The sequence below is a fragment of the Leclercia adecarboxylata genome (assembly GCF_006171285.1).
GTDB classification, from domain to species: domain Bacteria; phylum Pseudomonadota; class Gammaproteobacteria; order Enterobacterales; family Enterobacteriaceae; genus Enterobacter; species Enterobacter barmai.
Map to the genome: position 1 here is coordinate 4,818,410 of NZ_CP040889.1, position 57,671 is coordinate 4,876,080.

Below are 57,671 nucleotides of genomic sequence, written 5' to 3' on the forward strand. Positions count from 1 at the left end.
GAGGTGTGGTATTTAGCCCTGCTTAAATAGCATGACGCGGGTTATTTCTTCTCTCAATGCAAAATAATATTAATGTTTTCATATCAGCGATCCGATACTGAATTAAATAGATAGCTCCGGGCGTAGTGGCGAATAAAACTGTTCCAGTTGGTAAAATTAATACGAAATTCACGCTGATATCACAAAAAAATTCTGCCCGAGCGGATGAAGTGGAGTATGTTTCAAAGAACCCGGCGTGTGCCGCTCCGTCGTGGCCTTCCGGTATTTCGCTTGACGATAAATGAGATGAGCTATGTCGCCTTCAGGGTTTGATGCACTGGATATGCTTAAAACGCCCGTATGGTTAGTATCCCCGGTAACGGAGGATGTGCTGTTCGCCAATACGGCAGCCAAAACGATTATGCAGGATGCGACACTGGACATGCTGCGTAAAGGTGTCTGCTCGGCCCATGCCCAGGCGACACTTGCGATGTACGTGCCGGATTTAAAAGCCCGTCAGGAAATTATTGAAGTCTGGAGCGTGGTGGCGGATCGCCAGCAGACAAGCCTCACGTGTCGCCTCTCGCTGGCCGTTTTTGACACTCTCGGCGAGGTGATTGTCTTTGAAGGGATGGCGCGGCAGCCGGTAACGGGCCTCAAGGCCACCCGTTCAGGCACCTATCAGCGCAAGAAACAGGGCTTTTACGCCCGCTTTTTCCAGACTAACAGCGCGCCAATGCTGTTAATCGATCCCGCCCGGGACGGCCTGATCGTGGATGCCAATCTCGCAGCCCTCAACTTTTACGGCTATATCCATGAAGAAATGTGCAGCAAGCACACCTGGGAGATCAACACCCTTGGGCGCAACATTATGCCGGTGATGATGGAGATTGCGCGTCTGCCCGGCGGCCATAAGCCGCTCAACTTTATCCATCGCCTTGCCGACGGCTCCACCCGACACGTACAAACCTATGCCGGGCCGATTGAGATCTACGGCGATAAACTGATGCTCTGCATTATTCACGATATCATTGAGCAAAAACGTCTTGAGCAGGAGCTTGAACACGCCGCGCTGCGCGACTCATTAACCGGCCTGCTCAACCGCCGTCAGTTTTATAATCTCACCGATAATACCTCACCGAACCATCTCCCGGCCCAGCAGGAGTTCAGCCTGCTGCTGGTGGATACTGACCATTTTAAGGGTATCAACGATGTGTTCGGGCATCAGAAAGGCGACGAAGTATTAATTGCCCTCGCACGGACGCTGGAAAGCTGTAGTCGGAAAGACGATTACGTGTTCCGCTGGGGAGGTGAGGAGTTTGTGCTGCTGCTGCCCCGCACCTCTCTGGATGCAGCGATGCAGATCGCAGAGACCCTGCGCGCGGCCATCGCCCGCATTGCCATTCCCGGTCTGCCCCGCTTTACTGTGAGTATTGGCGTTGCGCGGCATAACCCGGATGAAAGCATCGACGAGCTGTTTAAGCGTGTGGACGATGCGCTGTATCGCGCCAAAAATGATGGTCGTAACAAAGTGCTGGCGGCCTGACACTGCCTGCCGGTGTCATCTGTTTTTCAGTTTATTGCGTGAGGAGTGATGATGATGAGCAAGAAGATTTTAATGCTGGTCGGGGATTACGCTGAAGATTACGAAACTATGGTGCCTTTTCAGGCATTACAGATGATTGGCCATCAGGTTGACGCGGTCTGCCCTGATAAGGCTAAAGGCGATTATATCATGACGGCGATCCATGATTTCGACGGGGCCCAGACCTACAGCGAGAAGCCCGGGCACCGCTTTGTTCTCAACGCCGATTTTACCGGGGTGAAGGAAGCGGATTACGACGCCCTGTTAATTCCTGGCGGACGCGCGCCGGAATATCTGCGTCTTAATGAGAAGGTGCTTGAACTGGTGCGAGCTTTTGACCAGGCCGGTAAGCCGATTGCCGCCGTTTGCCACGGCCCGCAACTGCTGGCCGCTGCTGGCGTCCTGAAAGGTCGAACCTGTAGCGCCTACCCTGCCTGCGCGCCGGAAGTTCGACTCAGCGGCGGAGAGTATGCCGATATCGGTATTGACCAGGCGCACGTCGACGGCAATCTGGTTACTGCTCCGGCCTGGCCTGCCCATCCGCAATGGCTGGCGAAATTCGCTGAGGTGTTGCAGAAGTAAGAGGCAAGTTTAGACAGGCTGGCGGATCAGGCCAGCCTGTCGACATCTTTGTGCTCTTTATTCCTCTGCTGTTCAGAAGCAGGCGTCACAAGTGTGACCCATAATGGCCCGTCGGTATGACCATCTCCGCTTACGATCAGCTGCGGTTTGCCGCAGGCACTTTGCTCAGTTGCACATGCGATAGCCAACCAGGGTGCTGCAGGGCCAGGATAACCGAGGCTGCAATCCAGATTATGCAGGTTCTGGCCAACATTTATCGGGCACGACAATGCCGTTAAACCAGTGGCGATGGCTGGACTCCACTTTGCATTCACCCCCACCAGCCAGCCATCAAAAACTTTTTTGGCAGGAATTGGCACCCAGTCAAAGGCTCGTTCGAGGGCATAATGGAAATCCTGATTACTTATGCCCCGGGCCTGCTCCGGTCGGTGTAAGGTCGCTAATGAAGTCAGGCCAGCAACCCTACTCTTTAGTAATAAACCCACCACTGCTTCAGCAGAACCCTCAATCTGGACAGGTTCAAGCTGAACTGCCACAACCAGTAACAATGACGGATCGTTCATAGGGTTATCCAGCCATTGATCCACCACCTCAAGTCCGCCTCCTTCGAGATACGTCACCGGTTGGCGTATATGACTGGCAGTCCAACTCTGTTGCCAGATTGCCTGTAGCTGATTGTCAGATAAATGACTGCTATTCTCCACAACCACTGTCAGGGGCACTTCGGCTGCCAGAGTTGCCAGTACATGACTTAGCGCCTCCAGAGTATGACTTAACTCTCGGCTCAACAATTGTTCTACTGTCTCACCATCAATACGAACTAACCGACTATGCCGTACGCCTTCATCACTTTGCCAGGAGGCCTGGGTTTTTAAGGCCTGGACGTTATCCCGCATAGCATTTTTTTGCTTTTGACCCTCTTTATCGTCAGGTTCACGCAGTTGAAGTGGTTTACTGAATTTGGCCACCTGAACAGAGGTGATATGCTCACCTCAGAACAACACAGGTGCCATAATGAAAAAAAGAAATTTCAGCGCAGAGTTTAAACGCGAATCCGCTCAACTGGTCGTTGACCAGAATTACACCGTGGCAGATGCAGCCAGCGCTATGGATGTCGGCCTTTCCACAATGACGCGATGGGTGAAACAATTACGTGATGAGCGGCAGGGAAAAACACCAAAAGCCTCCCCCATTACCCCGGAACAAATTGAAATCCGTGAGCTCAGGAAAAAGCTACAACGTATTGAAATGGAAAATGAAATATTAAAAAAGGCTACCGCGCTCTTGATGTCAGACTCCCTGAACAGTTCTCGATAATCGGGAAACTCAGGGCGCGTTATCCTGTGGCCACTCTCTGCCATGTGTTCGGGGTCCATCGCAGCAGCTACAAATACTGGAAAACCGTCCTGAAAAGCCAGACGGCAGACGGGCTGTATTACGCAGCCAGGTACTTGAACTGCATGGCATCAGCCACGGCTCTGCCGGAGCAAGAAGCATCGCCACAATGGCAACCCAGAGAGGCTACCAGATGGGGCGCTGGCTTGCTGGCAGACTCATGAAAGAGCTGGGGCTGGTCAGTTGCCAGCAGCCGACTCACCGGTATAAGCGTGGCGGTCATGAGCACGTTGCTATCCCGAATCATCTTGAGCGACAGTTCGCCGTAACGGAACCAAATCAGGTGTGGTGCGGTGATGTGACCTATATCTGGACGGGTAAGCGCTGGGCGTACCTCGCCGTTGTTCTCGACCTGTTCGCAAGAAAACCAGTGGGCTGGGCCATGTCGTTCTCGCCGGACAGCAGGCTTACCATGAAAGCACTGGAAATGGCATGGGAAACCCGTGGTAAGCCCGTCGGGGTGATGTTCCACAGCGATCAAGGCAGTCATTATACGAGCAGGCAGTTCCGGCAGTTACTGTGGCGATACCGGATCAGGCAGAGTATGAGTCGGCGTGGAAACTGCTGGGATAACAGCCCAATGGAGCGCTTCTTCAGGAGTCTGAAGAACGAATGGGTGCCAGCGACGGGCTATGTAAGCTTCAGCGATGCAGCTCACGCAATAACGGACTATATCGTTGGATATTACAGCGCACTAAGACCGCACGAATATAATGGTGGGTTACCACCAAACGAATCAGAAAACCGATACTGGAAAAACTCTAACGCGGTGGCCAGTTTTAGTTGACCACAACAAGTGCGCTACGCAAGCTAACACCAAGTACACTCAGGGAACGTCGACCTTTTTGAGTTTCATGCTGAAGAAGCCGTTCACGTTCTTCGTTAATACCGGACGCTACTGCCTGTGTGCCCCGGAACCAGAGGAGACGTACCGTCAGCAGGCTCAACCAGAACAAAACAGGAAAAATGAGCGTCGTTTCCCAAAATTCAGTTGCGTTGACCTCTGTCTTTCCCTGGTTGCTGAATATTGTCCAACCCGTCCCGACTAATACTCCGCCCACGAGTAACAAAAGCCACAACCACCATCTGGGTAAGGCTGGCTGGGCGGCAAGCGGTAGAATGCTTTTCAGATTTATAGCCATCTTTAACGTACCGTCGCTTGTGGCAGGCTTGAAATTAACGTGCAACCACAAGCACAGCGGTGTCCATGAAACGCGACGGGGATACCATGATCCTTAAATGTCGGGTGCCCTTCGACAATAACAGTAATACCGTGGCCAATTATTGGGCAACTGACAGAATCACCTAACCTTGCCACTGCAATACCGGCAAATCTCATATGAGTTGAGCCAGTCAACACTTTGCCTCCGCCGGTATGCGTATCGCCCAGGCGAATAATTCCTTTCATAGTCTTTCGTCCTTGTAGAGTTGCGGGAATGGGATCCCGAAGGCTGTTCGGTAAGAGAACCTATGTAACGTTTGATATGAACTACTTATGATATGAAAAGTGCATTTCTCATTGATGGGGTACAGGGTATAGCTTAGGGTCCGGTGGGAGGGGGAATTGGTCCGCCCGTCGCCGGGTCAAGCTGTTTCGCCCTGGCAAGTTCAGCTATCAGGGCTTCGCTGGGTTTAGGCGGCATCACATTCGCCTTACGCTCTTCCACCCACTTAATCCTGTCGTCCCATTCCGGGAGCGGTGCTGGCGGTAACGGAACAATATCGTTGATTTCGGGGACTACCGGGCTGGCATAGGAGTAGTCGCTCAGGATTTTACTGATAACTTTATAACGACGGGCACGTTCTGGATCTGCCTTCTGGCCCAGATAATAAAGTTCATCATCTGGGTCGGGACCTTCAAAACCGTGCGTTAATACAAGAGCCGAAATGCTGTCGCCACCAGCCACTCCAAGCTGAAAAATTTCTAACGCCTCTTGGTAGTCACTTTCATCCTGCAAGTAAACGCCCAGTTTACCAGCTGCCACTCCATTTCCTTGGGTTGCGGCACAATAACGCATCTGGTCAGCAATATCCGGAGCCATATCCACAGGTGCCAGTTTATCCCCCACATATGCCTGAGCCTGAGAGTTACCCTCATCCGCCGCCTTACGATAGTAACGCAGGGCCGGTTCTGAATCTTGCTTTAGACCAGCAGACCCATGATCCAGATAGACAGCAGTTAAGTAGTAACCTGCCGCGACTCCAGCCTCAATCAGCCGCTGACTCAGGCGAAAGCGCTCATGACTGCTAAGTGAAAATTGCCCACGCAGGGACCCGTTCTGCAGGTTGATACTGGCTTTATAGTGCCCATTCTCTGCCGCAATTCGGTATAAACGCGCTATTTCCGTATCAACTTTCTTGTCCTGTTTGAGCTGATTATTTTTCTGTAGCCAGCGGGCATATTTAAACAGCACATCCGTATCCGCAGGTGCGTCAGGGATAGTTTCATGTTTGCAGGTAAACGCCAGCCTGAGACTGCTGCCAGAGAGCGGATTGAGGGGGATATTTCTGTTTGTTGAAGCCTGAACACTGCCTGCCAGCAGAAGAAGCCCTGCAAATATCGCTGTCCTTTTCATTGTTTTCTCCCTTTTCATGATGTCAGCGGTCTGTAAGCCAGTGCCAGCAGTGTCAGGCTTCGCCTACCCGTCGCCACTCAATCTGCCGTTCTTCCCGGAGCCAGGTGTCCTCCAGAGGCCAGACGCGCGGGCGAAATATCTCCACCGTCTGCGTCGGCATAACCGCGCCCTCGCGGAAATAGCGGATGGCGTTATCCGCAGTGCCGTCATGGGGTATCCATGCCGGCTGCCAGTAACCACTTTTCGGGCACGGCTCACCGCTACGGCACAGCAGATACGCCACGCTACCTTTTTCGAAATCAGGGGATTCGGGCAGCGGCCTGCCCGTCGCCGGGTTAAGCTGTTTCGCCCTGGCCAGTTCGGCTATCAGGGCTTCGCTGGGTTTAGGCGGCATCACATTCGCCTTACGCTCCTCCACCCACTTAATCCTGCCGTCCCATTCCGGGAGCGGCGCTGGCGGTAACGGAACGATATCGTTGATTTCGGGGACAACCGGGCTGGCATAGGAGTAGTCGCTCAGGATTTTTCTAATCACACTGTAACGCCGGGCACGTTCCGGATCGGCCTTCTGCCCCAGATAATACAGTTCATCATCTGGGTTGGGACCTTCAAAACCGTGCGTTAATGCAAGAGCTGATGTAGTATCCCCTGCAGTAATACCCAACTGAAAAGTTTCAAGTGCATCCTGGTATCGTTTGTTGATTTTCATATCAATACCAAGTTCCCCGGCTGCTTTGCCTTCCCCTTGTTCAGCGGCACAGCGAAGCATCTGTCGAGCAATATCCGGTGCCATGTCTACTGGCGCCAGTTTATCCCCCACATACGCCTGCGCCTGGGCGTTACCCTCATCCGCAGCCTTACGGTAATAACGCAGGGCCAGTTCATTATCCTGCTGCAAACCGGCAGCCCCGTGCTGCAGATAGATGGCGGTAAAATAATACCCCGTTGCCACTCCCGCCTCTGTCAGCCGCTGACTCAGGCGAAAGCGTTCATGACTGCTCAGTGAAAACTGCCCACGCAAGGACCCGTTCTGCAGGTTAATGCTGGCTTTATAGTGCCCATTTTCTGCCGCGATGCGGTACAGACGCGCAATTTCCGTATCAACTTTTTTGTCCTGTTTGAGCTGATTATTTTTCTGTAGCCAGCGGGCATATTTAAACAGCACATCCGTATCTGCGGGCGCGTCAGGAATGTTTTCATGAATACAGGTAAATGCCAGTCGAGCTTGAGTTTCGGAGAGTGGTTTCATAGATAAGTCCTTTTTATCCATTTTTTCAGAAGACATTACGGTGTAATGACAGGTCGCCAACAGCATTACACAGCATAACAATATAATCTGCCGCATCAGTCTAAATCCTTTAGTTCATTGTTTGTGTAATGAAATGCGATCAAAGGAGTAGCGGGTTCATGTTTATTTTGCTGACGCTTTTTATTGTCCCCAAGAATATACCCCCAGGCATCAAAAGCATCAGCCGCATTGTCCTGCGCTCCTTTGCCATCCGTATGCAGATTCCATAATCGCCGCCTCAAGTCTTTTGACACACTCCCCCACTCGTGCGCAATATTCATTTCACTGTCGACCTGCATACTTCGTGTGTTGATATTCGCCGATCCGTGCGTTGTAAAAACATCATTAACGATCATTAACTTAGAATGGACATACACCGGCATCCAATTTGTAGAAGGAGAATCCTTTGCGACCAGTGAACAGATATGTATTTTCAAGCCAGGCATGGGCACCATTTGAATATCGCTATCTTTTAACTCTTCGGCTTGCTTGAGTTTTGCTTCATACTCGCGTTGCCTACGAATATAGTCCTCACTGATACGCTCCTGCGTTGCAGGATCGCGAGACCAGGCGAGAGAGGCATGGTTAGCAGGGTTTTCTTGTTTAATTTTTTCGATCATTCTCTGCCTGGTCAAGCCAGGTATAGTATCCGCTCGCCCCAGACTCTCAAGCATCCTCTGGGTATTGACCTTACCTGCCCCAATCCCTCCCTCTGTGACATTGGTAATGACAAATAAGTGTAATGAGCCATGTTCTTCCGGCTTGCGTCCTTGCTCTGCCTGAACGCGTGCCACCTCTTTGATAACCTCCGCCAGAGGGGGCCAGCGGAAATACTGGTTTTCTATATAAATATATTGCGTGGCATTTTTCACCACCTGCATATAGAGCTTTTCAATGTCGCGTTTATTCTCCTGCGGTTGTGTTCGCAAAAGCTGAGCAATTAAGGGGGTCCCATATTCTTCCCGGGGCTTGAGCATTTTTCCTACTGCCCTGGCATTACGCAGGGAGAGAAGATCTTCCCCCGTTTCCTTACGCCATGCTTTTGCAAAATTCTCATGCAGATGCTCCAGAATTGGCCCCGTGACCTGGCTGGAAATATCCTGTCGGGGTAAAAAACCACTCGCGTCTTCGTGTGGTCCCCAGGGATCCTGACTGCCGGCTCGATGTTGTGAAGAATGCGCGTCCTTATCCCAGTACTCATCGAGCATATTATGCCCCATTACAAAACCCACAGCGTGTTCCGGTAATTCGTAGTCAACCAGCACCGTCTTTTGGTGATGTGATGGCGCGCCTGCCATTATGCTCACGGTTTTTGCACTCAGTCCCTTATCAAGAGCCTGATATTTAGCCCGCCAGGCAATCTCAGCACGGTCAGATTTATCAAAGCCGCGCCCCACAAAAAGTGGGTTCATTGTAAATTTGTTTATCTTTTTTATTTTTTTGCTGAGTGGCCCACTGATTTCCAGGAGATCATCACTGTATGAATGTTCAGAAAACCACGCACGATCATAAGCATACTGCTTTTCGGTCGCACTCTGACCCGCTCGATCCTTAATACGTAGTATCCCTTTTCCTGGAAGGTTGGCTTCATCCGCAAGTCCAGCGGTATTAAAGGGTGCCTCCCATCCAAGAATACGTACCTGGACATTTTTCTCACGCGCAATATTTATCAGCAGTTCACCAATACAAGGTTCTTTACCATTGCGAATAAAATACATTGAAGGCTGGAATCCCCAACAAATAATATCCACCGTTTTCTGCGCATTAGCGATTGCATGATGAACCGCAGCAAAAGCTTCTTCTCCATTTACCAGAGGCTTATATGTCGCCAGTGCTGGCGGGTATTCTGTTTCCTGAACAAACCAGGGTGAGCTAATCATACACTGACGGGTGTCAACCGTGGCAACGGGCGTAATAATATCGGTCTGGCGCATTAGCTTTCTTCCTTATTGCTGGGGCCATCAATTAATTCGGCATTAAGATTACGATGCTCTGTATGCGAGGCAGGCGAGTTAATATCAGCGTCGACCAGGGAGGTATGGTTGTGAAAGCCTCGATTGGCGAGTTGTCCCTGCTGCGGATTGTTATAGGCTTCGACTACTGGAATCTTGTAACTGACACCATTTGCCAGCTCTAATTTGTAATTTCGCGTCACAACCTGATGGTCAATCGGTATCTGTCCGCTTTCATCGATGACGCCTTTCAGTAAGGGTGCACCATCAGCATAAAGGGTATAAGGCATACCGGCCCAACTGCCCTCTGGCATATTAGGGGCCTGTATTACTTTTAAATTAAGCGGCTGACTAATGTTCTTTTGCAGTGGGGGATAATCCGGATGCGCGGCGTTCATACAGGCGGGCCCACTGAACATAAAATCTGCCGCTTTTATTTCAAAATCACCTTTTGTGCCGCATTCAATTTTATAGGGATCGAGCGCGATATAACTTCCTCCCGCATTAATGATGATCTTCTTTTTGGCCACAATATGGATTTCGTCCTCGGTGCTGACAATTTCAAGTCCTTTACGCGCCAGTACTTGCAGTTCATCATTCTGCGCCTGAATCGCCACTGGCCCCTGATTCGCGATAAGTTTAATACCCAACTTACGTACAAACAGGCTCAGCCCTTCACCGACACCAATAAACAGCCGCTTCATCACCCCTACGTCTGCATCCTCCCCGGCATTGAGTATAAAATTACGGTTCGCAGCCAGTTGCAGGTGCTTGCCGCTGGTTACTGCTATACCCTTCGGCGCACTCAAAATGGCGACAGCCTCCTTAAGCTGGTCGATCTGTTCGCGCATAAACGCCAACTGTTGATCTACCTGTGCTGGATCTGCTTTTGCGGACTGGGCATCACGAGACAGCGAGTCCATCTCTTCGCCCGCTTGTTTAAGCCGATCCAGGGTATCCTGCATCTCCAGTATTTTGCCGCCAGCTGAAGGCTGTTTATCGGCGGTGATGAAAATTCCCTTTCCACCTCGGATGGATCCCCACCGATCGGTACGCAGTTCAAAGCCTTCTCCCCGTATTACCCTTGAGGCATCGACATTGTGACCCAGGTTTAACTGTGTCTTACCGCCGTACTCGGTGCTGAGCTTGATATGCTCCTCGCCCCTTTTGTCCTCCATTCGCAGTTTGTTATTCGTCGGGGTGCGGATCACGTTGCGAGTGCTGTTCTTCTCCGTGACATGGTCGACATGGCGGGAGTCATGCAGGGCATGGGCTATATAAGGCCGGTCCGGGTCACCTTCGTGGAATGCAATCGCCACCTCCGTGCCCTGGATAAGCGGGAAGTGAAAGCCGTAAACGTCCCCGCCGTAGGGCTTAGCCAGCCGCACCGGCATGCTCTCTTGCCCCTGCGACTTACTGTCCCGGTCGGCGTCAAACCTTACCCGGTAAAGGCCAGATGCATCCTGCCAGGCGTAGATATCATTTGCTTTCGCGCTGGTCACCCTGGCCGTCATGGTTCCGGTTACCTTCGGACGCGGAAGTAAAGGCGGACGCCAGCACACCATTTCGCTATAGGGCACAGCCTGCACGCTTACCCGCAGTGCATCCCTGCGGGTGGCGGTAAATACCAGGCCGGTGATGATAACCGGCTCCTGTAGTGGCGCTGGCAGGGTCGGTGGCAGGCTGTCGGTAATGGTGAGTACCTGCGCGGGGGCAAGCGTTGCAGAATTGCTGATACCCGTAATCAGCGTCTGGTCTGCCAGAAAGCGTTCGTGATCAAGGCGGGCGTAAAAATTGGCGGTTTCGGCCTGCGGTTCAATCTTATCCCCACGCTCCAGATGACGCAGCTTGTAGTGGTACACCTCTCCATAAGTTCTCCCCTCGCCGTCCCCACGGGTCATGTCTGCAGGGGCAGACTGAAGCACGCTCTGTGCATCTCGGTGGTTGTAATCCCTGGCGGTGACGTTCGCCTCCACTACGTTGTGTGTGACGTTAAGGCTCCATACCGACTCAACCCCGCTGTCGCTCATCCCGGACGGACTGTTCACCGGCAGCCGTTTGCCGGGTATCAACGCCCGCTGTGCATCGGCAAAATGAACCACCTCGCTCTGCGCCTCTTCCTGCAGGGTGAAGAAATAGAATATTCCCACCTCCGCCAGCAGACGCTGGATGAATGTAAGGTCGCTCTCCTGGTACTGATTTATCTGCTCCCGTTTCGGGTAGGTTTGTTCAAGACTGAACTCATATTCCCAGCCGTGCAGACCATGCTCCTGCAGTACCTGCTCCACGACCTCCGGCACGGATTTATTGACAAAGAAACGGTGGGAGCGGAATTGTTTATTCAACAGGGAGAGGAAGGGTTTCAGGCTGATACGGTAAATCGTCTGGTCGGCGGAACCGGATATTCGTCTGAAATCTGTGATAATACCATGGACACTTTTCTGCTTTGTCAGGCTTTCCGGCAGCCCCGCTCCCATCGTCAGACTGGCGGGCTTACTCAGGAATTCGGCAGCATCAAGATACTTATTTGTGCTGGTAAAAATGATGTCGTAACAATAAAGTCGACTCAGGCCTTCCATGCCGCTGAATTCCTGGATATCCAGAGAGGAAATACAGGAAGGAATATGCAGCTGATAATGGTTAGAGGTTGTGCTGGTAATATTTAAAAGCGTATCCGTCAGAATCATAATTACCACTCCATGTAATAAACTTTTTAAATGCCGTACCGGAAAAGATGAAATAAAAGCAAACCGTTTATATAGTCAGGGCCATGCTCTGGCAGACACAATAAACGGATCCCGAATTTTGCCGCAAAGGATAAGATCACTTCTGAATAATCAGGCCAGCCTGTCGACAGCTTCAAAAAAATGCTCTTCGGTCATGATGACATTGTCTTTTGCGCTCTGATGCTCCCGACGGATAAACCAGCCAGTATCCGGCGCCATGCTCAGATAAAACACCTGAGTGATGCCGTAAGCCTCGACTCGCATCGTCACAAGCCCCGTCTCTGTACTATGACAGAGCTGCTCCGGGAGAATAGTGACGCTACGGTCTCCGTTCTGTAAGCGGATGGTAGTGATGTCGTAGCGGCATATTCCGCTACTCAGGCTGTAGCCAACCGTGCTCAGGTCATGGATATGTTTGGTCGAAAACGTCACTTCAATCGTGGACCCTGAAAACCACTGACTTAATTGCCGTGCAAGGTCGTTCATTCGTGAACAGAATACCCTGACTTCTGCCTCAACCGAATTCTTGCCTGGCGACACGCTGGCACTATTGTGCTGCACTTTTTTAAAGAAACGCTCTCTGGCTGACACGCTGTCGTCCCTGTAATTTTCTGTTTGCCCCAAACAGACTTTATTCAGCCGGGGCATGTTTCAGCGCAGCATAAGAAGCAATCAGCTGCTGCAGATGCTGTTCCAGCTGGTTATAACGGGCGGCGGTGCTGGCTTGCCCGGGGGGAGTAACGGAGAGCTGGCGCAACTGCTCCTCGGCAGGAACGGTACGGTTAAGCGATTGTTGAATGGCAAAAACCGCCGATTTCAGTTCACTCACGGTCATGTATTTGCCCTTCTGCTCATCCAGCGCGTTAAGCCGGGCCGCCAGTTGTTCAAGCTGCGTTAACCCCTGATGCCAGCCGGTCAGATTTTCCGGTGCCAGGGTAATAGCCACCTTCTGCTGCTGCCACTGCTGCGCCAGGCTTTTTCCTTGCTCCGGCCAGAGCCTGAGCGCCTGCTGCACCAGGTTATCGCCATAGCTTAAAGACCAGTCTGGCTTTAAGGCTATTAACCGTGCCAGTTGCTGCTGTGTCTGAAGAATTCCACTCTCAGCTGACTGAGGAGACGGTTGCAACGTCTGCAACTGCTCAGTAGAAAGCGCAGTGGGTAACGAGGTAAGCGGCTTCTCTACAGGATCGGGTTGATGCATTGCCCGCCATCCCCCTGTCAGGATCCCCCCCACCACCAACATGGTCATCATACCGGCGGCAAAAGGCTTCCAGGGCTTCCCGGGTGATGGAGATGCTGGCAGAGCTTGAGGCTTTGCGACAGGCTCATACGTAACCTGCGCATTCGGCTCATTCGTATTTTCAGCCGGCACGGCAACGCCTGCAGGGGGCATGTTATCCATCCCATCGCTATTTCCCAATCGTACCGCCGCGTTATGCGTCTGCACGCGCAGGGTATCGAGCTGGCTGACACGCGCCACGTCCAGACACGCTAATGCATGGTCCAGCACATTCATGTGCTCCTCTGCCTGAGACAGTTGAATGAGGTCGGCATGCGTCAGGTCCAGCGTTCGCAGAACCCGCTGCAGCCTTTGGCTCAGCGTATTGAGGATTTCTATTCGGGCAGGCAGTGGCTGCGGCCACACATTGTCCCACTCCCGGGTGACTAAGGCGGTGACGAGCGCCAGGCCATCGTTCAGCCCATTCAGCCCGGCCAGGTGTGCGCGTGCCAGGGTGTACCATGCAGCGGTTTGCAGATCCACGCCGTTATGTTCAAACAGGGTCAGGCTCAGTTTTTCCGCATGCTGCCAGTTCACATCCGGACGCGCCGGATGCGTCAGCTTATTCATTTCATTACGTAGGGCGACATAGTCCGCAAGCGTGCGCGGATCGCCCCCGGTTTTATAGGGGCGCTCAGAAGGTGTTGTCATAATATTTTCAGTCTGAAGAAGGGCTAAATTGCGGAGCGGGCATCCAGATACTGCTGTTGTTTAAGGTGGCGGATAAGCACCCTGCCCTCGGGCATGAACTCGGTGCCGTAGCGTACAAGGCCGATGCCTTTGAGTTCTGCATCAATTGCGTAGCGCAGTTCACCTGGCTGCGCCTGCTCCAGCATCACCACCGTGACCCTGCTTAAGCGCGGCTCATATTTCAGCAGTACCGCAGATAGTATGGTAATCAGCTGATGCGCTGAACCCGGCATCCCCTGAAGAATTTTGGTCATATCCGGCAGGCCGTAATCCGGGAGATGCGCCAGCGTACCGGCGCGACAGTTGAGAATACGCTGCATATTATCCAGCACAGAGAGAATGACCTGGTTTTGCCCGCTTACGCGGTGAAGATCAAGACCTCCGGAAAAATTGCCATACAGCATTTCATACAGAGAAGGACGGGGCATATTAGTCCTCCTTAATCGCTCGCATCGTCAGCCGATTATTGCTGGCTTCAATGATGCGTGGCTTGTCGGGATCGAGATCGTCGCGAGTGAGCACCAGTCGCCAGGTGTTGTTCACCTGGTCCGGCTCCATAAACATCCCTGCCACTGCTACAAACTGAGTGGTTTCCTCCATCGGCATATCAAGCGTCACCGACTCACCAGGTCGCAGCCAGATGTCCTTTTCAACAACCAGGTCGGATTTGATAGCCTGGCTGTCATCTGAAAAAAGTGACGGGTAATCAGTGCTGTCGAATGCCTTCCGATCCTTAAGCTGATAAATACGCACCACCGTCGCAAGTGATGCGCCTTTCGCATTGTTGTTCACCCCTTCCCGGGCCTGAAGATCAAGATGAAGAGTTTTAACCTGTTTGTAAAAAATGGAGTGTGTGACTGACATAGCGCCGTCTTTCACTGTTTGCGTCAGACCACAGCCGGATAAGGCCGCTGCAAGCATTAATGCCAACAGCGTTGCGGGGGGTTTACCAGCGATAGTCGCCATCTTCATCGATCTCCTTTCGGTGAATATTTTCCCGGACGCGCTGATAACGCCCCAGATTAATAGTGATAATGTCATTTTTATTTTTTTGCAGACTCAGCGGCCGTAATACCGCTGTTCGTCCAAGCTGTACGGCATAATTTTCATTGCACGCTAGTTGAGCATCCGGTAGAAGATATCTCGGCACACAAAGCTGCAACCGCACATCAAGATGCGCTCCCAGATAAACATGCAGTAACGACATTAGGTCGCCATACAGCTCGCCGCCGGGCAGCCAGCCGCGAGCTTCATCAATGTTACTTGTGGACAGTCGCAGTAATACCTGGCCGTTAACATCCGTGCCGTGAGTCCCCATAACGGGACGGTTTTTCAGGCTGACTGGTTGCTGCAAGTTCATCGTGAGCTGTTTTTTCAGCGGAACACGACAGCGATCGTAGTAGTGGACTTGTGCGCGACTCTCCGGCGCAAGAAGCTGAACCAGCGCTGAAACTCCCTCTGTCGTGCGGCCCGGCAGCAGCATCACCGGCAGAAGCGCCAGAAAACGCGACAATGGCGTGCCGGCCGTTGCCGCACAGCCCGGTATACCCAGCCCCGCCAGACCCAGAAGATACTGTGAGGTGTTATCCGTTCCGCCCGGGGCAAAGGTCGCCGGATATGAGTATTTTCTCCAGATACGGTAATACTGCGTAATAAGTCGATGGTTGAAAATATCCAGAAAATCGCAGGTTCCTTCCCAGCCCTCTCTTTTCTGCGCAATATCATCGATATAGTGAGTGGGCAGAGGCGATTCCACGCCGTACAGCCCCATAAAGGTGACATTCACCGAGGGCGGTAAATGTTCGTGCTCCGGCTCAGAGTCGGTCATCCCTCGGATTTCCCCGGCAGGAAAGCCCATTCCGGGATGCGGTCTGAAACGTACAGGCTCCTGGCGTACCTGCCAACCACTACCTGGCACCGGCGCCTTTGGCTGGTTTTGCTCCAGCAGCTGGCCAAAGCGGTAAAAATTCATGTACGGCAGGTATGGCCGCAGTGGTTCCATCAGCCGGGCAGGCGCGAACTGTGATTCTCTTTCCACCGGATACATTTCCCTTCTGGCTGAATAATCAGCGTGAGCTGGTTAAACTGGTTCATATCGGCATACAGCATGAAAAAGCGGTTAAGCATTTCGCCGAAAAGATGAATATCACCTTCACCGGTAAAGCCACTGTTGTCGAGCGTCACTTCAATATCTAACCCGCGCTGCAGGAATCCTCCCTCAAAACGCTGAATGCGGTGATGCCTGACATCAAGAATGGCATCCAGACGCCGATTATTCAGTTCATCTTCCCGCCAGTTGTAAAGAGACAACGTGCCGCGCAGCACGTCTGCGCTACTCATCATGTTAAGAAACCGGGTGCCAAGATGGCTCATCACTCGCCAGTGAAAGCGGTCTTCCGCGGGTGGCCAGGCGGGTAATGTAGGTTTGCAAAGATTACGCACGGTAAGTGGCGTTTCTGAAACTTGTTCGCAACGGTCCAGGAGCGTGCTTTGAAGCGCCCGGCGAGGCAACTGGCCATTCGTGCCGGTGATTCGCAGGGAGACCGTCTCCCGCTCCGGTTGACGTTCATCTCCCCACTGCCCCCCGCCCAGTATTAGCCAGGTGTCGTGCATTCCGGTAACACCGCGCTTGACGCGGGTATGGTAGTACCGCTCCGGCGCATGATGGCGCATCATTCCTCCCCGATGACGGAAACTGGTAAACGGCACATAACGCGCATCACCCGATCGCCCGGCCCCCATTACGCTGTCAACAGAATAAATTTCGGTATGACCGTCCTGCAGGCGTTTAGGGCGAAGCAGGTATTCGTTTTCCAGCCCACTGATGGTCAGCGGATCAGCTTCCAGGGTAAATAAGTTAATCACCGGTACGCAGTGCAGACGCAGAGTGCTGTCTGTCACGGGTAAATCACTCTGCCACTCCTGGCTAAACACTATCTCGATATCGAAATACGGCATTCCTGCCGGAAGCGCGAGGTTTTCAAGACCGTTCAGGTGCACGAACATAAATTTTTCGCGGAAGGTGAAATACTCCAGTAGCAGTTGATAGCCGCTAAAAGCACTCTCCCCCTTCGGCCAAAGACGATCTTCTTCACCAAATCCGCCCGGCGAAAAGTAACCGTCAAGCCTAATCCTGTCCGTCTGCCCTGGCAGGCGCAGGTACATCGCGGCCTGTCGCTTGGTTAGCCACAAGTGCAGTGCGCTCCCCGGCACGGTATCCTCTCCCAGATACAATGGCAGGCGACGCAGGTTGACCTGCGACCAGTCAGCCTGGCCGCTGCATGTAAAGCGTATCCGCAAGGCTGAGCGTCCATCCGGTTCCGTGGTCATCACTACATCGGATAAAGAAAGTGGATTTAACGTCACCTCCTGAGTCGTGCGATAACGGCAGACGGTATTTTTTGGTCCTACCGGACGGGAAGTGACTTCCAGGCCAGCAGGTACCACCTCACCCATTTTCATTGACGGTACGTCCGGGCTGAAGGCCACCACCGAGAGAGACGGAATGGTTCGCATATAGTGGGGCCATAACATGCTGACCAGACCTTCGGTGAGCTCCGGCAGGTCGTCATCAATCTTTTCACGCAGGCGACCAACGGAAAACGCAAAGCCTTCAAACAGACGTTCAACGTAGGGATCGGGGGTGCCTGCTTTATCCAGGTCCAGCATTGCTGCCCGGTCGGGGTGTGTCTGAGCAAATTCTTTTGCCGCTTCGCGCAGGTAGCGCATCTCGGCGTCAAAATAACGTAGAGTTAAATCTTCCATTCAATTTCTTAATGTTCAGAGAAAGGAGGGATGGAGGAGATCAACCGCAGAGCACTGCGGCTTTCACCGGATCGATCGCAATCAACCCAGCCAAAAGATTTTCCATTTCCGGATTGAGGTGTTTTTTATCGGCTTCGCTACGCCCGGCCTTCGTTCTCAGCAGTTTGAGCCGGCGGGCCTTCACTTCAAACAGCAGTTCTGGCTCCCAATCCGTAATCGTATAAACCGCGGCACTGCTGTCCAGCTCGCGCAGCAGGTGCAAAGCCAACTCATTTTTTCCCGTCTGCTCGGCAATTCGAGCCATCAGCAAGCGCACCATCCAGCGGCTGCGTGATGTCGTGATGCCCGGACGCGCCTGCAGCCATGCCAGAGCCGCTTCGGGCCCCTCGCTGTCCGCAAGTGTGAGCGCCTCAGGCTCCAGCTGTAGTACATCATTATCACTGGTAGCAGCAGAACTGACTCTGTGCTCCTCGCCCCATCCCACCTGATTGTCCAGCACTTGCTGTTGGATCCAGTTCAGGGTCACGTCATCGGCAAAGGGTGTGCCGTCGTTAAAAGCCAGTGTTTCCAGTCCAGACAGACGCGAAAGCAGCCCTTTAAGGTCAGCATGCACAATGGCTGCTTCATTTTCCTGGCCGGACTTCATCAGGGCCTGATGCAGATACCACTGAACGTCCAGCCACAAGTGGTTGGCGCCACGGGACAACAGACTGTCAGCCTCTTCCATCAGTTCACGCCAGCTCTGTTGCAGGTACAGGCGTTTTAGCTGTGCTCGCTGATCCGGCTTCGGCGGTTCAATGCGGGTTTTACCGTCCGCCTGGAGTGGCGGTAACTGATGAAGAGTGTCATGCCGGAGATTTTTTATCAGACGGTGGGCGGACAACCAACCGTCTGGCTGGTTTCGCAGGTAATCAGCCAGTACCCGTGCCTGTGATAAAAGCTCCTGACCTGAAGCAATCCCCGTGAGCGATGGCACGCTGGCGTACGAAGCAGCAAGATGACTGGTATCGCTGACGTTCTGCGGTACTACTGCATCCGGACCGCCGGATTTTTGCAAGCGGGATTCCAGTGCGGTATACAACGCAGCCGGTAAGGCCATGTTCGCCCCCTGCTCCAGCAGCAATAGAGCGCCAGCGATACGCACGGTGGCGGCATTATTGACTTCCGGATACCGAGACAGGCTGTCGAGCATTCGTGAACTTGCAAGCCACTCCATAGCCCCCTGCCGACTACGCTCGCGTTGTGGATGAAGCTGCGAATGAAAACGTTGTATTAACGCAGCCAGGAGTTCAAGCCCGTCCGCCATCCCTGTCTCGCCGTTACGGTGTAGTTGCGCCCAGGCATAATACGAAGCAACGCGGATATCTTTGGTTACCGTGGTAAGGAGTTTTTCAGCTAGCTGGCAGACGAGTTCAGTATCTGCCCCTGAAAGCTTATTCACCTCCTCACGCATCTGCTGAAAATCATCATCGTATCCGGGGTCGTCACCCGTCGGGTTAGCTGCGGATAACGGTAACAACCAGTTTTCCCACTGCGCCAGCCGCCGTTGCGCCTGTTCGGCAAGATTTGTCTGCTCTACCTGACAGGCTGCCAGCAATGTCTGCAGGTTTGCCATTAGTTAGTCTCTCCTTCATAGTCAATCACGCTGTCATCAATCTCTGCTTCTTGCGCTGCATTGATGTTAAATATCGTCTCCGGAAGCGTGAAGTTACGTAATTTCAACAGCGCCAGTGGTCCTTCACCCGCCTCAGTGCGCAGCGTGTAGTTTAGTGGCCTACCGTCCTGTGCTTTCCAGTTCAGACTCCAGCTGCTGCCCGTTCCTGAATAGGCGCTGACTACCGCCTTGTCGAGTAACCGTATCCAGCCCCAGGCTCCGGACATATCGGCATATTGCCGTGTTCCTGCCTGGGTGCTTACCCAACTTAAAGATGCCCCTGGCGCTTCGGTATCAGCAGGCCAGTTAAACCGCTTCCAGGCGGGCATCTGATTCATATAATTGAGTTTCTGACTGTCAATCACCAGCATGGTCTGCATAATGCCATCCGCAGTGCCGGGACGGAGTTCAAAGGACAGCCCGGCGTCCCCATTGGTGAACACGACATCGGATATGTGGCTCAAGGTGTCTACTGCCCGCAAAAAAGCCGGGTTAAACGTCAGCCCCTGTGTGTTGATGCTGTCCGGCACCCAATGACTTCCCTCCTTGTGAAGGACACCATTCAACCGGGTTTGTAAAAAGCGGGTAATGCGCCCGGAATCGGCATTGAGGTATTTCGCCAGCAGCGGCAGAGAGACTTCGCTGTTGACGTCCTTAAACGGATATCGTCCGCCAAAAGCACTGTTCCAGTCATCCACAACCGCGCTGCGCCACTGTGCATTAAGACTTTCCGCCGCCGGCATCAGTACCTGCTGCCAGGCCTGCTCCATCGGACGGACAAACATCGTCTGCCCGAACCCACTCCACTCCTGCCCCAACCCAGCCGCTACCAGACTGCCGTAATCACGGGTTTCTGTTAGATCCACCGCCTTGCCCTGGAACACTGTCTGGGCCAGCGCCTGGGTCATCGCCTGTGGGTCAGTCGCGTTGGTCACTTGTTGCAGGCGCAGACGCACCTGAGTGACGCGGGTCAGGAAGGTCTGAAGATTAAGGCTGCTGGTGCGTGCCCCACCGTCACGGTTGTCCATGAGAGCTAACACCGGACCAAAGGTGGCATCCAGGGGGCCGTGTTTGCCTCCATTCTGGTCAATGGCTGGTTGTACATCTCTGCCAAGTATATTTCGCGCTGATTTTACTAACGAATCAGCTATTGCCTCACCGGTCTGCCCGGTGCGCCCCTGAATACTCAAAGTGTTCATTAGCGCAACCAGAGGTGATTGCCGAACATCCGCCATCAGGGTTAACTGGTCTATGGCATCGGAAAGGGTTACAGCTTTCTGCCAGCGCAGACTGTTGAGAAAATCCAACCATGCACCGCTGTAATCCGCGAAATAACGCATCGTCAGACTTTGTTTCAGTACCTCTGGTGAGACCTGCTGCGCGGAGGGTTGCTGGCTGTCGCTCAGCACCCAGTCCATTTCATCCCGGCGCTCTTTCACCACCTTATCGATGGCAGGCTGTACTGCCTCCTCCCAGGCCTGTCGGGTGAACATCCCTGGTACAATCTCATTAGTGATAAAAAGACGCGAGGCCTCCGTGTCGCCCGTCATATCTGTCAGGCGCATATCTGAATACTGGTTCGCCACCTGTGCAAGCATCTTTTGATAAAGGGTAGACTCGCTGTTGCGCCTCCCCATTTGGTTTATCAACAGAGTACGCGTCTGGTTGATTAGCAAATCGTCAGCATGCAGACGCCAATGTGGATGCGATGCCAGAGTTGAGCCGTAAAATGTAAGGAGAGACGGGCCGATGCCCTGCCAGACGCCGTCAGCCACCCCAGAACGTTGCGGCCAGTCGCGCATCAGCGTGGCGGAGAACCACGCGCCGTTCATTCTTTCCGGACGGGCGAGCATCAAATAAAGTTTTAACTGGTCGTAAGCCGTTTTTGCTCGCCGTTCACGCAGCGGGCTATCGGGTGGAAGCTGCACAAACGCGTTCAGGTGCTGTAAGAGATGCTTCGCGGCGGCATCACGAAGCATCGGCTGAGCCATTTCTCCGTAACGCGGGAGGAGTGCTGCCAGCAGGTTATCGTTCTGGCTGAGACCACTACGGGCGAACCAGGGCGCACCGTGCTGTGAGCGGTACGTCAGCTGTGAAAGCATTTTTTGCAGTTCACCGAGAGCCTGCAGGCGGGTTTCCGGTGATTGTTTTTCTGTCGAGGCCTTCAGCACCTGCTCCTGCGCGCTCACGGCCAGACTGCGGTTGGCAAGGAAAGATACCGTCATTACCGCTCCCCATAGCATCAGCAATATTGCGGCCGCAACATACATTCCTCTTAGCCAGCTAAATCCAGGACGCGAAGGACGAAGTCTGGAGGGCAACTCCAGCACAGAATCTGGGAGTACCTGCCAGCGATTATCCATACCCCAGCGATGTTTCACGCTGCGAATGCCGCCGACAGTTGACGGGCTGAAGACCACACCCGCTAGCGGCAACGGGCGATACGGACTGAGCATTGCGGACAGTGGTCCGGAGATGTCAGAAAGATTGCGAGTGAGACGATCGGCAAGTGACAACAGAAAATGATGTTGCGGTGAGCCGCAGACCTGCTGGATACCCTGCGCAATAAGCTTCGGTACCAGAGCCTGTACCTGCGCGGCCAGTCTGTCAGGACTGCATCCTGCGGGCAGGAGACAGCCTACCGGCTGGGTGACTCTTTCAGCGTCATCAGGGCTCTGCTGCAGTGACCAGACATACAGTGGCAGTCGCCAGCCAAGGCATTCATAGCGTGCGCTGATAGCACGGGAAAAAGCGTCCAGCGCATCGTCGTTGAGCGTGGCCGAGGATTTCCCGGTCAGGCTATTTGTCACCCAGACTACCCCGTCAGCGGGCCGATAACGCAGCCGACGTAGCGCCGTGAGCCAGGCCTTGTCCTCAGGCTGTGCAGGGTCGCCGCCCCAGAGAAGTAAAGTCCCCTGGACTTCCTGCCAGTATTGTTCCGTCAACCCGGGCGTTAGCTGCTCCACGTCACTGACGTGGCCGGTGACCAGCAGAATGCGAACTTTGCGTCCCCAAAACCGGCCATGTTGATGGCGCAATGCCTGGCGAATATCCGCAACAGTAACGTTACGCGGTGGGGTTTGTACCAGACGGGATTCATCGTCGGGCAAAGCGTTTTCCTGGCGGGCCTGGCGACGATGGGCCAGCTCCCGTACGAATTTTTTTATGACCGGCAGGTAGCGGATAAAAGCCAGCCCCAGACAGAGGATCACCAGGGTCAGGATCTGCCCGTTGCGTGTTTCTATACCAAAACGAGTTCCATACCGAGAAATCAGCCACCACAAAGCCGTCACGCTGGCAAGTACCACCCCGACCCGCCCAAAACGGCCAAACAGACTACCCGTTGTGTTCATTTTCACTTCCTGATGTGACGGTGCTGATAAAGCGTTCTTCTCCGGAAGAGAACAACGTCAGAAGAGAGGTATTACTCAGGCGGACCAGGTCGGCTGCCAGGGCTGTCAGTAACCACGGGGCTGCGGGGCCTGGAATACCACACCATTTTTCCAGCAGCAGGCGTCCGGCAGGATCCCACCCGGCGCCATGCTTGATCCCGATGGTCATTAGCGGTGCGGCTATCGTTTCCCAGCTGCAGCTATCGCCCAGCACACGGGCAGTACGACAGGCAATCGTCTGGGTTTCGAGAAACAGTGTGAGATCTTCGTCAAATTTGTTCAGATCGAGCGGCATTGGCCGCAGCAGCCGTGCCGGGTGCGGCAGGACGTATTTTCGTGCCACATCGTCGCTGGTCAGCAGCAGCGCGGCCAGCCCGTCAGAGTATGCGTCACCACCACACAGCTGCATTACGAGGATTAGATCAACGGTCAGGACGGGTAGCTTCAGACGTTCCTCGACCCATGCCATGGAAAAAGCTGGCGTGATGGTGATGTCATCCGGAATGGCGCGGTCTGGGAACAGAGATGCCCAGACACTGGTAAAGGACGCTGACAGCCCGGCGTCGGGCAGATCGGTTACCAGGGTTACTTTTACCGGAAGTTCCGAAGGCAACTGATATAGCGCATCCTTTATGCCTTTAAGCAGTTCGCGCAGGGATTGATCGGCCGGATAATTACTGGCAGGGAGATAATCGATTTTTCTGGCAAGACCGTACTGCTGCGGAAAGTTATTATGAAGGCATCCTACGGTGATCGAATCGGGTAAAAAAATAGAACTACCGGCAATCGCAAGATATCGTTCGGCCCAGGTTTGCCACTGTTTCTGTGCATGGTCAGCCTCTTTTTTCAGAAAGTTATGCTTATCTACTTCTTTACCCCACAACCAGCCTCTCAGGCAGAGTAAAAACAGCCAGATCCCTGACGGGGCGAGGGAAAGAATCCAGACATTGAATACCATGAGCTCTTTCACTATGCCTGAGGCGTGGACCATGAATAATACAATCCCGATAATTACTGACAAAATACCGGTCAGAAAACACCACATCATTGATGGTTCCGGGGACAACTCCGTTGTCATTGATTTCGCTCTGTTCCAGCCCATGGATTATCCTATTGCACATTCCGGAGCACTGGAGATCACCTGACATCCGCACTGGCATTTACAGCCGTCAACCACAACAGCTTTGCCGTCAGATGACCATTCCGGCGAACCTTCCACAATGGGATTGGTGCCATGCCCAGGTACAGGGCAACTCATCATATCGCCAATCAGGGCAACTTTTTTATCGTTAACAATCATGGTTGAAGATGCTGAAATAACTTCCCCGCCATGTGTAGTTTTATCACCGAGTAAAACGAAACCTTTAGACATAATACGCTCCAACATTAAATATGCTTTAATCATCTATCCTTCAATTAAAAGCAAACAGCAAAGGAGTATTTAATTTGTTATCTTTTAATTTCTATCATTTAACTTATCACAAGCCATGGGTGATCCTCCCGAACAACTTTTCTGAAACAATAATTTTGCCTTTTGCTCATCTTTCTCACCTCCCTTCCCATCAGCATACATTACTCCCAAAAAATACTCTGCCGCAGGATCACCCTGTTTTACTGCAAGCTCAAACCAGTATCTGGCAGTATTATTATCAACGGGGACACCTTCTCCATTCAAATACATATACCCTAAATTAGATTGAGATATTGCGTTGCCACCTCTTGCCGATTTCTCGTACCAATACTTAGCTTTGGAATGGTTTTTCCGAACATCCTCACCATTATAATAAATATCACCCAAAGTAAGTTGAGCATCAACATTTCCAAGCCTTGCTGCTTTTTCATATAATTTTATAGCAGTTATTGTATCTTTCGGGGCCCCAAACCCTGAACTATACATATTAGCCAGAGTATATACTTCATCAGCGTTCATTTCCGTGGCCGAATCAATGCTTGTTGGTTGGGAAACACAAGAAGTAGCACCGACAATAAAAAACAAAAACAAAAATCTCATAATCGACTATTCCTTTAATCTTAAATAAATAAAAACAGAAACAAGCGTTCATCTATTCGTTAAGCTCACTGCTATATTGATATCCTGTAACGTTAACAACTGGATTCTTATGCCGACTCTCACCAGTTGCCGTAGGGATAGGTTTTACCTTCGATAAAAGCTTTTGTCCCTTTCGTGTATCCATAACCATCAGGGAAATCAGTCACTCCTCTACACATATCCATTTTGTCGCCTTATACCGTAGTAATTTTGGCATCCGACTGAGGAACCACCGGATTACCGCGGTCTCCCAGCCAGACGCTCACCTTACCCTCAGGAGCCAGACCAATAATCATGGTTGAACGATAGTAGGTTTCATCCCAGCGGCTGTCTGTATAAGGTGTGGTCATCTGCTCCCACGTACCTTTTTTAAACATTATCCGGGTTTCATAACTCTTTTTATCGATAACCGAGTCCCAGCAGAACCGCAGCATCAGGGGCAACGCTTTACCTTTGTTGTAATAGGCCTGTACCCCTCCCAAGCGATCATTCCAGCGCCCTACGCTGACCTGACTTGGTCTGGTGGTATCAATATACTGGTAGGTAGTTTTGTAACCAGTTCCATCCACTATCAGAGCCTGTGTAGCCTTTGCGGGCAGCGCTTTGGGATAAATGAAGAGAAACTTCCATTCGTCGTAAGGAAGTTTTATGTAAACCCATTCAGTCTCTCCCGGGGCAGCAAACGAAGATTTTTCTGCGGTACACCCTGTTACTGACACCAACAACAGTGCAGTCAAAATGATTTTAGCTTTGGTCATATTGCCATCATTTACTGTTATGCTGATATTGGGTCTCACCAGTTGCCGTAGGGGTAGGTTTTACCTTCGATAAATTCTTTAATATCTTGATCATATCCATATGAAAAATCACTTTTAGTCACACCTTTGCACATCTCCATTTTGTCACCGGATACCGTGGTAATTTTGGCATCTGACTGAGGAACCACCGGATTACCGCGGTCTCCCAGCCAGACGCTCACCTTACCCTCTGGAGCCAGACCAATAATCATGGTTGAACGATAGTAGGTTTCATCCCAGCGGCCGTCTGTATAAGGTGTGGTCATTTGCTCCCAGGTGCCTTTTTTAAACAATACCAGGGTTTCATAACTCTTTTTATCAATAATCGAGTCCCAGCAGAACCGCAGCATCAGGGGCAACGCTTTACCTTTATTGTAATAGGCCTGAGTACCCCCCAGATGGTCATTCCAACGCCCTATGCTGACCTGACTTGATCTGGTGGTATCAATATAATGGAAGGTAGTCTTGTAACCGGCTCCATCCACCATCAGCGCCTGGGTGGCCAGGGCGGGCAACGCTTTGGGATAAATAAAGAGAAATTTCCATTCGTCGTAAGGCAGTTTTTTGTAGCCCCATTCAGTCTCTCCCGGGGCAGCAAACGAAGATTTTTCTGCGACACACCCTGTTACTGACACCAACAACAGGGCGGTGAAAATGATTTTAACTCTAGTCATATTGCCATCCTGTAGCGTTAATCACTGGACGCTTGTGCTGGCTGTCACCACTTACCGTAGGGGTAGGTTTTACCTTCGATAAATTCTTTAATATCTTGATCATATCCATATGAAAAATCACTTTTAGTCACACCTTTGCACATCTCCATTCTGTCACCGGATACCGTGGTAATTTTGGCATCTGACTGAGGAACCACCGGATTACCGCGATCTCCCAGCCAGACGCTCACCTTACCCTCTGGAGCCAGACCAATAATCATGGTTGAACGGTAGTAAGTTTCATTCCGGTAATTGTCAGTGAAAGGCGTGGTCATTTGCTCCCAGGTGCCTTTTTTAAACAATACAAGGGTTTCATAACTCTTTTTATCGATAACCGAGTCCCAGCAGAAGCGCAGCATCAGGGGGAGCGCCTTGCCTTTGTTGTAATAAGTCTCAACTCCTCCAAGACGGTCATTCCAGCGGCCCACGCTGACCTTACTTGGCTCGGTGTTGTCAACATATTGGTAGGTTATTTTATAACCAGCGCCATCCACCATCAGTGCCTGGGTCGCCAGAGCGGGCAATGCCCAAGGGTAAATAAATAAAAATTCCCATTGGTCGTAAGGCAGTTTTTTGTAGCCCCACTCGGTCTCACCAGGGACTGCAACCGGTGATTTTTCTACAGTACACCCGGTCACTGACATAAACAGCAGTGTAGTTAAGATGAAGTCAACCTTAGTCATATTGCCATCCTATGCGTTAATAATTTGAGGCCATACCGTCGTCGTTTTTTTCTGCGTTATCATTTAGTCGCTGTTGATCGTCCATTTACCAAACGGAACGTACCCAGTGATCATTGGGTTTATTCGGGAAGACAAACGCCTTATCTTCTTTGGGACCAAAATGATGAATAAATATCTCTCCCGTTTTAGGATCCACCCATAAATTACGATCAGACTCGATATTCCATTTGGCGGAGCAATGGGTATATTTACCTATAAGCAGCCGTTCTTCCTCAGTAAAGGCCTGAGGCTCCTTTCCCAGACGTACTGATTTTCCCTGGGCGATGGTTTTCTCAGCCAAAGGTATTAATTCGGAGGGAAGTTGTAACTCTGTGTTTGTTTGACGAATTGGTTCAAATAATCCCCCCGCCTCCTGAGCCGCATCAATCATCACACGCAGACAGACGTTGGCCCATTCATTGGGAACGGCCATACGCTCAAAAAACACTGCGGCACCCACCTGTTTTTGTATCATGCCGTTCCGACGTTGATTGCTATTTATCACACCGACGGAACGGGTTTTGGTGGTTATTTTTCCATGCGGTAAAATGTGTTTTAAGGCAGGCAGAGACATCAACATTTCTCTGGCTTTTTCCGCATTACGATATACTCGCGTATCGGTTTCTCTAGTATCGTCGCTGACGATTTCAAATTCGGGGCAGCTCAGAAACAGACTTTCATTTTCCTGCATCGGTGACCCCACCGGATTGTAACCCCCACCAATATCTGAATGCGCTCCCGGTAGAGAAAGCTCGGGCCACATGCCCTGAATGCTGTTCAGGCTGAAGTTATACCGGTATTCATTCATTGCCGTAATATGAAAAACTTTTTTCGCAACCGAAGGTCGTAATTCCAGCTTCACCCTCGGATTACTGCGACCATTAATGTCGAAGAAATTGCTGATCCCACCAATGGCCGCCACAGTATCGAAAATACCCAGGAAGCGGACTTCACCTGAAGGTTTGCCATCGTAATAGTCCCCTCTGAGCCCTTCTTCAATCGCACTGGCTATAGCAGGATCCTGCTCCATAACCCGATTGGCAAAGTGTCGCGCCGCTGCAGCCCCCCCGATTAAAATCGAAGATATCAAACTGAATTTTTGCGATGCAAAAATCAGGGTTCAAATCGTATTCCATAAACTCTAGTATCGCACGGGTGATCCCTTTCATTGCCTGATCAGTTTTCGTCACTACACCTTCAAACATATCCAGAATACTGGTCCCTAGCCCCATACCGATGGCAGAGTCTGATTCGCCAGCCGCGGTACCTATCCCGGAAATGTAAGTCTGAATTTGTGCCTGAACCTGATCTACCATTAAGGTTTGATCTATTATGTAAAGAGAGTTTAGCCAGTGAATATTTGAGTAATATCCTCGATTGCTGCCAAATGCATGGACATAATTTCATCACTCAAGATTTTTACTGGCAATACTTTCTATTTTATCAAAATCAGGGAATGCGCCCCCATTCTCAACAATTTCACCATCGGGATAAATATACTTCGTGAAATTTCGTCCGTTTTTGTTTTTTACTTTTTGCCCAATTGAATATGTTATAATATTCGAGTTTGATTCTGGAGAAAAAACAACTCTATAAGTATCTTTTGTTTTATAGGTTGAATATAACCTCTTACCATATGTCCATAAATCTCTCGAGCGTCCATTTAAAAACCTTTCATTAATCCAAGGAAAATAATTTTTAGAGATAAACAAATCACCAGTAACATTTTCATAGACACCATCATCCCTTTGTGGGCGATTATTATCAAAAATGACAATAATTCCTGCGCCAATGACATGATCAATATTTTCTTTGAATGCATCCGAACTATATTGAATATCGATGGTCACATTGCTGAGTTTCCAATTACATTGACCTCCCCCATCGAAAGGAACAAATAAATCATACTCAGAGCTATTTCCGCGTCTTTTCAGATTCATTTTTATAAAGTTAAAACCAGGTTCCTCATGTGATTTCCCATCAGGAGCATTACGTTTTTTATGACAAATTTCAGAACGATACATGACTCCTAATGGTAATACATCTAAATCTGAAGGTAACTTAACTTTTATTAATACTTTTTTTCCATTGGAGGGCGGCTGTAGTTGTTCATTTCTTTCACAACTTATAAGAAGAAAGGATATAAGCAGAACGCTACAATTAATTAATATCTTCATATCGCTCCTTTGATAAATTATTAAATCGGACAAGAGCATTCTTACTTACAATATCACATTTCGACATTTCTAATGCATGCGGCAAAAAAGTTTGCAATTTAAGAAATAGCTTGTTGCGGGCAGCCTCATCTGATGAGTGCTCATCGCTTGATAGCATCGCTTCATCGACCTTCTTTTCGAATTCCTGTCGTTTATTTTTCCTCTCAAGTCCGCGAGACGGATCTTCTAACTCTAACAATTGATTATTCAGAAATGGTATATACTTATTTGCCATTAAGTGATTTATTGGATTAGATAAAGAGTCAAGATCGGGGTTTGTATTTTTAGGAAAATAACGCTTAAGACTATCAGGATCCAAACAATGTACAAAATTTTTCTGTTTTTCTGCTGACTCACAAAATAGATTTTCATTAAGCTGAGGAACAATATATAATTTTGCTTTTTCGTATGATATTTGCTTTATTTTAATCGTAGGCGAATTGACCCCAAACTCTGTGGATGGTGGCTTAATTGTTTTTTTCAAATACTTAACCATGGATTGTTCTGCTTTAAAAAATACAACAATACCCCCATGATGCCAAAAAGGATCAGCCGTTTTTTCTTTTAATTTTATTGCAGTATTAGATATTATTTTCGGAGCACCAAAAATAGAAGCTAAATTAGCCCATGATTTATACATTTCATTATAGACATCAATTTCAATTGGCACACTGGAAACCGTATCACTATCATTTATATGTCGAAAATGAATTACACCATCCAATAACAATACAGCATTCTTTGTAAACGTGCGCGGCATTCCATAGCTATATACTAAGGGTAATGAATCCTTTAATGTCGCCGAGTGTATTAAGCTAAGAGCACCACCTAAACTATGACCTGTGATAAAAAATTCATATTTTTCTGATAATTGTCTGATCGTGTCAAACTCATTATGAAACTTACTCTCCGCCAGTTTATATGCATCTAAAAAGCCTAAGTGACAATATCCATGTTGAACAATATCTGGACAGGAAGTTGGAAAAAAAGTCAGATCGGTATCTATATCGAAAAATTTATTAGGTTCTGTACCTCTCCAACCGACGATTAATTGCCTGTCATTATATACATAAAAAAGCTGCGATCCCCCCTTTCCATTATCACCTTCAGTAGTATCCAAAAAAACCGGATTAACATAACGCTGTCGAAACGGAACGTCTATAGCAACAGGGGTATGTAGCATTGAAGGAACTTTGGACATATCCTGACAATGTTGATTGAAAAATGAAAGAATTCTCTCTCTTCCTTCATATGCAAAGTCGGACAGTAGTCCAAGATTCACTGCATTAACCATTGAATAGTCTTTCGTATGATGCAAAAGAATATTCCACGCTCTGAACGGGCATATTTTCACAATAACTCTCGAATTAAAATACATATTTGAGATCGTTAAGCCTGAAAACTCTGGATCAGGAAAATGGAAAGAAGGCAATTCTTTACCTTCCCAGCCAGGAATGCTAGGCGCTTTATCACACAACTGCCCGATAACCACATAATAACAAATGAGGCCAGCCTTTTTATCAACGGTGACCGGTGACATTTTCATCGAGTAGGAATAGGTTCTTTCTATACTTAAAGGACGCTGCTCCATAACATCCGCAAGCGGTTGAGCCTTCACAAAAAGCGTCAAATCAGGATGAAGTAAATCATCAATACGCAAAATGCCTTTAGAATCAGTCACACCAGTATAAGGATCTATGACTTTATCGCGGGTAGCCTCATTTTCCGCCCGCCAGGGCATATTCGCCACAGCATTATCATTTTCATCAACAAGCTGAATTTCTATCCAACATTTTCGTTGTGCAGGAGCCTGAGCCTTTCCGAATACTCCTGTCGCTGATGTTTTTGACTCACTCATGATAACTATCCCTGGTCGCTGTCTGTATTGCTGAGAGGAAATTCAATTTTCATTGATGATGGCATGGCGGTATAAACAGGCATCGTATTGCCGAGTTTATCCGTTGTTCCTGTATAAACATCACCTTCAGCAGTGGTTATTTTATAATATGTGTATGGCTTGATTTCACCCGTCTCCAGATCGGTGATTTCAAATCCACCTTTAAATCCTTTAGGAAGTTCCTTAACTGGCAGATTTAAGTTAGCTGCCCCCATTTTTTGGACATTCGCAGCTTTGAGCAAAATGTTCCCGGGGCAACCCATTTCAATATTTCCACCATTGATTTTGATATACGCACCACCACAGACAAGGGTCAGGTCCTGACTTGCATTCACCGTCACTTTGCCGTTATTACTGGTTACCGTGACATCCTTCAATGCCTGGATATTCACAGCATCGCCCTGAGCCTGTATATCGACTTTTCCCTGCCCGGCGAACAATTGCATTCCTGCACCCTGTGCAAAAAGACTGACTGTATTGGCTGCCGCAACGGTAACGGATCGAGCAGCACTGATATCGGTATTGCGTGCAGATACAATCCCGACACTTTGCCCCCCGGATGCAATCCTTATTGCTTCAGGACTGACAACCCCAATTCCCTTTGGTGAATGAGCTAAAATCCCGGGTTTTTGTAATCCGGTCAGCGCACCGACCAGGCTGGACTGGCTTTCTGATTCAGCTGCGGTTGCTTTTGCTGTTTCAGCAGCACGACTCAGACTTTTTGCCAGGGAAAGAGCCTGCTCAAGCTGTTGTACTGCTTCATGCATGTCCAGCATTACACCCTGAGCATTTGGCTGAGTGTCTGCACTCAGTAAAATGCCTTTGCCACCACGAACAGCTATCCATTCATCAGTACGCAGTTCTGCACCTTTGCCGCGTACCGCACGCTCCTCATCGACATTGTGGCCTAAATTCAGCTGCGTCTTACCCCCGTACTCGGTGCTGAGCTTGATATGTTCCTCGCCCCGCTTGTCCTCCATTCGCAGCTTATTGAGCCCAGCCGTTCTGATAACGTTGCGGGTGCTATTCTTCTCCGTGACGTGGTCAACGTGGCGGGAGTCATGCAGGGCATGGGCTATATACGGTCGGTCCGGGTCACCCTCGTGGAATGCAATCGCCACTTCAGTGCCCTGGATAAGCGGGAAATGAAAGCCGTAAACGTCCCCGCCGTAGGGCTTCGCAAGTCGCACCGGCATGCTCTCTTGCCCCTGCGACTTACTGTCCCGGTCGGCGTCAAACTTTACCCGGTACAGACCGGACGCATCCTGCCAGGCGTAGATATCATTTGCTTTCGCGCTGGTCACCCTGGCTGTCATGGTTCCGATCACCTTCGGACGCGGCAGTAATGGCGGACGCCAGCATACTTTGTCACTGTAAGGTACACCCGTTATGATGACCTGCAATGCCTCGCTGCGGTTCGCCGTAAAGATAAGGTGAGTGATAAGCACAGGTGAGCGCTGCAACAGTTCAGGCAGCGCAGGAGGAAGGCTGTCGGTGATACTCAGAACCTGGGCCGGAGCCAGAGTTGCATCAGCGCTTTTTGCGGTAATGGTAGTTTGTTTTGCAAGGAAACGTTCGTGATCGAGACGCGCCCAGAAGTTTGCTGTTTCGGGGGCCGGATCAATCTTATCGCCGCTTTCTTTATGTCTCGGTTGATAATGGTAAACCGAGCCATAATTGATGCCCTCACCTTCCCCGCGGGTCATGTCTGCCGGGGCTGACTGGATCAGGTTCTGCGCTGCAAGGTGGTTATAATCCTTCGTGATGACATTACTTTCCACCACCTGGTTTGACAGCGTGAGTCCCCAGATAGCATCTGCGCCATTATCGTTTGCACCGGACGGGCTATTCAGGGCGAGTTCTTTATCAGAAAGCAGTGCAGCCTGGCTGTCGCCGAAGTGGATCACTTCCGTCTGCGTATCTTGCTGCAGAGAGAAGTAATAAAAAATTCCCACTTCCGCAAGCAGGCGCTGAATAAACGTCAGATCGCTTTCCTGATACTGGTTTATCTGCTCACGCTTCGGGTACGTTTTTTTCAGGCTGAAATCAAATTCCCAACCTTTCAGACCATGCTCGCTGAGCACCTGCGCCACTACATCGGGAACCGATTTGTTGACGAAGAAGCGGTGAGTGCGGTACTCCTTGTCCAGCAGGGAGATAAAAGGTTTCAGCGTGATACGGTAATGTGCCTGGTCAGCAGAGCCTGAAATACGTCTGAAATCAGTAATGAAACCGTGTACTTTTTTCTGTTCACACAGACTCTCCAGTAGCCCGGCTCCCATCGTCAGATTTGCCGGTTTCCGCAAAAAACAGGCAGCATCAAGTTGCTTATCCGTACTGGTAAAAATGATGTCATACCTGTAAATCTCGCTTATGCCCTCAATACCGCTGAATTCTTTTACATCCAGTGGTGACTGACAGGAAGGAACATCAAGTCTGTAGCGGTTCAACGTTCCCGCCCCGGATAAAACTTTTTGCACAGAGTCACTGAGATTCAATATTTTTCACTCCATGAGAAGATTTAAAAGGATATTTGCAGGAATCGTTACGTTCGCTTTGCTCAGCATTCACATCACTGTTTTTCAATTCGCCGTAAGGTCTCACTGCCTCCATATCATTAAGCGGGATGTCGTTAATACATTCGTCAGCAATTTCTACTCCTGCGACCATGCTGCGCGGTGTGTTCTTATGGCGCTCGGAGTGCAAAACATATCTGACGATGAACTGGCCTTTATCAGAAAAATGATGGAATGAAGGTGGGATGCATAAATGGCTGTTTACAACACGAAGTGGGGGATCAAATGTAATTTTCCGATCCCTGAATCGGGTTCCTCTAGGATCAATTGAAATACTGACTGGCTGGTAGTCCTCTGGCTCCGGAACGCTGAAACACACATTGTTGCCTCTTATGCTGACCGTTGTTATTTCATCAGGCCGAAGGGAGTCCCCATGTCCGGGACATCCAGTTAGTAATGTCAGGCTGAGAACAAAAGCATATCTGCAGCAAAAGGATATTATTTTCACCATGGAAATCCTCGCAACGTGCAGGTATAAAGGTGGCGAATAAGGGCCTCAGAAATGTTTCCATCAAGAGTGATCACACCCGCTGTTCTCAGATCACACCATGTCTCATATCCTTCAACCTGCAAAGAAAAGTGATCGGCAATAATCTGTGCCTGCTGCTCCGGTGGATATTCACTTAGCAGACGTCCGTCCAGGACATAGCGATAACTCACAACCCAGCTAACCAGGCCCCGGCCAATAATATTCATTCCTTTTTCACGCTGCCAGACATGACTCATTTCGTGAATGAAAAGATGTTGTAGAAAAGGAACAACTGACGAGTAATCGTCTCTGTACCAGTGACGAAAATAAATCTCGCCGTTTGGGGCCATCGCCGCATTTTTGTCCTGCAGTCCAAAAGGAAGGTAGCTGTCATGATGGATCCAGACTTTTTGATATGGGATCGTCGTTCTGAATACCGATTTCGCCAGTTCTATCTCACCTGGTGTCAGTAATCGCAGTGAACCTTCCTTCTTATCTTTTTTCCCGGTGTGCTTGTCTTTATCATGGATCGACATTATTCACTGTCCTTTCGTAGCTCAATCACAATGCCGTCCTCTTCATCCCATGCCAGCTCGAGATATTCCGGGCTCTGCTTTGCGGCCTTGTGTATCAGCAATTGCTGGCTCAGAACGGGCAGAATTTGTTGATTCAGCAGACTGTCGACGTTGCGAGCCCCCGTGTCTGGCAGCAGACAGGCGGCGGTAAGCGCATCGTAAAGGCTGTCAGCGATGATAGTTTTTATTCCGTAATGCCGCTTCAGACGCTGACTTACCTGGTCCAGCTTCATTCCAACAATGCTGCGCATTGCGGCTGGAGACAGTGTCCTGAAAATCACCGTCTGGAAGCGTGCCAGAAGCGCAGGCTGGAAATGTTCTCGCAGCAGCGGACGCAGCAGTTCCTGTATGTCTGATTCAGTCGCATCAGGCTGTTCGTCCAGCATCTGCATGATGTGGTCACTGCCGAGATTCGAGGTCATCAGGATCACGGTGTTGCGGAAGTCGATTTCACGCCCTTCGCCGTCGCGCATAAAGCCACGGTCAAAGACCTGATAAAACAGGTTCATCACATCCCGATGGGCTTTCTCCACTTCATCGAGCAGCACCACGCTGTACGGCCGCTTACGGACTGCCTCGGTGAGTATGCCTCCCTGGCCGTAGCCAACGTATCCCGGCGGCGAGCCTTTAAGCTGCGAGACAGTGTGAGGTTCCTGGTATTCAGAAAGATTGATGGTGATAAGGGATTTCTCGCCACCAAACAGTTCGTCCGCTAACGCCAGCGCGGTTTCGGTCTTACCGGTGCCGCTCGGGCCAGTTAGCAGGAATACACCCTGTGGCCCGTTTTCTGGCGCAAGCCCGGTTTTTGAAGCGCGAAGGCGTTGAGCGATGGCATTCAGGGCCACGTCCTGGCCGACGACCCTTTTTCCAAGATTATCCTCCAGGGTCAACAGTTCCGTCTGCTCATCCTTCATCAATGAGGAGAGCGGCACGCCGGTCCAGTCGGCAATTACGGTGGCGACGGTGCGCGCGTCCACGTCCAGACCCAGTAACGGGTTACTTTGCTGAACGTCACCTAGTTGGTTCTGCAGATCGGCAATTTCCGCCTGGCGGGAGATATCCGCGCGGCAGGCAAGCAACTGTTCCGTCAGTTTCAGCTCCTGGCCGTACTGCGTTTCCCGTTCGTCGAGCTGCAGGATAATGCGTATTTCTTCCTGTTCGATGGTTGCCAGACGTTCGCCATGGGTGCTTTTACCCATTGCAAGATCTTCCAGCAGCGCCTGCTTCTCCATATCCAGCGCCGTAAGCTGAGCTTTTATATGGGTCAGCTGTTCAGGCACGGTATCCAGGCTCATGCGGATCCGCGCCGAGGCAGTGTCCAGCAGATCCACCGCTTTGTCAGGTAACTGGCGGCCTGTCAGATAGCGCCTGGAAAGAGTGACGGCAGCTTTGACTGCCTCATCCGTAATGTGCACCCCGTGGTGCTCTGCGTAGCGCGACTTAAGGCCGCGTAGCATCAGGCAGGCGGTATCGTCGTCCGGTTCGTCCACTTTCACCATCTGGAAGCGGCGCTCCAGTGCGGCATCGCGCTCAAAATACTGCTTATACTCACTCCAGGTGGTGGCAGCGATGGTTCTGAGTTCGCCGCGGGCAAGAGCCGGTTTCAGCAGGTTGGCAGCATCGGCTCCACCCGCCTGGTTGCCGGCACCGATAATGGTATGGGCCTCGTCAATAAACAGCAGCACAGGTAAAGGTGACTGTTGCACGGCTTCGATAATATTTTTCAGGCGCTGTTCGAACTCCCCTTTAACACCCGCTCCCGCCTGCAAGAGGCCAAGATCGAGGGTGCGCACAGAGACAGGTTTCAGCGCGTCCGGGACGTTGCCTTCGGCGATCCTGAGTGCCAGCCCCTCAACCAGCGCCGTTTTACCCACACCGGGTTCACCAACCAGAATGGGGTTGTTTTTGCGACGCCGGGACAGGATATCCACCATCTGGCGGATTTCATTGTCGCGGCCAAATACCGGATCGATTTTGCCGTCACGGGCGCGGGCGGTGACGTCCAGGGTGAATTTATCCAGCGCGTTCTGGAGTGCCGGGTTCAGTTCGCCCGCTTTTATATCTGCATCCATTGCACGACCAACAAACTCCATATCTCCGCTGTGCCCCTGCGCCAGCTCCGCGTCCTGTTGCACTTCGGGACGTTCATCGGATTGTGCATCCAGCAGCGGGCGGAGACGTTCAAGCTGGCTTTGTGCCAGGGTCAATAGCGGCCAAAGACCATCGCACCGAACCTGTTTCGGGTTTTCCACCAGCGCCATTAGCAGGTGAATGCTGCGGATATGCTCTTCCCCCGCGAGGGAAGCATGAAGCCATGCGTCCTGCATCAGGGTCTGAATATTATCTGAGAGCTGCGGACGACTGCGGACAGAACGGGGAAGCCTCTCCATGAAAGCCAGTAAATCCTGCCATATCGCATCCATATCCCACTCATAGCGGCGGGCCAGCACCGTCAGGTCGCCTTCACCCTGCTCCAGTAACTTAAGTAACCAGTGCTCAGGCAGTATTTGCGCATGAGCGCGGGTCTGGCACAGGGAGGCGGCATTTTCCATGGCGCGAGCGCAATAAGGATTAAGACGGCGTAACAGGACGGCTGGATTTTCCATGAGAGTCTCTCTTTGTCAGTTCCGGACACGCTACCGCCCATCGCTTTTCCTGACAGAAGGAAACCAAAGCGCATAAGGTCAGGCAGGCAAATTGTGTTTTTCTTTGCTGAAGACCCGCTTATCAGGTCTTCAGCAAAAAAACTGCGGACAGAAGAATCTGTCCGCATCGGGATTAGGCGGTAGCGCGTTCGTTCCAGGAATCGGAGTGAATGATGTTGCCGTCTTTGTAAGTCCAGGTGATTTTTTCGTAGCGCAGCTCAATCTGTTCAAGATGGTTGTGCTTCTCTTTGGAAGGGTCTTTGATGTCATGCATCAGCGGGTTAACCTTCACCACTTTCACATTTTCAAGTTTGGTGTTGAAGTACTCGACCTCCTGACCCGCGTCGTTGATCTTGTACCACTTAAATTCCGCAGACTTCAGTGTCTGGCCCGTAGTGACTGCCTTGTAGAGATACGGGCTGGAAGATTCGATCTCCTTGGTGAACAGGAACGGGGTGTGGATACGAGTACCGGTCAGCTTACCGGTATTGTTGTCGGTCGGGATGTAAAGGTTATGTTCCTGCGCTACAACCTCAATACTGCCTTCACGATCCTTAACGTCCACGGAACCTTTGATGTCCGCGCCGCCGTCGTCCTTCAGCCACAGATAAACAGGAATTGCCATGTTAATTACTCCATTTCATTTTTTGATACGTCACCATCCTGAGATGACGTAAGGGGGGTGTCCGGTAACTGGCAGGCATTTGCCTGTGGCACCAGACTGATTTCGACACGGCGGTTCAGCGCACGGCCTTCTGTCGTGTCGTTGTTGGCGACAGGTCGGCTTTCACCGTAGCCCTGCACCGCAAAGCAACTCTCCGGTACGTCGCCGGTATCCCGCATCCAGTCGCGAACAGACTCCGCACGCTTCAGGGAAAGCATCTGATTGGACTTGTCGTCACCGGTGTTATCGGTATGGCCAGCAACGACAATCAGCCAGCCGGGTTTCGCTTTGATGCCAACAAGCGATTTCACCAGGAGCTTTGTGGAACCAGGTTTAAGTGACCATTTACCGGTATCGAACAATGACATGCTGTCGAGGCGAATGGTCTGTGGTTCCTGGATTACGGTCTTAATCACCGGGAGAGGTAGCGCCCAGTCATTAATAGCTGCTTCTACGGGAGGAAGGAGACGCATTCCTTGATACAGTCCGAGCCCGTAACGCAGGGGCTCACCACGACGCAGCCAGTCTTCTAACATTTGGCTGTCGGCACGGAGTCGCTGCTGCGCCTGCAACTTCGGTGCTGGAGGGGTACCTGTAAGACGGTGGTAAACAGCAAGATGATCGCCGACGCTGCTGACCAGTCGTTGGTTGTTGATAAAGGAAGCCAGCATCGCCAGTGCGAGGAACAGGAAACAAATTGCACCGGCCAGACGAGCATCTTTCATCAAACGGCTGATGCCATGGCGACGAGGCAGATGCGGAAGAATAAGATCTGGAAGGGGCAGCACCTCAGATCCGCAGGCAACGTCCGGGCGCAGCGTGGTTACACGGGCTATTTGCTGTTGCCAGAGATTATCTGCAACCGCATAGACCGGAGTCAGACATATTCCCGTGGTGCAAGGCATTAGAGAGGGAACCTCTCCATGATGGATGCTGAGTGGTTGTGAAACATGCTCTTCAATCAGGGCAAGAACGCTCTCCAGCCAGAGCGCATAATAAAGACGTGAAGCATGGCTTCCTGACTCTCTCAGCCACTCGGCAACTGATAGGGCAATATGACCATTCTGCAGCACAGTTACACCAGGCTGATCGGATGTAACTGTAAACCATCGAACATCATCCTCATGCCCGGCATCTGGAGGGGTTAGCCAGACCACGAGCCAGATGGGTGGCAGACCATTCAACCAGGTTCGACATTGCACAATGCTGCGTCGCCATTCCCGAAGGGTCTGAGCTGCTGCCTCTTCGTTTTTATGCTGTTCAGGCAGCACCGCCAACATTACGGACACCTGCGACACTAGAGTCGGACGGACAGCAGAAAGATGTTGCGCTAGTAACGGGAGTTGTTCGGTATTTCTTGCCCGCAAATACCAACCATGACGCGTTTCACGATAATCCATATCTGCTGAAAACAGGGATGCGGTATCGCCGCAAACCAGCGTTACCATGCCCTTATAATTCTCAGGCGGCAGGTTGTTATCTGTTGTCGGTCCACTGTCAGGCTGACTGAGGCGTAACTGCCGCCACTGATGCCAGAGGATGACGCCGGAAATAACTAATATGCAAAAGCTGAGTGTAATGCGGTACACAGCGTAGGCACGCCAGAAATCCAGCACCAACCACAAGGCAAGAATTGTGGCAAGAAGCGTGAGGAAAACACGAGAGTAATCACGCATCCCTTATCCCTGCCCTGCTATTTGCGCCACCATCTGCGACAATAAAGAGGAAAAGATGAACCAAAGAGCCGTCAGTGCAGCGCCTCCTACCACCCAGCCCAACCAGTACAGTCGACGTCCGCTTCTTAGTCCGGTTGGCCTGACGACTAAAGGGGCATCCTGCGATAAGTTAAAAGGCGGCACACGCTCGCTGAGCGCGCGCACTACGTCTTCCCGTCGCTCATCGTCCTGCGCCCGATACTGGCCAACAAAGCCCAGTTGCAAGGTTCGAAACAGACAAGTCAGAACCATCGCATCAGCCGCAGGCTCGCGCAGAATCGTACGAATGCGTTCCCACAACTCTTCTCCAGCGTTCAGCGTACTGAAAAAACGGGCCTGCAACGGATCCTTGCGCCATTTGCGGTAGCCATCATCCTGTTTATCACGGTTCAATACGCTTTCATCCAGCAGAGCGCAGTACGCATAAAGCATGCGCTCACAGCTCATTTCACTAAAGCCAGCACTGGTTAGTGAATCTCGGGCATCGCTCACCCAACGGCAAGCCCGCCGATAGAGCGCTTCGCCGTCCTGAATATCTTGGCCGCTGCGCAACTGGCTCACCATCAACCAGCCCGGATAAAAAATTCGATTAATCAGGTCGATATCAGGAGTGTTCATGAGCGCAGCACCGCAAACAGTTCTAGTTTCACTTCGCCAAGAGATTCAGGGGTATAGAAGGTACAGTTTCCAGCTTCTAACATGGCGCGGGCAGCATCTGTGGAGAGATCAAGCGCGAAGTACTGATTCTCCAGACGCAATGGAATAGCCGCTGGCACATGGCTCAGAGGTTTAATCACCATTCCACTCAGGGCGATATTCACCACTTCAGAAACATCATCATGGCTACCTGCTTTACAGAGCTGTGGGAAACGAGTCTGCAATTCGTGGTTTGGCATGCTTGAACGGACAGACAAATAGAAATCTGCACCCTCACGCAACCGCGCATCATGCAGTTTCCCGCGCCAAATCTCCTTGTCATCATCCTGCTCCAGGGTAATGGCGATAACCCGCGAAGGCAGAGTGGCTTCCAGCAGTTGGTCCAACAGAGTAAATAGTGGTGGGAATACCTGCTCCGGAGTTTCATGCCTGTAAAGGGGAATATCATCGGCGTTATGTTCAAGAGAAAAGGTCAGCAGGCTGCCAGCAAATCGTGCCAGTTCACGGTAAAGCAATTCAGGATGACGCGAAGGTGTTTGATGCAGTTCCTTCAGTACGGGCTCCGCACTGTTCAGTGCATTAAGCAACCAGAACAGAGAAACATCTGCCACCGCAAAGTCCGCCATCCGCTCATTGCTTTCACGGCGCATAGCCATCAGCAGCTTACGTCGCGCCGCTAAACGGTGAAGCAGATCGCCCAACTCGCTGACAAGGTAGGGGCTGGCCGACAATGACAGCAGTGGCGGAATGAAATGCCTATCAAGGATCCACTGCCCCTGCAGGTTATGAATTAGCCTGGCTACTGGACATGTTAACCAGGCACTGTTTTCCTGACTGGACAGACGAAGCGCAAGTGAATGGCGTAGTACTTCCAGTTCGCTGCGTTCGTGACCAGCAAGTTCCTGTACCGTCACGCGTTCAGACAACCACCGACGCGGACGGACGCTGTCACTGCCATCATCCAGATTGCCGCCGTTTGCATTAAGCAGCGGGAGACACAACAGGATCTCCACGGTCTTCAACCCGGTAGCTGTTAAATCGCATACCGGGGGGAGATTATCTGCCAGTTCCGTGTCGATTAGCGTCCCATCAGCAAATCGCACCGCCAGACGTGTTACGTTGAGCCTGGAGAGCGCAAGCGCGCCCTCGTCGAACTCAGCACTCAGTACGCCCCACGGATGCGCCAGCGCCATCCTTGAGACTGTGTCAGCCACATGCGCATCCCAGCGCGCCTGCTGCTGGAACTGCTGCGGAGCCAAAAAAGCCCCGTCATTCCATAACGGGCGGTATATCTTCATTGCAACTCCCGCGCCTTACGCCTTCGCCTTCGGCATCTGCGATACCAGAGACAGGTTCACGTCCATCCCTTCAACCTGGAAGTGCGGCACCGCATACAGCTTCACGCGGAAGAAACCTGGGTTATCTTCGATATCTTCCACAACCACTTTCGCATCACGCAGCGGATGGGAGGCCTGCAGTTCGTCGCCCGGATCGGTCATTTCAGTGACCAGACCACGTACCCAGGTATTCAGCTCCAGCTCCAGCAGACGACGGTCTTTAGTGGTACCGATGTTTTCGCGTTGAATCAGCTTCAGGTAATGCGCGATACGGGAGAGCAGGAAGATATACGGCAGGCGCGCGTTGATGCGGCTGTTGGCCGTTGCATCGGCGGTATCGTACAGCGCCGGTTTCTGGGCGGAGTTCGCCGAGAAGAAGCAGGCATAATCGCGGTTTTTGTAGTACGACAGGGGGATAAAGCCGAGATTCGCGAACTCAAATTCGCGGGTTTCCGGGATCATTACCTCAGACGGAATTTTCACCTGGTTGCCGGTACCGAGATCGTACAGGTGGATTGGCAGGTCTTTCACCGCACCGCCGGCCTGCGGGCCACGGATCTGCACGCACCAGCCGTTATTAATGAAGCTCTTCACCATATTGGAAGCAAAAGAGAACGACGCGCTGGTCCAGAGATATTTCTCGTGATCCGGGCCTTTGACCTGCTCAACGTAGTTGAAGCTGCGCACCGGAATGGTATCCGGGCCATAGGGCAGACGCCCAAGTACGCGCGGCATCACCAGACCGATATAGCGGGAGTCGTCTGTATCGCGGAAAGATTTCCAGTTGATGTATTCGGCGCGATCAAAATAGTTGCCGATATCTTTAATCGCAGCCACCTCTTCCATGGATTCTTTCAGGAAGAATTTTGGTCCAACAGAACCAATAAACGGCATATGCGCCGCGGCAGACACTTTAGAAATATTACGCAGCAGCGCCACATCCTGCGGGCTTGCGTCAAACTCATAAGAAGAGATCACCGAGCCAATTGGCTCACCGCCTGGGGTGTCGTACTCGGCAGTGTAGGTGTGCCAGTATAGTCCGCTTTGAACCAGCTCCGGCGCGTCTTCAAAGTCCTGGCGCAGCGCATCTTTGGAAACATCCAGAATTTCAGTTTTCACGTTCTGTCGATAATCGGTGTTATCGACCAGCTGCTTCAGGCCGCGCCACAATGACTCTACTTTCTGGAACTCTTCATGGCGCATCACCGCGTCCAGCTGGCGGCTGATTTGATAATCGAGCTCCGCGATATGGTGATCGATAAGCGTTTTGTCGAGCTTATCTACCTGCTGGCCGGATTTACGGATACAGTCCATAAATACCTGCATCGCGGCCGTGAGGCGCTCACCCGCTGAGGCCTCGGCCAGCGCAGCATCATCCAGAAACGCATTAATATCTCCCAGGCTGGACGCCGGGGTCAGATTAATTTTTTCAAACAGAGAGGCATAAACTCCCTCTTTTTCCAGTACGGTAGTTTGCCCTTGAACAGAGCCATTTTCAGTATTTAAAGACATCAGCATATTCCCGGTTAATCCATTAAAAGACGTGTCCACACTTTATTTCGGGGCAAGCGCACTCATTTCGTCACGCAATTCCTGAGACAACGCTGGATCTTTGAGAATTTTCTCGAGCTCTTTTCTGAAAGTGGCGTTATCAAGGAGATTGGATTTGAGATCGCGTAATAAATTGCGCATCGCCAGCATCGCGCGCAGTTGTGGAATTTGGCGGGCAACCTGTTCAGTTTCGAAATCTTTCATGCTTGAGAACTGAAGTTGGATATTGTCTTCCGCACCCTCTCCCGTCAGCGTGTTCTGTACGGCCAGATTAATTTCCGGGTTAAACTCTGAAAGTACGCTATCAAAGTTATTTTTATTGACGTTGATTTTCTCACGTTCAGATAGAACGCGTGATTCTTTACCATTACTGAAATCGCCAACCGTAAGAATTTTAAGTGGCAATTCAACTTTCTTCTGCGCGCCTCCGGTATGAAGAGCCAGTTTTAAATTTATTCGTGCCTTAGGCACTTCATTCTGCAACGAATCAGCCATAGCGGTCCCTTTTCCTTAAGGAATAGTTGTCGAGTAAAATTACATTTGTTCACGCACAGATATTAGAACACACAATTACAGAGGATCAACTAACTATTGTTCCAAAGTTGGACATTGACCCTACAACAGCCTGTAATTAAAATTGCAAGTATTACTACCTGACCTTTTCATATTAATAACACAAGACACACCTTCACAAATAAATAAAAACCAATCTACAAAGAGATATGCATATTATATTTATTTTTAATTACTAACTTTATTGCAATTGATGATAACTATGATTTACCAGGGATAAAGAAATAAGGGCAAAAAAAAGGCGCTGAAGCAGCGCCTTTTTAAAAGTTATACGCATATTCTGATATCGATTAATGCTTCTCGATATACATCGTGCGGCTGTAAGCCACATCTTCAGGGTTGTTAATCGGATACCCTTTCACCCAGGGTTTGATCAAACGCCCGTTGGTGTACTGGTAGATCGGCGCGATGGGCGCTTTTTCGGCGATGATTTTTTCCGCCGTATTGTAATCAGCGTTACGGGCCTTCTCCGTGGTTTCCAGCGATGCCTGATTAATCACCTTGTCATACGCCGGATCGTTGAAGCGGGAAATATTGCCGGTGTGCGTTGAGGTCAGGAGTGAAAGGAACGTTGACGGCTCGTTGTAGTCCCCGACCCATGAGGCGCGGATCACATCGAAATTACCGGTATTTCGGCTGTCGATATAGGTTTTCCACTCCTGATTTTGCAACTTCACATCGACGCCGAGGTTCTTTTTCCACATCGACGCCACCGCAATAGCGATTTTCTGATGGTTCTCGGAAGTGTTGTACAGCAGCGTCAGCTTCAGTGGTTTTTGCGCATTGTAGCCCGCCGCCTGCAGCAGCGTTTTTGCCTGAGCGTTCATCTCTTCCTGGCTCATCTGCTCAAACGGCGATGGCTCCGGGGTAAAGCCTGCGGTCACGTCCGGGGTGAAGTGCCACGCCGGTTTCTCGCCGGTGCCCAGCACTTTCTCGGCCATAATGCGCCGGTCGATGGTCATGCTGAGCGCAAGACGCACCCTCGCATCCGCCGTTGGGCCTTTCTGGGTGTTAAACGCGTAGTAGTAGGTGCCCAGCTGCGGCGGCGTGTAAACCTGGCCCGGGATCTCTTTCATCAGTTTCTGGTAGAGATTTTTCGGGAACGACTCGGTGATATCGATACCGTCCGCCAGGTAACGCTTGGTGGCTGAGGACTCCTGGTTGATTGGGACAAAGGTCACTTTCTGCAGGACGGTTTTGCCGTTATCCCAGTAATGGGTGTTACGCTCGACCACCAGCTTCTCGTTGACCACCCGATCTTTCAGGATGTAGGCGCCATTGCCTACCAGCGCGCCAGGACGGGTCCATTCCGCGCTGCTCTCCACATTGGCTTTCTTTACCGGGTAGAAGGCGAAGCTCGCCGTCAGGTTAGCAAACCACGGCAGCGGCTTGTCGAGCTGCACGCGCAGGGTTCGGTTATCCACCGCCGTCACGCCGAGCTTATCCGGCGGTGCTTTACCGTCAATGATGGCCTGGGCGTTAACTATCCCGGCCAGCGCTGCAAACCAGGCGAAAGGCGACGTGGTTTTTGGATCGACCAGACGCTGCCAGCTGTAGACAAAATCCTGAGCGGTAACCGGCGTTCCATCAGACCACTGCGCATTCTCGCGCAGGGTGAAGGTCCAGACGCGGTTATCATTACTCTGCCAGCGGGTCGCGACACCCGGCACCAGTTCGCCCTTTTCGTTCTGATTCACGAGGCCTTCGAAGAGGTCGCGGATCACCTGAATTTCAGGCAACCCCACCGCTTTCGCGGGATCAAGGGAAGCAGGTTCATCTTTGATATGGCGCACCAGTTCCTGTTTTGAAGCCAGCGACGTTCCGGAGGGAACGTCCGCCGCAAAGGAGTAAGAAGAGAGGCCACACAACAGTAAGGCAGAATAAATCAACGAAACCGGATGCTTCATGAGATCCCCTTTGAAATGATGGGTAACGAGCAGATGCGTAATTATTTGTTTCAGAACAGGGAAATGCAAACAACTTCCATCGGAAAGTTGAGATCTGCCAGTTTTATCCCCAGGCTGAAACTATTTGAAAAACCGTGTGTTTTGCACAACACTGCCAGTAATACAACTCTGATCCAGGAACGACTATGTCACATACCCGCCCAAGAACGGAACGTGGCGCTTTCCCGCCGGGAACCGAACATTATGGCCGCTCTTTCCTCGACGCACCTTTAATCTGGTTCCCTGCCCCTCAGGCCGATCGCAACAGCGGCCTGATCATTGCCGGTACCCACGGAGATGAAAATTCATCGATTGTGACCCTCTCCTGCGCGCTGCGCACCCTTGCCCCGGAACTTCGCCGCCACCATGTGGTGTTAACCGTTAACCCGGACGGCTGTCAGCTGGGGTTACGCGCCAATGCCCGTGGCGTGGATTTGAACCGTAACTTCCCGGCGGCCAACTGGCGGGAAGGTGAGACGGTCTATCGCTGGAACAGCTCAGCCGCAGATCGGGACGTGGTGCTGCTGACGGGTGAAAAACCCGGTTCAGAGCCGGAAACCCAGGCGCTGTGTAATCTGATCCATAAACTGCATCCGGCCTGGGTTGTTTCGTTTCACGATCCGCTGGCCTGCATTGAAGATCCGGCCCACACGGCCCTTGGTCGCTGGCTGGCGGATGCCTTCTCGCTGCCGCTGGTGACCAGCGTCGGCTATGAAACGCCAGGCTCGTTTGGCAGCTGGTGCGCCGATTTAAGCCTGCACTGCATCACCGCCGAATTCCCGCCAATCTCTTCTGATGAGGCCAGCGAAAAGTATCTGAAGGCGATGACAGAACTGTTGCGCTGGGAGCCTCAGAGATGAACAACGCCGGTGCTGTAATGCAGCGCCGGAGAGACATCCACCGCCAGCCAGGTCGGGCCATCGAGATCGGCAAACCTCACTTCATTGGCGAGCGGCAGCGCGGCTCCAATCGCCCGCGAGGTGCAGAGCATACAGCCGAGCATTAGTGAAAACCCCTGCTGGCGCGCCTCGGCGGCCAGCGCCAGCGCTTCGGTGATACCGCCGGTTTTATCCAGTTTGATGTTCACCATATCGTAACGCCCTTTCAGCGTCGGCAGGCTCTGCCGCGTGTGGCAGCTCTCATCAGCACAGATGGGCAGCGGGTGGATGAAATTCGCCAGCGCGGCATCCTCTCCCGATGGCAAAGGCTGTTCGAGCATGGCGACATCCAGATCTGCCAGCAACTGGCAGCGGGCGGCCAGCCCTTCGCTGTGCCAGGATTCGTTAGCGTCGACGATCAGCGTGGCCTGCGGCACGGCGCCGCGAATAGCGACCATCCGCTCGCTGATCAGACGATCGTCCAGCTTCACCTTCAGCAGGCGCGCCCCGGCGTCATACAGCGCTTTGGCACTGGACGCCATCTGTGCAGGCTCGCCGATCACCACCGTTTGTGCGGTGACCAGCGATTGCGGCAGCGTCACGCCCGCCAGCGCCGTCAGAGAGATCCCCTGCTGACGCGCGGCTAAATCCCACAGGGCGCAGTCAACGGCGTTACGTGCCGCACCGGGTGGCAGAAAACTTTGCAGCGCTTCCCGGGTCATACCGCGCTCCAGTTCGGGAGCCAGCGCCATGATTTGCGCCATCACCGAGTCGATGCTCTCGCCGTAACGGGGATAAGGCGTGCACTCTCCCACCCCTTTGACACCCTCTTCTTCTATTTCGACCACCACTACACGGGCCTCGCTCCGGGTTCCCCGGGAGATAACAAACGGCGTATGTAATGGCCAGGCTTCTTCATAAACCTTGAGGGTTCTCATCACTCACTCCTGTATAGCGGCTTCGCGTAAATAGGGTTTGCTGTGCTATCGGCTGATGACATACACTAACGGCGACGTTAACTATATGTAAACAGGAAGATAACTATGTCACAACTCGTTCATTTCCAGGGCAACCCGGTTTCTGTTGCAGGATCCATTCCTCAGAAAGGCAGCAAAGCGCAGGCGTTTACGCTCGTGGCAAAAGATCTGTCTGACGTCGTGCTGAGCCAGTTTGCCGGCAAGCGTAAAGTGCTGAACATTTTCCCAAGCATCGATACCGGCGTATGCGCCGCGTCCGTGCGTAAATTCAACCAGCTGGCGACCGAAATGGACAACACCGTTGTGCTGTGCGTCTCTGCCGACCTGCCATTCGCTCAGTCCCGTTTCTGTGGTGCTGAAGGCCTGAGCAACGTTATCACTCTGTCGACCCTGCGTAACCCGGAATTCCTGGAGCAGTACGGTGTGGGCATCTCCGAAGGCGCGCTGAAAGGCCTGGCTGCTCGCGCGGTTGTGGTCATCGACGAAAACGACACCGTCGTGTTCAGCCACCTGGTGAACGAAATCACCACCGAGCCGGACTATGCTGCCGCGCTCGAAGCGTTGAAAGCGTAACGACAAAAAGAAAGCCTCCCTGCGGAGGCTTTTTTATCTTTACTCATCACCCTTCTTCTGGCTCAGACCATACTCGCGCAGCTTGTTGGCGATGGCGGTGTGAGACACGCCCAGTCTTTTCGCCAGCTTACGGGTGCTGGGATAGTTACGATACAGCTGCGTCAGCACCGAGCGTTCAAAGCGGCTGGTAATGTCATCCAGCGATCCTTCCATCGCCTCTTCCCCTACTGCCACCGTTCCGGCGTCATAATCCGGCAGTAAAATATCCTGCGGTCGCAGTTCATAGCCTTCAAGCTGGGTCAGGGCACGGTAGATCGCGTTTTTGAGCTGACGGATATTTCCCGGCCAGCCGTAGCGAGTCAGCACCGTGTTGAGATCCGCCGAGAACTTCGGACGAGGAATGCCCTGCTCGTCGGCAAAGCGGGCCACAAACAGCTCGGTCAACGGCATGATGTCCTGCGGGCAGTCGCGCAGCGGTGGGATGTTCAGGGTCAGTACATTCAGACGGTAATAGAGGTCTTCCCGGAACACGCCCTTCTGCACCAGCTCCACTAGGTTCTTCTGGGTGGCGCAGATGACGCGCACATCCACATGCACCTCATGATCTTCCCCCACCCGACGGAAGGTGCCGTCATTAAGGAAGCGTAGCAGTTTCGCCTGCATGCGCGGCGACATTTCGCCGATCTCATCCAGCAGCACCGATCCGCCGTTGGCCTGCTCGAAGAAGCCTTTTTTACCTTCCGGCGCGTGGCCGAACAGTTCGCTTTCAACGGCATCTTCCGGAATGGAAGCGCAGTTCAGCGCCAGGTAAGGTTTGGCCGCGCGCGGACCTGCCTGATGCACCGCATGGGCCAGCAGATCTTTGCCGGTGCCGGTATCGCCGGTAATAAGAAGCGGCGCGGTGAGGTTCGCCAGCTTACGTGCCTGATCCACCACGTGACGCATTTTCGGGCTGACGGCGATTATCTGGCTGAAGGCACCCATATCCTGGCTGGACAGATTCTGCAGCTGGCGCCCCATACGTACCGTGGAGCGCAGCATGATCACCGAGCCGGTCAGGGTTCTGTCGTCGTTTTCGCCCTGCAGATAAACCGGGGTGATCTCCATCAGGAAGTTCTGTCCGTTGATGATCACATGCTCGCTGTGGGTCGAGCGCGGGCTGCTCTCGAGCCAGCGCTGGAAATTGAAGCCAGGGATCAGCTGGGCGGCGTTGTGGTTGCTCAGTTTCTCTGGCTCCTGGGCAAACAGCTGGCAGCTCGCCAGGTTTGCCCGGTCAATTTTGCCCTTCAGATCCAGGGATAAAAACGGCTCAGGCATCGCTTCCAGCAGCGCGCTCAGCGCCAGATGTTCACGTTCGGAGGGCATCCATGGCACGGTGCGCACATCCGTAACGCCAGCGATACGGCGGATTTCAGCCATTAAGCTGCTGAATGTATCGAAGGCAATTTCAGCAAAATTCAGGTAAATCTTCCCGATTGGGTCAATCTCAATTCCGCGCAGGTCAATACTCCGCAAAACAAGGAGATCGAGTAACTCGCGAGTCAGGCCGAGACGGTCCTTACAAAACACTTCGAGACGCATGGGAAAATCACTCTATAAGCCGGTAACCCTGAAATGATAAGCCAGATATGCGTAATCGGGAAGATGGCTGTCAACAAATATTGACAGCCTGTGAGCGTGGTGACGGAATTTTGTTCGAGGAAGGGACGTTATTGCGGTTTTTTATTGAGCGTTTCTTTCAGCTGGCCGATTAATTCCCGACGGAAATCGCCAAGCCGGGGTTTATCGTTCTCTGTCCACGGCAGAGGACGGCACAGTTCCATCGCTTTGATCCCCAGCCGCGCGGTCAGCAATCCTGCGCCAATCCCCTGCGCCGCACGGGCAGATAGACGGGCAGCCAGGTCCTGCGACATCCAGTCCATCCCCACCTCGCGCACCAGTTCGCTGGCCCCGGCGAAGGCCATATTGAGCAGCACCAGGCGGAACAGGCGCAAGCGGCTGTAATAACCCAGCTCAATACCATACAGCGTGGCAATGCGGTTGATCAGACGCAGGTTGCGCCAGGCGATAAAGGCCATATCCACCAGCGCCAGCGGGCTGACGGCAATCATCAGCGTCGATTCTGCCGCCGAGCGGCTGATCTCCCGCCGCGCCTGGCTGTCCAGCACCGGCTGCACCAGATGGGCATACAGCGAGACCACTTCCCGGTCGTTTTGCGTTTCGTGAATGGCTGCGTACCAGCGCTGCAGCGCCGGGTGAGACTGATCGAGCCCGGCCTGTTTTGCCAGCTTTTCACAAAATGCCCGCCCGTTACCGGTGCCGTGGCTGTGCAGCAGATCCCGCGCTTCATCCCGCTCGTGGGCACGCTGGCGCAGCCGCCACAGACGTCGCCATTCGGTCGCGATCGAGCCCACGCCCGCCCCGACAATCAGGGCACCGGCCGCGCATCCGCCCAGCGCCACCCAGTCCTGGTTTTGCCAGGCGTTAACCGCCCACTGCACGCCTTGACCCACCACCGTTACGCCCGCCAGCATCAATCCGGCGCTGACCATTCTGCGCCACAGGCTGCGTTGAGGCCGCAGTGCAGCCTCAACGACGGCTTCGGCCTGCCCCTCTTCGGCCGGAAGCATATCGGTCACCACCGGAGCAAAGTTCCCGGCCTGGGCGTCATCAAAGGTTTGTGCCGCCTTGAAGGCTTCGCGATTTTCCTCTTCCAGAGTGCCGGTAAAATCCATCCGCGGTTTTAAGGGTTCGGTCATCGCAATTTATCTCCAATTAAAAACTCCAGCGCAGCATCCAGGCGAATATGGGGTAGCGGCTGGTCAACATTCATGGTCTGCGGGCGGAAGGCTTCAAACTGGAAGCCCTGCTTCTCCCAGAACGCCTGACCGGGCAGCCGGGCGGGGACTTCGCCAGGATAGACCGTCAGCGGGGCCCCGTCGCTCAGACGATGGCCGCGCAGCGCCGGGATCTTATCGCCGTTAACGTCAATCAGGCCGCTCTGGGTGGCCTGCACCGAAGCCAGCCCCAGACAGTCCATGCTGATGCCCTCAAACGCGGCGTTCTGCCAGGCATCCTGAACAAGCTGTTGCAGGAGCGACACCATATTGGCGTGCTGATCTACCGTGACGTGATCCGCCTTGGTGGCGGCAAACAGCAGCTTGTCGATCACCGGGGAGAACAGACGCCGGAACAGCGTGCGCTGCCCGTAGTGGAAGCTCTGCATCAGCTGGGTGAGCGCGAGGCGCATGTCGTTGAAGGCCTGCGGTCCGCTGTTGAGCGGCTGAAGGCAGTCCACCAGCACAATCTGGCGGTCGAAGCGTAAAAAGTGGTTGGTATAAAAGCCCTTGACCACTTTTTCACAGTAATAGTTGAAGCGCTCGCGCAGCATACCGGCGTTGGTGTGTTTGTCGGCCTGGGCAAGTTTTGACTCGCCAAAGGCGTCCACGTCCGGCCACGGGAAAAACTGCAGCGCCGGCGCGCCCGCCATATCCCCCGGCAGCACAAAGCGGCCAGGCTGAATGAAGTGCAGGCCCTCTTTCTTGCACTGGTGCAGATAATCGGTCCAGGCTTCAGAGATCGCCGCCAGCCGGTTTTCGTCGGCAGGGGCCAGCGGATCGAGCCCCTCACACAGCGAACGCCAGCGGGCGGACCACTCCGCACGTTGCCCCTGTAACAGGCCGGTCATCTGCCGCGACCAGCTGAGATAATCCTGGGTCAGCATCGGCAGATCGAGCAGCCATTCGCCAGGATAGTCGACGATCTCCAGATAGAGAGTCGAGGTCTCTTTGAAGTGACGCAGCAGCGAATCGTTGGAGCGAAAGCGCAGCGCCAGACGGATTTCGCTCACCCCGCGGGTGGGCGTCGGCCAGGTCGGCGGCGAGCCGTACAGCTGGGCCAGCCCTTCGTCGTAGGTAAAACGGGGAATGCCGAAGTCGCGCTGGGGCACGCGCTTCACGCCGAGCAGACGCTCTTCGCGCACCGCACTCAGCAGGGGCAAACGCGCTCCGGCATGCAGGTTAAGGAGTTGATTGACCATCGCCGTGATAAAGGCGGTTTTGCCGCTGCGGCTCAGTCCGGTGACCGCCAGGCGCAAATGACGGTCAACCCCACGATTAACCAGAGAATTGAGTTCGTTTTTAAGTCGCTTCATCGCCGTCCTTCATTGCGTGGAACTCTGAAATCACTTGCTTCAGAATACAATAAATGGGGGCAGATCGTTGATTATCAATTCATAATTATTGCTATTGCCGATTTCTCTCCAGTAAGATGAGTCAAATTGCTGTCTTTCAGGAGCGAGTAAGGTGTATGTCACCCACCATTTATGATATTGCGCGAGTTGCTGGCGTTTCAAAATCAACCGTGTCCAGAGTTCTGAATAAGCAAACCAATATTTCACCCGAAGCCCGCGAGAAGGTGCTCAAGGCGATTGCAGAATTAAATTATGAACCCAATAAACTTGCCCGCGCCCTGACCTCTTCCGGCTTCGATGCCATTATGGTTATTTCAACCCGTTCCACCAAAACTACCGCTGGCAATCCTTTTTTCTCTGATGTGCTTCATGTCATTACCGCAAAAGCGGAGCAGGAAGGTTTTGACGTTATTTTGCAGACATCAAAAAGCAGTGAAGACGATCTGCTGAAATGTGAAAACAAAATAAAACAGAAAATGATTAAAGGGATCATCATGCTGAGTTCACCGGCAAATGAGTCATTTTTCTCCAGACTGGATGCTTATGGTATTCCGGTGGTGGTTATCGGTAAAGTGGAAGGCGACTATCAGAATATCTACTCCGTAGATACCGATAATTATCATGACAGCGCCACGCTGACGGAGACATTTATTAAACAAGGTTATCGTGATATTGCCTGCCTGCATGCCCCTCTCGATTATCACGTCTCTATTGACCGTCTTGCAGGATATAAAGCCACTCTCGAAAAACATCAGGTCGCTATTAAGCATGAATGGGTGATCGACGGTGGTTATACCCATGAGAGCGCGCTCGCGGCGGCTATTCAGCTGTTGTCTTCGGCCCCCCCGCCGAATGCGGTATTTGCCACCGACAGCATGAAGCTACTCAGCCTCTATCGCGCAGCGGATGCGTTAAATATCAAGATCCCCGAGCAGCTTGCGGTTGCGGGTTACAGCGACCCCATGCTGTCGCTCATTTTGACCCCTGCACCTGGCGGCTTTGATATCCCGACGCGCAAACTGGGTGAAGAGAGTTGTGACCTTCTGTTCAGGCGTATCGCAGGCCAGCCCGCGCCGCATAAGGTGCTCGTGGATACCCATTTTTCCTGGGCTGAGTCACTGCGCTAACACCAGGGGCGATCGCCCCTGGTGTATAACCTGTCAGAACGCGTAATTTACGCCAATCCCCGCGTAGTGGAAGCGATCGCTGTCACCTTCATCATGGTGTTCCCACTCATACGCGTATTCCAGCGTCATGGATAAACCATTGCTGAAATCATAGGCATAGAGCAGCCCCAGTCGATTAAAGTCGTGCCCCTCACGATCGGGATCGTCCTGCCAGTCCCAGTTTGACCAGCGATCCAGCCCCAGACGGGTATAAGGCGTCAGGGTAGTGCTGCCTAACGAAATCGGCAGATAGGCGCGAATTTCCTGAGTGGAAAATTCGCCATTATTACGCGAACCATCCATATTAAAACCACGCTCTAAATAGTAGTTAACTCTGGCCGAAATCGTTTCATTGAGAGTCCAGGTAAAGCCAGTTTCTGTTTCGACACGGCTGTCAGAATAACCGGTTTTCTCCAGATCGTTGGCAAATTGATACATGGCAAACCAGCCGCTAAAACGCCAGTCGTCGGTTAATTTTAGATCCCAGTCAGGCTGAATTTTGTAGCGCTGCATATTGGCAGTGCCATCTTTCGCGCCATGCTCATCTTTGAAATGATAACTGTAATTACGGAAGCCGCCGGTCAGACCGAGAACAAAATCATCGGTACCCATAACGCGATAGCGTAATTCAACCTCAGGTCGATCGAAATAGCTGCCGCGGGTCATGCTGCTATAATCGACCGGCCCTTCCTGATACATCGCCAGTGAAATTGTCCAGGCATCCCATGTGGCATTAAACCACACGGAGGGTTCATATAATCCATCTTTATCGTCGCCCTGACCTTCGACGTTTTCAATTTCATACTTTGCGCCGATATTAAAATCCCAGTGTTTTGTTTCTGTTGCCTGTGCGCAGCTAACCCCTGCGCACAGTACAAGCGCAGCACTTCTCAGTAGAGTACTCATTAATATATTCCCTATATAATTAACAAACAAAAAACCGGGAATGGATATTCCCGGCAAACGCTTTTATTATCGGATTGCCACTTCCGTTTCTGCGTCGAAGAAATGGCACTTATTCATATCGAACCGGATGCCGATATTATCCCCTGCGGCATAGTCATTTGCGGCACCCGCCCGGACCACCAGTTCATGCCCGCCTACGCTGGCGTAGAGCATAAATTCTGCACCTGTCAGCTCCGCGACGCTGACCCTGGCGGCAATGCTTTCGCCTTCTTCCTGTGGCGTGAAAATATCTTCCGGACGGATGCCGAACACCACGGCTTTACGCTGGTAGCCCTGGCTATTCAGCGCCGCGAGTTTGTCTTCCGGGATCGCCAGACGCAGGGTTTCGGTGACAAAGTAACGATCGTCTATCGCACCGCGAATGAAGTTCATTGCCGGAGAGCCGATGAAGCCTGCAACAAACATATTTGCTGGCTCGTTATAAACCTGTTTCGGCGCCCCCACCTGCTGAATGATGCCGTCTTTGAGGATCACAATCCGGGTCGCCATAGTCATGGCTTCCGTCTGATCGTGGGTGACGTAGATCATGGTGGTGTTGAGCTTCTGGTGCAGCTTGCTGATTTCAGCGCGCATCTGCACGCGGAGCTTGGCGTCGAGGTTGGAGAGCGGTTCATCCATCAGGAAGACACCGGCTTCCCGCACAATCGCCCGGCCCAACGCCACGCGCTGGCGCTGGCCGCCAGAGAGGGCGCCCGGTTTGCGCTTGAGGTAATCGCGCAGGCCCAGGATTTGCGCCGCCCAGTTAACCCGCTCTTCGATGACCGCTGGCGCAATTTTTTGCATCTTCAGGCCAAACGCCATGTTGTCGTAGACCGTCATGTGCGGATAGAGCGCATAGTTCTGGAAGACCATCGCAATATCCCGGGATTTGGCCGGGACATCATTCATGCAGACACCGTCATTCACCAGCTCACCGGCACTGATCTCCTCCAGCCCGGCAATCATACGCAGGGTCGTTGATTTTCCACACCCGGAGGGACCGACGAAGACAATAAACTCTTTGTCCTCTATCTCGAGGTTGAAATCTTTCACCACGTGGACATGGTTATCATAGATTTTCTGAATATGTTTCAGGGACAGTTGAGCCATTGTTAGTTCCTTATCAATACCGTCCGGGAGGCCCAGAAATCGGTCAGACATTTCCAGGTCAATTCCCGCGTTGAACGAAGTTGTAGCCCCGCATGGTCCAGCCCGGGCCCAATCCCCACCGATAACATGCCCGCCGCGTTGATTGCCGCCACGCCAGCCGCGGCATCTTCAACGCCGATAGCCTCCTGTGGACGCACATTCAGCCCGGCGCAGGCCGCGAGGAAGATCTCCGGGTCCGGTTTGGAACGGGCAATGCGGGAAGCATCGGCGCAAAAATCAAACGCCTGCGCTATCCCCAGCGCTTGCAAAATTCCCGGGGCATTAAGGGATACGGAGGCCAGCCCAATCAGAACGTTCGCCGCGCGGATCTCGGCCAGCACCTCGCGGATGCCCGGCAGCAGTGACTCATGGGTCAGCGAAGCCAGCGACCGGACGTAGAGATCGTTTTTCTTACTCGCCAGCGCCAGGCGCTGCGGGTGGTCAAACGCCTGCTCTTTGCCACCGTGTCGCAGGATCCGCACCAGGGAGTCCATGCGGCTTATCCCCTTAAGCTCCTCGTTGAAGGTCTCGTCGATGGTGATGCCAGCCTCCTGCGCCACTTCATACCAGGCCAGAAAATGAAGATGGGCGGTATCGGTGATCACCCCATCCAGATCGAAAACAACAGCCTTAAGCATCGTGCCCACCCTCCGTGGTAGCGGTCCCAGTAACGGGCGTCATAAAGTCCCTGTAAGACCAGACCTCCCGCCCCGAAACGTTAAGAGTTTTTCCCCACAGGGTTAACGTGACGGGTGCCGTGGTGTCGATCGTTAAGAGATCGTCTTCAAGGGTGACGCGCAGCCTTGCGTTGCGCCAGCGCAGCGGGAAAGTGAGCCTGCGCCAGTGGGCAGGCAATTTCGGCGCAAGGTGCAACTCCCCTTCCACCACCTGCAGGCCAGCAAACCCCTGAATGACCCCGGACCAGATAGCCCCTGTTGCGGCAGCATGGATCCCCTCATCGCTGCTGTGCGGATCGTCACCCAGATCGATGGCGACGCCGTCACGCCAGAAGGCGTACGCCCGCTCCGTATCGCCACAACGCGCAAAAACAATTCCGTGAATGGCCTTGCTCAGTGAAGAGTCGTGGATGGTGCGTGGCTCGTAGAACGCCAGATTGGCGACACACTGCTGCGGCGTAAAGCGTTCCGGCAGCAGGTAGTTGAGCATCACCACATCCGCCTGCTTGAGGATCTGCATCTCGTTCACTTCTGCACGCGAGTAATCCAGCAGGATGGTCTGTTTACCGGCTTTGGCTTTATAGCGACTCAGGTCGATAGCCGGTTTCGCCATGAAAGTGTCATCCTGAGGCAGCACACCCTCGGCATTCGCTTCCGGCAGCCATAAACGCGTCAGAAAGCGATTAGCGTTTTCCGTAAAGCGCGCGTCCTCACGGCCGAACATCGTCATGAACCGGCGGGCGCTGGCGACATTATGCCAGGCGAGATAGTTGGTATAGGCGTTGTTATTGACGTGCTCCGTGTATTCATCCGGGCCAATCACATCATGAATTTCCAGACGCCCGTTGGCTTCTGTGGCGCGCCCCATCCAGAACGATGCTGTCTCCATCAGCAGCGTCAGCCCTTCATTGCGCATGAAGTCGTCATCGTGCGTTGCCTGCCAGTAAGCGACAACGGCCCAGGCGATATCCGCCACGATGTGGTGCTCAGCCAGCGCGGAGGCCACCTTCTGGCGTATCCCGGTGCGGATGTTAATTGCCGCGAACTCCGGCGTCTCTTCCTGGCCGCTTGCGGCACTCTCCCACGGGAACAGCGCACCCGGCCAGCCGTTACGACGGGCTTTTTCCCGCGCTCCCGGCAGGTTTAAC

The 57,671-nt window shown here is 52.3% G+C and carries 49 protein-coding genes and 1 pseudogene (1 of these 50 cut by a window edge); 6 read left to right on the plus strand and 44 right to left on the minus strand.

The features are described 5' to 3' along the window. The first annotated feature begins 292 nt into the window (after positions 1 to 292). Entirely contained in the window at positions 293 to 1,525 is a 1,233-nt protein-coding gene (locus FHN83_RS24785; protein ID WP_139565276.1) for a sensor domain-containing diguanylate cyclase, read from the plus strand. 54 nt (positions 1,526 to 1,579) lie between these two features. Next, complete coding sequence (locus tag FHN83_RS24790) at positions 1,580 to 2,146, plus strand: DJ-1/PfpI family protein (RefSeq protein ID WP_139565277.1); 567 nt, start codon at positions 1,580 to 1,582, stop codon at positions 2,144 to 2,146. A gap of 26 nt (positions 2,147 to 2,172) precedes the next feature. Here the strand turns inward: FHN83_RS24790 and FHN83_RS24795 are convergent, their stop codons facing one another. Then, complete coding sequence (locus tag FHN83_RS24795) at positions 2,173 to 3,114, minus strand: hypothetical protein (protein ID WP_139565278.1); 942 nt, start codon at positions 3,112 to 3,114, stop codon at positions 2,173 to 2,175. Between the two features lie 46 nt (positions 3,115 to 3,160). Between FHN83_RS24795 and FHN83_RS24800 the strand changes: the two are divergent. Further along, positions 3,161 to 4,328, plus strand: a pseudogene (locus tag FHN83_RS24800) (IS3-like element ISEc52 family transposase). Here the strand turns inward: FHN83_RS24800 and FHN83_RS24805 are convergent. From FHN83_RS24805 to FHN83_RS24970, 35 genes are all read right to left on the minus strand, one after another. Beyond that, positions 4,321 to 4,683: a hypothetical protein gene (locus tag FHN83_RS24805; protein WP_139565279.1), complete on the minus strand. Its 363-nt coding sequence runs from the start codon at positions 4,681 to 4,683 to the stop codon at positions 4,321 to 4,323. The pseudogene FHN83_RS24800 and the gene FHN83_RS24805 sit on opposite strands and share 8 nt — an antisense overlap. Before the next feature lie 2 nt (positions 4,684 to 4,685). Further along, complete coding sequence (locus tag FHN83_RS24810) at positions 4,686 to 4,949, minus strand: PAAR domain-containing protein (protein ID WP_139565280.1); 264 nt, start codon at positions 4,947 to 4,949, stop codon at positions 4,686 to 4,688. A gap of 133 nt (positions 4,950 to 5,082) precedes the next feature. Beyond that, positions 5,083 to 6,117, minus strand: a complete 1,035-nt coding sequence (locus tag FHN83_RS24815; protein ID WP_139565281.1) for a sel1 repeat family protein — start codon at positions 6,115 to 6,117, stop codon at positions 5,083 to 5,085. Between the two features lie 52 nt (positions 6,118 to 6,169). Continuing rightward, entirely contained in the window at positions 6,170 to 7,366 is a 1,197-nt protein-coding gene (locus tag FHN83_RS24820; protein WP_255296475.1) for a sel1 repeat family protein, read from the minus strand. Between the two features lie 95 nt (positions 7,367 to 7,461). Continuing rightward, the gene (locus FHN83_RS24825) at positions 7,462 to 9,339 is read right to left on the minus strand and encodes a phospholipase D-like domain-containing protein (RefSeq protein WP_139565283.1); all 1,878 of its coding nucleotides are present in this window, start codon (positions 9,337 to 9,339) and stop codon (positions 7,462 to 7,464) included. After that, positions 9,339 to 12,044, minus strand: coding sequence for a type VI secretion system Vgr family protein (locus FHN83_RS24830; RefSeq protein ID WP_139565284.1), 2,706 nt, complete (start codon positions 12,042 to 12,044; stop codon positions 9,339 to 9,341). Before FHN83_RS24830 ends, FHN83_RS24825 begins: the two co-directional genes overlap by 1 nt. A gap of 150 nt (positions 12,045 to 12,194) precedes the next feature. Beyond that, on the minus strand, positions 12,195 to 12,674 hold the full coding sequence (locus FHN83_RS24835; RefSeq protein WP_139565285.1) for a hypothetical protein: 480 nt from the start codon (positions 12,672 to 12,674) through the stop codon (positions 12,195 to 12,197). 40 nt (positions 12,675 to 12,714) lie between these two features. Beyond that, positions 12,715 to 14,013 carry a VasL domain-containing protein gene (locus FHN83_RS24840; RefSeq protein WP_139565286.1) on the minus strand — a complete coding sequence of 433 codons (1,299 nt, stop codon included), beginning with the start codon at positions 14,011 to 14,013 and terminating at the stop codon, positions 12,715 to 12,717. 23 nt (positions 14,014 to 14,036) lie between these two features. Continuing rightward, complete coding sequence (tssE, locus tag FHN83_RS24845; protein WP_139565287.1) at positions 14,037 to 14,480, minus strand: type VI secretion system baseplate subunit TssE; 444 nt, start codon at positions 14,478 to 14,480, stop codon at positions 14,037 to 14,039. Between the two features lies 1 nt (position 14,481). Continuing rightward, positions 14,482 to 15,018 carry a type VI secretion system lipoprotein TssJ gene (tssJ, locus tag FHN83_RS24850; RefSeq protein ID WP_176556530.1) on the minus strand — a complete coding sequence of 179 codons (537 nt, stop codon included), beginning with the start codon at positions 15,016 to 15,018 and terminating at the stop codon, positions 14,482 to 14,484. After that, positions 14,999 to 16,054, minus strand: coding sequence for a type VI secretion system baseplate subunit TssG (tssG, locus tag FHN83_RS24855; RefSeq protein WP_139565488.1), 1,056 nt, complete (start codon positions 16,052 to 16,054; stop codon positions 14,999 to 15,001). Before tssG ends, tssJ begins: the two co-directional genes overlap by 20 nt. Beyond that, positions 16,054 to 17,817, minus strand: coding sequence for a type VI secretion system baseplate subunit TssF (gene tssF, locus FHN83_RS24860; RefSeq protein ID WP_139565289.1), 1,764 nt, complete (start codon positions 17,815 to 17,817; stop codon positions 16,054 to 16,056). Before tssF ends, tssG begins: the two co-directional genes overlap by 1 nt. A gap of 40 nt (positions 17,818 to 17,857) precedes the next feature. After that, the gene (tssA, locus tag FHN83_RS24865; RefSeq protein ID WP_139565290.1) at positions 17,858 to 19,432 is read right to left on the minus strand and encodes a type VI secretion system protein TssA; all 1,575 of its coding nucleotides are present in this window, start codon (positions 19,430 to 19,432) and stop codon (positions 17,858 to 17,860) included. Then, a complete protein-coding gene (locus tag FHN83_RS24870; RefSeq protein ID WP_139565291.1) occupies positions 19,432 to 22,824 on the minus strand; it encodes an ImcF-related family protein in 3,393 nt (1,130 codons plus the stop codon). Before FHN83_RS24870 ends, tssA begins: the two co-directional genes overlap by 1 nt. Continuing rightward, complete coding sequence (locus FHN83_RS24875; RefSeq protein WP_255296476.1) at positions 22,808 to 23,965, minus strand: type VI secretion protein; 1,158 nt, start codon at positions 23,963 to 23,965, stop codon at positions 22,808 to 22,810. Before FHN83_RS24875 ends, FHN83_RS24870 begins: the two co-directional genes overlap by 17 nt. A 3-nt stretch (positions 23,966 to 23,968) precedes the next feature. Next, a complete protein-coding gene (locus tag FHN83_RS24880) occupies positions 23,969 to 24,235 on the minus strand; it encodes a PAAR domain-containing protein (protein ID WP_139565490.1) in 267 nt (88 codons plus the stop codon). Positions 24,236 to 24,319: 84 nt separating this feature from the next. Further along, positions 24,320 to 24,874 (minus strand): tetratricopeptide repeat protein, encoded by a 555-nt coding sequence (locus FHN83_RS24885; protein WP_139565292.1) that lies wholly within the window; start codon positions 24,872 to 24,874, stop codon positions 24,320 to 24,322. Positions 24,875 to 25,107: 233 nt separating this feature from the next. Further along, the gene (locus tag FHN83_RS24890) at positions 25,108 to 25,671 is read right to left on the minus strand and encodes a DUF2931 family protein (RefSeq protein ID WP_327062100.1); all 564 of its coding nucleotides are present in this window, start codon (positions 25,669 to 25,671) and stop codon (positions 25,108 to 25,110) included. Between the two features lie 35 nt (positions 25,672 to 25,706). Continuing rightward, on the minus strand, positions 25,707 to 26,384 hold the full coding sequence (tli1, locus tag FHN83_RS24895; protein WP_139565293.1) for a T6SS immunity phospholipase A1-binding lipoprotein Tli1-EAEC: 678 nt from the start codon (positions 26,382 to 26,384) through the stop codon (positions 25,707 to 25,709). Between the two features lie 44 nt (positions 26,385 to 26,428). Then, complete coding sequence (locus tag FHN83_RS24900) at positions 26,429 to 27,106, minus strand: DUF2931 family protein (RefSeq protein WP_139565294.1); 678 nt, start codon at positions 27,104 to 27,106, stop codon at positions 26,429 to 26,431. Between the two features lie 85 nt (positions 27,107 to 27,191). Beyond that, a complete protein-coding gene (locus FHN83_RS24905) occupies positions 27,192 to 28,175 on the minus strand; it encodes a phospholipase effector Tle1 domain-containing protein (protein WP_419146400.1) in 984 nt (327 codons plus the stop codon). After that, on the minus strand, positions 28,141 to 28,461 hold the full coding sequence (locus FHN83_RS29050) for a hypothetical protein (protein ID WP_419146401.1): 321 nt from the start codon (positions 28,459 to 28,461) through the stop codon (positions 28,141 to 28,143). The genes FHN83_RS24905 and FHN83_RS29050 overlap by 35 nt, the downstream gene beginning before the upstream one ends. A gap of 90 nt (positions 28,462 to 28,551) precedes the next feature. Next, positions 28,552 to 29,322 (minus strand): hypothetical protein, encoded by a 771-nt coding sequence (locus tag FHN83_RS24910; protein ID WP_139565295.1) that lies wholly within the window; start codon positions 29,320 to 29,322, stop codon positions 28,552 to 28,554. Then, positions 29,306 to 31,219 carry a lipase family protein gene (locus FHN83_RS24915; RefSeq protein WP_255296477.1) on the minus strand — a complete coding sequence of 638 codons (1,914 nt, stop codon included), beginning with the start codon at positions 31,217 to 31,219 and terminating at the stop codon, positions 29,306 to 29,308. Before FHN83_RS24915 ends, FHN83_RS24910 begins: the two co-directional genes overlap by 17 nt. Before the next feature lie 5 nt (positions 31,220 to 31,224). After that, on the minus strand, positions 31,225 to 33,756 hold the full coding sequence (locus FHN83_RS24920; protein ID WP_139565296.1) for a type VI secretion system Vgr family protein: 2,532 nt from the start codon (positions 33,754 to 33,756) through the stop codon (positions 31,225 to 31,227). Continuing rightward, positions 33,743 to 34,285, minus strand: coding sequence for a putative T6SS immunity periplasmic lipoprotein (locus tag FHN83_RS24925; protein WP_139565297.1), 543 nt, complete (start codon positions 34,283 to 34,285; stop codon positions 33,743 to 33,745). The genes FHN83_RS24920 and FHN83_RS24925 overlap by 14 nt, the downstream gene beginning before the upstream one ends. After that, on the minus strand, positions 34,279 to 34,839 hold the full coding sequence (locus tag FHN83_RS24930; RefSeq protein ID WP_139565298.1) for a type IV secretion protein Rhs: 561 nt from the start codon (positions 34,837 to 34,839) through the stop codon (positions 34,279 to 34,281). The genes FHN83_RS24925 and FHN83_RS24930 overlap by 7 nt, the downstream gene beginning before the upstream one ends. After that, positions 34,839 to 37,484 carry a type VI secretion system ATPase TssH gene (gene tssH, locus FHN83_RS24935; protein WP_139565299.1) on the minus strand — a complete coding sequence of 882 codons (2,646 nt, stop codon included), beginning with the start codon at positions 37,482 to 37,484 and terminating at the stop codon, positions 34,839 to 34,841. The genes FHN83_RS24930 and tssH overlap by 1 nt, the downstream gene beginning before the upstream one ends. A 172-nt stretch (positions 37,485 to 37,656) precedes the next feature. Next, positions 37,657 to 38,148: a type VI secretion system effector Hcp gene (hcp, locus tag FHN83_RS24940; protein WP_139565300.1), complete on the minus strand. Its 492-nt coding sequence runs from the start codon at positions 38,146 to 38,148 to the stop codon at positions 37,657 to 37,659. Between the two features lie 5 nt (positions 38,149 to 38,153). Continuing rightward, a complete protein-coding gene (locus FHN83_RS24945) occupies positions 38,154 to 39,863 on the minus strand; it encodes an OmpA family protein (RefSeq protein WP_139565301.1) in 1,710 nt (569 codons plus the stop codon). A 3-nt stretch (positions 39,864 to 39,866) separates the two neighbouring features. After that, positions 39,867 to 40,520 (minus strand): type VI secretion system protein TssL, short form, encoded by a 654-nt coding sequence (gene tssL / locus FHN83_RS24950; RefSeq protein WP_139565302.1) that lies wholly within the window; start codon positions 40,518 to 40,520, stop codon positions 39,867 to 39,869. After that, entirely contained in the window at positions 40,517 to 41,857 is a 1,341-nt protein-coding gene (gene tssK / locus FHN83_RS24955) for a type VI secretion system baseplate subunit TssK (protein WP_139565303.1), read from the minus strand. Before tssK ends, tssL begins: the two co-directional genes overlap by 4 nt. 15 nt (positions 41,858 to 41,872) lie before the next feature. Then, entirely contained in the window at positions 41,873 to 43,408 is a 1,536-nt protein-coding gene (gene tssC, locus FHN83_RS24960) for a type VI secretion system contractile sheath large subunit (protein WP_139565304.1), read from the minus strand. 42 nt (positions 43,409 to 43,450) lie between these two features. Then, positions 43,451 to 43,942 (minus strand): type VI secretion system contractile sheath small subunit, encoded by a 492-nt coding sequence (tssB, locus tag FHN83_RS24965; RefSeq protein WP_139565305.1) that lies wholly within the window; start codon positions 43,940 to 43,942, stop codon positions 43,451 to 43,453. Between the two features lie 368 nt (positions 43,943 to 44,310). Beyond that, on the minus strand, positions 44,311 to 45,927 hold the full coding sequence (locus tag FHN83_RS24970; protein WP_138369179.1) for a peptide ABC transporter substrate-binding protein: 1,617 nt from the start codon (positions 45,925 to 45,927) through the stop codon (positions 44,311 to 44,313). A gap of 185 nt (positions 45,928 to 46,112) precedes the next feature. Between FHN83_RS24970 and mpaA the strand changes: the two genes are divergently transcribed. After that, positions 46,113 to 46,826: a murein tripeptide amidase MpaA gene (mpaA, locus tag FHN83_RS24975; protein ID WP_139565306.1), complete on the plus strand. Its 714-nt coding sequence runs from the start codon at positions 46,113 to 46,115 to the stop codon at positions 46,824 to 46,826. Here the strand turns inward: mpaA and ycjG are convergent. Beyond that, the gene (gene ycjG / locus FHN83_RS24980) at positions 46,817 to 47,782 is read right to left on the minus strand and encodes an L-Ala-D/L-Glu epimerase (protein WP_139565307.1); all 966 of its coding nucleotides are present in this window, start codon (positions 47,780 to 47,782) and stop codon (positions 46,817 to 46,819) included. The two genes, mpaA and ycjG, sit on opposite strands and share 10 nt — an antisense overlap. A 105-nt stretch (positions 47,783 to 47,887) precedes the next feature. Between ycjG and tpx the strand changes: the two genes are divergently transcribed. Beyond that, complete coding sequence (tpx, locus tag FHN83_RS24985; RefSeq protein ID WP_139565308.1) at positions 47,888 to 48,394, plus strand: thiol peroxidase; 507 nt, start codon at positions 47,888 to 47,890, stop codon at positions 48,392 to 48,394. A 39-nt stretch (positions 48,395 to 48,433) separates the two neighbouring features. Here the strand turns inward: tpx and tyrR are convergent, their stop codons facing one another. The 3 genes from tyrR to FHN83_RS25000 all read right to left on the minus strand — a co-directional run bounded on the left by tyrR (position 48,434) and on the right by FHN83_RS25000 (position 52,547). Beyond that, positions 48,434 to 49,975, minus strand: a complete 1,542-nt coding sequence (gene tyrR, locus FHN83_RS24990) for a transcriptional regulator TyrR (RefSeq protein WP_139565309.1) — start codon at positions 49,973 to 49,975, stop codon at positions 48,434 to 48,436. A 128-nt stretch (positions 49,976 to 50,103) separates the two neighbouring features. Beyond that, a complete protein-coding gene (locus tag FHN83_RS24995; protein ID WP_139565310.1) occupies positions 50,104 to 51,153 on the minus strand; it encodes a YcjF family protein in 1,050 nt (349 codons plus the stop codon). Next, positions 51,150 to 52,547, minus strand: a complete 1,398-nt coding sequence (locus FHN83_RS25000; protein ID WP_139565311.1) for a YcjX family protein — start codon at positions 52,545 to 52,547, stop codon at positions 51,150 to 51,152. Before FHN83_RS25000 ends, FHN83_RS24995 begins: the two co-directional genes overlap by 4 nt. Positions 52,548 to 52,702: 155 nt before the next feature. Here FHN83_RS25000 and FHN83_RS25005 point away from each other — a divergent pair, with 155 nt between their 5' ends. Beyond that, positions 52,703 to 53,713, plus strand: a complete 1,011-nt coding sequence (locus FHN83_RS25005; protein WP_138369185.1) for a LacI family DNA-binding transcriptional regulator — start codon at positions 52,703 to 52,705, stop codon at positions 53,711 to 53,713. A gap of 33 nt (positions 53,714 to 53,746) precedes the next feature. Here the strand turns inward: FHN83_RS25005 and FHN83_RS25010 are convergent, their stop codons facing one another. From FHN83_RS25010 to FHN83_RS25025, 4 genes are all read right to left on the minus strand, one after another. Then, a complete protein-coding gene (locus tag FHN83_RS25010) occupies positions 53,747 to 54,658 on the minus strand; it encodes an OmpG family monomeric porin (protein ID WP_139565312.1) in 912 nt (303 codons plus the stop codon). Between the two features lie 66 nt (positions 54,659 to 54,724). Next, a complete protein-coding gene (locus FHN83_RS25015) occupies positions 54,725 to 55,807 on the minus strand; it encodes an ABC transporter ATP-binding protein (RefSeq protein ID WP_139565313.1) in 1,083 nt (360 codons plus the stop codon). A gap of 2 nt (positions 55,808 to 55,809) precedes the next feature. Then, complete coding sequence (pgmB, locus tag FHN83_RS25020) at positions 55,810 to 56,484, minus strand: beta-phosphoglucomutase (RefSeq protein WP_139565314.1); 675 nt, start codon at positions 56,482 to 56,484, stop codon at positions 55,810 to 55,812. Next, a protein-coding gene (locus FHN83_RS25025) for a glycoside hydrolase family 65 protein (RefSeq protein WP_139565315.1) crosses the window boundary here: on the minus strand, positions 56,477 to 57,671 show its 3' portion. It continues 1,085 nt past the right edge of the window; only the last 1,195 of its 2,280 coding nucleotides appear in the window; its start codon lies off the right edge, out of view; the stop codon is at positions 56,477 to 56,479. Before FHN83_RS25025 ends, pgmB begins: the two co-directional genes overlap by 8 nt.

Bases quoted from the DNA above. Each gene is read 5' to 3' on its own strand.
- FHN83_RS29050 (WP_419146401.1), bottom strand. From the start codon at position 28,461: ATGGTAGATCAGGTTCAGGCACAAATTCAGACTTACATTTCCGGGATA.
- FHN83_RS24870 (WP_139565291.1), bottom strand. From the start codon at position 22,824: ATGAACACAACGGGTAGTCTGTTTGGCCGTTTTGGGCGGGTCGGGGTG.
- FHN83_RS24905 (WP_419146400.1), bottom strand. From the start codon at position 28,175: ATGGAGCAGGATCCTGCTATAGCCAGTGCGATTGAAGAAGGGCTCAGA.
- tssE (WP_139565287.1), bottom strand. From the start codon at position 14,480: ATGCCCCGTCCTTCTCTGTATGAAATGCTGTATGGCAATTTTTCCGGA.
- FHN83_RS25010 (WP_139565312.1), bottom strand. From the start codon at position 54,658: ATGAGTACTCTACTGAGAAGTGCTGCGCTTGTACTGTGCGCAGGGGTT.
- mpaA (WP_139565306.1), top strand. From the start codon at position 46,113: ATGTCACATACCCGCCCAAGAACGGAACGTGGCGCTTTCCCGCCGGGA.
- tssK (WP_139565303.1), bottom strand. From the start codon at position 41,857: ATGAAGATATACCGCCCGTTATGGAATGACGGGGCTTTTTTGGCTCCG.
- tssA (WP_139565290.1), bottom strand. From the start codon at position 19,432: ATGGCAAACCTGCAGACATTGCTGGCAGCCTGTCAGGTAGAGCAGACA.
- tssC (WP_139565304.1), bottom strand. From the start codon at position 43,408: ATGTCTTTAAATACTGAAAATGGCTCTGTTCAAGGGCAAACTACCGTA.
- FHN83_RS24805 (WP_139565279.1), bottom strand. From the start codon at position 4,683: ATGGCTATAAATCTGAAAAGCATTCTACCGCTTGCCGCCCAGCCAGCC.
- FHN83_RS24885 (WP_139565292.1), bottom strand. From the start codon at position 24,874: ATGAGATTTTTGTTTTTGTTTTTTATTGTCGGTGCTACTTCTTGTGTT.
- hcp (WP_139565300.1), bottom strand. From the start codon at position 38,148: ATGGCAATTCCTGTTTATCTGTGGCTGAAGGACGACGGCGGCGCGGAC.
- FHN83_RS24810 (WP_139565280.1), bottom strand. From the start codon at position 4,949: ATGAAAGGAATTATTCGCCTGGGCGATACGCATACCGGCGGAGGCAAA.
- tssH (WP_139565299.1), bottom strand. From the start codon at position 37,484: ATGGAAAATCCAGCCGTCCTGTTACGCCGTCTTAATCCTTATTGCGCT.
- tssB (WP_139565305.1), bottom strand. From the start codon at position 43,942: ATGGCTGATTCGTTGCAGAATGAAGTGCCTAAGGCACGAATAAATTTA.
- FHN83_RS24880 (WP_139565490.1), bottom strand. From the start codon at position 24,235: ATGTCTAAAGGTTTCGTTTTACTCGGTGATAAAACTACACATGGCGGG.
- FHN83_RS24790 (WP_139565277.1), top strand. From the start codon at position 1,580: ATGAGCAAGAAGATTTTAATGCTGGTCGGGGATTACGCTGAAGATTAC.
- tyrR (WP_139565309.1), bottom strand. From the start codon at position 49,975: ATGCGTCTCGAAGTGTTTTGTAAGGACCGTCTCGGCCTGACTCGCGAG.
- FHN83_RS24930 (WP_139565298.1), bottom strand. From the start codon at position 34,839: ATGTCGATCCATGATAAAGACAAGCACACCGGGAAAAAAGATAAGAAG.
- FHN83_RS24875 (WP_255296476.1), bottom strand. From the start codon at position 23,965: ATGGGCTGGAACAGAGCGAAATCAATGACAACGGAGTTGTCCCCGGAA.
- FHN83_RS24900 (WP_139565294.1), bottom strand. From the start codon at position 27,106: ATGACTAAGGTTGACTTCATCTTAACTACACTGCTGTTTATGTCAGTG.
- FHN83_RS25015 (WP_139565313.1), bottom strand. From the start codon at position 55,807: ATGGCTCAACTGTCCCTGAAACATATTCAGAAAATCTATGATAACCAT.
- FHN83_RS24830 (WP_139565284.1), bottom strand. From the start codon at position 12,044: ATGATTCTGACGGATACGCTTTTAAATATTACCAGCACAACCTCTAAC.
- FHN83_RS25005 (WP_138369185.1), top strand. From the start codon at position 52,703: ATGTCACCCACCATTTATGATATTGCGCGAGTTGCTGGCGTTTCAAAA.
- FHN83_RS24815 (WP_139565281.1), bottom strand. From the start codon at position 6,117: ATGAAAAGGACAGCGATATTTGCAGGGCTTCTTCTGCTGGCAGGCAGT.
- FHN83_RS24945 (WP_139565301.1), bottom strand. From the start codon at position 39,863: ATGCGTGATTACTCTCGTGTTTTCCTCACGCTTCTTGCCACAATTCTT.
- FHN83_RS25000 (WP_139565311.1), bottom strand. From the start codon at position 52,547: ATGAAGCGACTTAAAAACGAACTCAATTCTCTGGTTAATCGTGGGGTT.
- FHN83_RS24785 (WP_139565276.1), top strand. From the start codon at position 293: ATGTCGCCTTCAGGGTTTGATGCACTGGATATGCTTAAAACGCCCGTA.
- FHN83_RS24910 (WP_139565295.1), bottom strand. From the start codon at position 29,322: ATGAAGATATTAATTAATTGTAGCGTTCTGCTTATATCCTTTCTTCTT.
- ycjG (WP_139565307.1), bottom strand. From the start codon at position 47,782: ATGAGAACCCTCAAGGTTTATGAAGAAGCCTGGCCATTACATACGCCG.
- pgmB (WP_139565314.1), bottom strand. From the start codon at position 56,484: ATGCTTAAGGCTGTTGTTTTCGATCTGGATGGGGTGATCACCGATACC.
- FHN83_RS24995 (WP_139565310.1), bottom strand. From the start codon at position 51,153: ATGACCGAACCCTTAAAACCGCGGATGGATTTTACCGGCACTCTGGAA.
- tssL (WP_139565302.1), bottom strand. From the start codon at position 40,520: ATGAACACTCCTGATATCGACCTGATTAATCGAATTTTTTATCCGGGC.
- FHN83_RS24970 (WP_138369179.1), bottom strand. From the start codon at position 45,927: ATGAAGCATCCGGTTTCGTTGATTTATTCTGCCTTACTGTTGTGTGGC.
- FHN83_RS24820 (WP_255296475.1), bottom strand. From the start codon at position 7,366: ATGAAACCACTCTCCGAAACTCAAGCTCGACTGGCATTTACCTGTATT.
- tssG (WP_139565488.1), bottom strand. From the start codon at position 16,054: ATGGAACCACTGCGGCCATACCTGCCGTACATGAATTTTTACCGCTTT.
- FHN83_RS24925 (WP_139565297.1), bottom strand. From the start codon at position 34,285: ATGGTGAAAATAATATCCTTTTGCTGCAGATATGCTTTTGTTCTCAGC.
- FHN83_RS24825 (WP_139565283.1), bottom strand. From the start codon at position 9,339: ATGCGCCAGACCGATATTATTACGCCCGTTGCCACGGTTGACACCCGT.
- tli1 (WP_139565293.1), bottom strand. From the start codon at position 26,384: ATGACTAGAGTTAAAATCATTTTCACCGCCCTGTTGTTGGTGTCAGTA.
- tpx (WP_139565308.1), top strand. From the start codon at position 47,888: ATGTCACAACTCGTTCATTTCCAGGGCAACCCGGTTTCTGTTGCAGGA.
- FHN83_RS24840 (WP_139565286.1), bottom strand. From the start codon at position 14,013: ATGACAACACCTTCTGAGCGCCCCTATAAAACCGGGGGCGATCCGCGC.
- FHN83_RS24890 (WP_327062100.1), bottom strand. From the start codon at position 25,671: ATGACCAAAGCTAAAATCATTTTGACTGCACTGTTGTTGGTGTCAGTA.
- FHN83_RS24915 (WP_255296477.1), bottom strand. From the start codon at position 31,219: ATGAGTGAGTCAAAAACATCAGCGACAGGAGTATTCGGAAAGGCTCAG.
- tssJ (WP_176556530.1), bottom strand. From the start codon at position 15,018: ATGGCGACTATCGCTGGTAAACCCCCCGCAACGCTGTTGGCATTAATG.
- tssF (WP_139565289.1), bottom strand. From the start codon at position 17,817: ATGGAAGATTTAACTCTACGTTATTTTGACGCCGAGATGCGCTACCTG.